The organism is Serratia nevei (assembly GCF_024160145.1).
GTDB classification, from domain to species: Bacteria; Pseudomonadota; Gammaproteobacteria; order Enterobacterales; family Enterobacteriaceae; genus Serratia; species Serratia nevei_A.
Genome location: NZ_JAMYWQ010000013.1, coordinates 57672 through 115342, shown reverse-complemented (window position 1 = coordinate 115342; position 57671 = coordinate 57672). Strand labels below are relative to the sequence as shown.

Genomic DNA, 57671 nt, shown 5'->3' with positions numbered 1-57671 from the left:
AGAAGCCTGTTTTAACCCCGTGATCGCCTTTCGGGATCGGTTTGAGCATGGTGGCGCACAGCGCCGGTGTCAGGATCAAGGCCACCAGCACCGACAGCGCCATCGCGGACACGATGGTGATCGAGAACTGGCGATAGATGGCACCGGTTGAACCGCCGAAGAACGCCATCGGCACGAATACCGCCGACAGCACCATGGCGATACCCACCAGCGCGCCCTGGATCTGGCCCATCGATTTACGGGTGGCTTCTTTCGGCGGCAGCCCCTCTTCGGACATCACGCGCTCGACGTTTTCCACCACCACGATGGCGTCATCCACCAGCAGGCCGATCGCCAACACCATGCCGAACATCGTCAGGGTGTTTATCGAGAAGCCGAACGCCGCGAGGATCGCAAAGGTCCCCAGCAGTACCACCGGCACCGCGATGGTCGGGATCAGCGTCGCGCGGAAGTTCTGCAGGAACAGATACATCACCAGGAATACCAGGATGATGGCTTCGATCAGCGTTTTCACCACTTCGTTGATGGAGATCTTAACGAACGGGGTGGTGTCGTACGGGTAAACCACTTTCATCCCTTGCGGGAAGAATGGCGCCATCTTGGCCAACGCGTCTTTCACGCCTTTGGCGGTGTTCAGGGCGTTGGCGCCGGTAGCCAGTTTGATCCCCAGGCCGGCGGCAGGCTTGCCGTTATAGCGAGCGGTCACGGCGTAGCTTTCCGCGCCGCGCTCAATGTGAGCGACGTCGCGCAGGCGCACCTGTGAACCGTCGGTATTCACCTTCAGCAGGATCTTGCCGAACTCTTCCGGCGAAGTCAGACGGGTCTGCGCGATGATCGAGGCGTTCAACTGCTGCCCCGGCACCGGCGGCAGGCCGCCCAGCTGGCCGGCGGCGATCTGGTTGTTCTGCTCGGTGATGGCGGAGGTCACGTCCGCGGTCGTCAGCTGGTAGTTGTTCAGCTTGTTCGGATCCAGCCAGACGCGCATCGCGTACTGGGCACCGAACAGCTGCACTTCACCCACGCCGGACGAACGGCTGATCGGGTCCTTGATGTTGGAAGCCACGTAGTCCGCGATGTCGTCCTGAGTCATGTTCGGATCGTCGGAAACGAAGCCGGCCACCATCAGGAAGCTGCTGCTGGATTTTTCTACTTTCAGGCCCTGCTGTTGCACTTCTTGGGGCAGCAGTGGGGTGGCCAACGACAGTTTGTTCTGAACCTGAACCTGCGCGATGTCAGGATCGGTGCCGGAATCAAACGTCAGGGTAATGGTGACGCTACCAGAGGAATCACTGGTGGAGGACATGTACATCAGGTTATCGATACCGTTCATGTTCTGTTCGATAATCTGCGTGACGGTATCCTGCACCGTTTTGGCATCTGCGCCCGGGTAGTTGGCGGAAATGCTCACCGCCGGCGGTGCAATAGTAGGATACTGCGCGATCGGCAGTTTCATTATTGCAAGCACCCCCGCCAACATGACGATGATGGCGATTACCCAGGCGAAAATTGGGCGATCTATAAAGAACTTAGCCATGTATTACAGGCTCCTTTTTATGACTTCTGCGCTTCAGACTGCGGCTGTTTTTGCGCCTGAGTGTCAACTTCCTGCACTTTTACCTGCGCGCCCGGATGAACCTTCATCAGGCCGGTGACGATCACGCGATCGCCGGCTTTCAGGCCGTCGGTAACCAGCCATTTGTCGCCAATCGCCTGGTCCGCCTTCAGCATGCGCAGCTCAACTTTATCGTCTGCTCCTACCACCAACGCCGTCGCTTCACCGCGCGGGTTGCGGGTGATGCCTTGCTGCGGCACCAGCAGCGCATCGCTGCGCACGCCTTCGTCCAGACGAGCGCGGACGAACATGCCCGGCAACAGCGTATCGTTCGGGTTAGGGAACAGGGCGCGAATGGTGATGGAGCCGGTGGTCTCGTCGACGGTGACGTCGGAGAATTCCAGCGTGCCTTCCTGCGCGTATTCGGCGCCGTTCTCCAGCATCAGCTTCACTTTGGCCTTGCCGTTTTCCTGTTTCAGCGCACCGCTGGCCAGTTCTTGCTTCAGGCGCAGGAAGTCGGTGCTCGACTGGGTGACGTCGACATACATCGGATCCAGCTGCTGTACGGTGGACAGCGCGGTCGCCTGGCCGTTACTGACCAGTGCGCCTTCGGTCACGGCGGATTTGCCGATGCGGCCGGAGATCGGCGAAGTCACCTTGGTGTACGCCAGGTTGATGCGCGCGGTTTCCACGGCGGCCTTGGCGGCCACGACGGCGGCATCCGCCTGCTGCTGCGTGGAGACGGCGTTGTCGTAATCCTGCTTACTGATATAGCTGGTACCCAGCAATGGCTTGTAGCGGTTTACCGTCACGCGTGCGATGGAGGCGCTGGCCTGTGCTTTGGCCAAATCGCCTTTCGCGCTGTCGTAACTGGCCTGATAGGTGGCGGGATCGATTTGGTACAGAGATGTCCCGGCCTTGATATCGCTGCCTTCAACGAAGTTGCGCTTCAGGATGATGCCGCTGACCTGAGGGCGAACTTCGGCGATACGATACGCAGCGGTGCGGCCAGGAAGATCGGTAGTGATGTTGAGCGGCTCGGCCTTCAAGGTCACTACGCCCACTTCGGGAGCCTGCTGGTGGGCGCCTTGCTGTTGGGTTTCTTTATCGTTACATCCTGTTAGCACTAAGCTGCCTGAAAGCATCAGAACGGCCGCCAGAGGCGTTAACCCTCTGTTTTTGTTCATAGAAAAACCTCAAGTGTCCGATTTCAAAATGATCAATGGATCACAAGCTTTAAAACCCATTGCTGCGTTAATTATATGTGCGTGCTATGGTACATACATTCGCGAATGTATGTAAATCACACTCCCCCTAAATAACAACGTCATGGCACGAAAAACCAAACAGCAGGCGCAAGAAACCCGACGTCAAATTCTTGACGCTGCGGTGAGAGAATTCTCTGAACGTGGCGTTGCCGCAACGTCACTGACAGATATTGCCACCGCTGCCGGGGTTACGCGTGGAGCAATTTACTGGCACTTCAAGAATAAGGTAGACCTGTTTAATGAAGTTTGGGAATCAACCGAGCCGAAAATAGACGAACTCTCGACAGAGTATCGGGCAAATTTTCCCGATAATCCACTGCGGGTTCTCAAGGAAATTCTGATTTACATTCTGACGTCTACGGTAGAAGACTGTCGTCGTCGAGCGTTACTGGAAATTATCTTTCACAAATGTGAATTTGTCGGTGAAATGGTGCCGTTGCTGGATTCACGCAAGGTGCTGTACCTCGCCGGCTACGAACGCATCGAAGCCATCCTGCTCGACTGCATGCATCATTGCCAACTCCCCGACGATCTGCACACCCGCCGCGCGGCGATCATTCTGCGCGGTTATATCACCGGCCTGATGGAAAATTGGCTGTTTATGCCGGAAAGTTTCGATCTGCGGGCCGAAGCCGAGGCGCTGGTGGACGCGTTTTTGGACATGCTGCAGTTTTGTCCCACCTTGCGCCTCAAATCCGATACGGTGCCCGGCACCGATCGCCTGCCTTTATAAGGAGAGATTTCATGTCATCCATCGTTCTCATCGCCAATGGTGCCGCCTATGGCCATGAATCGTTGTTCAATGCGCTGCGGTTGGCCATCGCGCTGAAAGAACAGCAGAGCAGTCTCGATCTGCGGCTGTTCCTGATGTCCGACGCGGTGGTGGCCGGCCTGGCCGGGCAGCAGCCGCATGAGGGATATCACCTGCAGCAGATGCTGGAGATCCTCACCGCGCAGCAGGTGCCGGTCAAGCTGTGCAAGACCTGCGCCGACGCGCGCGGCGTCAGCCGTTTGCCGTTGGCGGACGGCGTGGCGATCGGTACGCTGGTCGAGCTGGCGCAGTGGACGCTGGCGGCGGAAAAAGTGCTGACTTTCTGATTTCGCTACAACTGCACATCAGCGGCAATGTTTTTGTTGTTCGTTGCCCGCCGGCGATCGTGATAACCTTCAGGCTTCTTAACCGATCCGAAGCTAAATCATGCATTGCCGGTTTACTCTGCCTTCACTGACGCCGCGCACGTTTGTCGGCGCATGCCGGCGGCGCCTCGCCGCCGCGACACTCCTTTTCCTGATATGCACGTTCAGCTTGCCGGCGCTGGCGGCGTTGAGCGGCGATCTGCCGCAGCGCAGCGAAGTGCAAAGCCAGCTGGAAACGCTGAGCAAGCAAAAAGCCCTGACGCCGGCCGAGAAGCTGTCCCAACAGGATTTGACCCGCACGCTGGAGCTGCTGGACGCCATCGAGCGTAACCGGCAGGACGCCGCACAGCTTAAGCAGCAGGTGCAACAGGCGCCGGCGAAGCTTAACCAGGTCAGCGCCGAACTGGATGCGCTGAAGCAGCCGGTGGATAATGCGGCGGCGCGCGCCGCGCTGTTGCCGCTGTCTTTGCGCCAGTTGGAAAGCCGGCTGTATCAAACGCTCGACGAGCTGCAAAGCGCGCAGGAGAGCCTCTCTACCTACAACAGCCAACTGGTGTCGCTGCAAACCCAGCCCGAACGGGTGCAAAGCACCATGTACGCCGCCTCGCAGCGCCTGCAGGAGATCCGCAGCCAGCTCAGCGACCAGACGCCGGGGCAAGATTCGCTGCGCAACAGCCAGCAGGTGATGCTGACCACCGAGCAGGCGTTGCTCAACGCGCAGCTGGAGCTGCAGCGCAAGAGTCTGGAAGCCAATACCACCCTGCAGGATCTGCTGCAAAAACAGCGCGACTACACCACGGCGCACATCGATGCGCTGGATCGGTCGGTGCAGCTGCTGCAGGAGCTCGTCAACAGCAAGCGTTTGACGCTGTCTGAAAAGACCGCCAAAGAGGCGCAGAACCCGGAAGACGCCACCGATATCCAGCACGATCAGCTGGTCAGCAAGCAGCTGGACGTCAACCGCCAGCTGAGTCAGCAGCTGATCGCTGCCACCGAAGAGAGCAACACCCTGTTCCAGCAGAATATCCGGGTCAAAAACTGGCTCGATCGCGGTCTGCAGGCGGAGCGTAACCTGAAAGAGCAGATCCAGGTGTTGAAGGGCAGCCTGGTGCTGTCGCGCATTCTGTATCAGCAGCAGCAGAGCCTGCCGCAGGGGACGCTGCTGGCGGATATAGACACGCGCATCGCCGATCTGCGGCTGGAGCAGTTCGATATCAATCAGCAGCGCGACGATCTGTTCAAGGGGGAGGATTACATCAACCAGCTGGTGGCCGAAAGCAAGGAAAAGGCCGGCCCGGAAGTGATCGACGCGCTGAACGAGATTGTCGACATGCGCCGCGAGCTGTTGGATCAGTTGAACAAGCAGCTCAGCAACCAGCTGTCGCTGTCGATCAACCTGCAGATTAACCAGCAGCAGCTGACCAGCGTCTACGGCTCGTTGCAGGATACGCTGACCCAGCAGATTTTCTGGGTCAACAGCAACAAGCCGGTCGATCTGGCGTGGCTGAAGGCGATGCCCCAAGCAGTGCGCGATCAGCTCGCCGGGCTCGATATCAAATTCGACGGCGGCAAGCTATTGCAGGGTGGCTTGAATGCGCTGGTGTTCCTGATCCCGATGCTGCTGGCGATCGGGCTATTGCGCTGGCGCTACCGGCTGATCGACGGCCATCTGCAAAAGCTGGCCAATGACGTGGGGCAACTCAAACGCGACGGCCAGCTGCACACGCCGAAGGCCATTGCGCTGACCTTGCTGAAGGTGCTGCCCGGCGCTGCGCTGCTGCTCGGCGTCGGTTTTTGGATGTATCGCGCGGATTTCGGCATCAGCGACTTTATTTGGGCGCTGTCGCAGCAGCTGGCGCTGTCATGGCTGGTATTCGGTTTCAGCTACCGCATGTTGAAGCCGGGCGGCATCGCCGAGCGGCACTTCAACTTCGGCGCCAACCTGTGCGCGCATTACCGCCGCCAGACGCTGCGGCTGGGGCTGGCGCTGCAGCCGCTGATCTTCTGGTCGGTATTGGGCGAGAAAGCGCCGCTGCGTCTGGTGGAAGACGTCATCGGCCAGATCGTGGTGATGTTGACGCTGGCGCTGCTCTCGGTGCTGGTGTTCCCGTTGTGCCGCGACAGCTGGCGCGAAAAGGGCTCGCACGCGGTGCGGCTGGTGATCGTCACCGCCATCTCCGCCACGCCGCTGATCCTGCTGGGGCTGATGTTCGCCGGCTATTTCTATACCACGCTGCGGCTGGCCAGCCGCTGGATAGACAGCCTGTACCTGTTCTTCCTGTGGAATATCGTGTACCTGACCGCGCTGCGCGGCCTGAGCGTGGCGGCGCGGCGTCTGGCCTACCGGCGTGCGTTGGCGCGGCGGCAAAACGTGGCGAAAGAGGGGGCCGAAGGCGGTGAAGCCGTGGTGGAAGAGCCGCCGCTGGCGCTCGATCAGATCAACCAGCAGTCGCTGCGCCTGACCACTCTGGTGCTGTTCGCCATCTTCGCCAGCGCCTTCTACGCCATTTGGTCGGATCTGGTGACGGTGATCGCTTATCTGGACAGCATCACGCTGTGGCATTACACCAGCACCGTGGCGGGCAGCAGCGTGTCGCAGGCGGTGACGCTGGGCAACATGATGGTGGCGATCGCCGCGGTGATCGTCGCCTACGTGCTCACCCGCAACCTGCCCGGGCTGCTGGAGGTGGTGGTGCTGTCGCGGCTGCAGCTGCGGCAGGGGGCATCCTATGCCATCACCACCGTGCTCACTTACCTGATCACCGCCGTGGGCGCCGTGGTCGCATTGGGATCGCTGGGCGTCTCCTGGGACAAACTGCAATGGTTGGCCGCCGGTCTGACGGTCGGGCTGGGCTTTGGCCTGCAGGAAATCTTCGCCAACTTCGTTTCCGGCCTGATCATTCTGTTCGAACGCCCGATCCGCATCGGCGATACCATCACCATCGGCACCTTCTCCGGTTCGGTCAGCAAGATCCGCATTCGCGCCACCACCATTACCGACTTCGATCGCAAGGAGGTGATCATCCCGAACAAGGCGTTCGTCACCGAGCGGTTGATCAACTGGTCGCTGTCCGACACCGTCACTCGCGTGCTGATTAAGGTGGGCGTGGCCTACGGTTCGGATCTCGACAAGGTGAAAAAGGTGCTGCTGCAGGCGGCGCACGACAATCCACGGGTGATGACCGATCCCGAACCGCAGGTGTTCTTCCTCAACTTCGGTGCCAGTACGCTGGATCACGAGCTGCGGCTGTACGTGCGCGAACTGCGCGATCGCAGCTATACCGTGGACGAACTGAACCGCTCAATCGATCGCTTGTGCCGGGAAAACGACATCGACATCGCTTTCAACCAGCTGGAGGTGTATCTGCATAACCAGCAGGGCAATGAAGTGCAGGAAGTGAAAAGAACGCTGTCGCCGGATGACGGCGGCCAGACGGCGGGCTGATAAGCGTTGAAAAACGAAAGGGACAGCGTTGCTGTCCCGGGTTACTGCCCGGCAGGCAGATAGGGGGAGGTGACGCCGGCGCGCTGCAGCTTTTCCTGATAGTCCCGTTTGACGATATCCAGCGCCGCCAGCGCGGTGGCCGGATCGATCTCGTTGCACTCCAGCAGGTAAATCAAGTCTACCGCCAGCTGCAGTTCGGGTGAGGCGTTTTCCAGAGACATAGCACCTGCGCTTATAAATTAATGGGCTGAATGAATAACTCGTGTATCGGCAGAGTATAGTGAACCCGGCGCGCAACCGGGAATAATCATTAAAATATTGTGATAAATCTTCAAAAACCGTTTTCTTTGCGCTCGATATTGCGCTCGATACGCGCCAGCGCCTGGCGGCAGCGCATCAGGCGCCCCTCCAGCGCCGCCAGCTCGTGCTGCAGCTTTTGCTGCGCCGCCAGCGTGGTTTGGCGGCCGAGCAGGCTTTCCCGATCCTGAATCATGGCGATCAGTCGGCGTTCGTAGTCCTGATGCTCGGCCAGCTTGTGGTACAGATCGGGCTCGGGGGCTTCTTTCGGCTGATTCTTGCGCCGCAGTGCCTGGGTTGCCAGCTCGCGCTGCAGGGCGGCGATCTGAGCCACCAGCTTTTCGGCCAGAAAGGCCACCTGGCTGGTGCGGCTGTCGTTGGCGGCGCTTTGCAGCTGGGCGAAATTCTTCTCCACCTCGGCCAGGTAGTCGCGCAGCCGCGTGCCGCGGTTGGCGAACAGGGCGGCGTCGAAGCGCGCCTGCGGGATCGGAACATCGCCGCGCGGGGTCACTTCGGCCGCCAGCGCCGCGATCTGCTGTGCCAACACCTGTAATAGACGCTGAGTGCTCACATAAGCTCCCTCTTGATTTCAACAGGCGTAAGCTTGCCCGCGATCCTGCCGTGAAACAAGCGCCGCACGCATATTCCGCCGGCGTGGCGCCGATGCTACAGTAGGCGGCAACCGATTGAGGAGCGAAGAGTCGCATGACGCGTGGGTTATTGATCATTTTGGGCTGGCTGGCGGTGGTGCTGGCGACGTTGGGCGTGGTGCTGCCGCTGCTGCCGACCACGCCGTTCCTGCTGTTGGCCGCCTGGTGCTTCGCCCGCTCTTCGCCGCGTTTTCATCACTGGCTGCTGCACCGCTCCTGGTTTGGTTCCTACCTGCGCCACTGGCAGCAGCATCGCGCGCTGCCGCCGGGGGCGAAGTGGAAGGCGGTGCTGGTGATCGTGCTCACCTTCGCCTGTTCGCTGTGGCTGGTGAAAATCTGGTGGGTGCGTGGGCTGTTGCTACTGATGCTGGCCATTTTGCTGACCTTCATGCTGCGCCTGCCGGTTATTGACCTGCCGCAACAAAAACAGCGCTGATTGTACCTTAAACTCCCCAATAGCTTTCAAGCCGCAGCCAGGCGACAAACGCAGGCATCCCCGGGAGCTTACTTAGGTAAGTGACCGGGGGGAATGCGTGCAGTCAACAACGCTGCGGGTTGAAAGATGCAGGGGAGAGTTGCATTTGTCCGCCAGTTTGCATAGATTTGGGCGTTTTCGTGCGCGGATCGCCTGCCATTTCTTCTCCGGTGTGTTTCACCCGGGGGCGGTGGGTGAGCGGCGCGCCGGTTTTCAGGCAGTTTTATCAGGCAACAATTATGACCGCTACTGCGCAGCAGCTTCAGTTTATTAAAGACAGTATCAAAACCATCCCGGATTATCCGAAGCCGGGCATCCTGTTCCGCGACGTGACCAGCCTGCTGGAAAACCCGTTGGCCTATGCCGCCAGCATCGAGCTGCTGGTTGAGCGCTATCGCGAAGCGGGCGTGACCAAGGTGGTGGGTACCGAAGCGCGTGGTTTCCTGTTCGGCGCGCCCGTCGCGCTGGCGTTGGGCGTCGGTTTCGTGCCGGTGCGCAAACCGGGCAAACTGCCGCGCGCCACGCTCAGCGAAAGCTATGAGCTGGAGTACGGCACCGACAAGCTGGAGATCCACACCGACGCCATCACCGCGGGTGACAAAGTGCTGGTGGTGGACGATCTGCTGGCGACCGGCGGCACCATCGAAGCGACCACCAAACTGATCCGCCGCCTGGGCGGTGAAGTGACAGACGCCGCGTTCATCATCAACCTGCCGGATCTGGGCGGGGAAGCGCGTCTGAACAAGCTGGGCATCGACTGCTACTGCCTGGTGGACTTCGCCGGCCATTGAGGCGGCATCGCCCCTTGGGCACAACGGCCTCGCGGATCGCCGCGGGGCTGTGTTAGCATGACCCTCCAGATTCCTCGACTTCTCCGGTATTAATGAGCTATCAGGTTCTCGCCCGTAAGTGGCGCCCTCAAACGTTCGCAGACGTGGTCGGCCAGGAACATGTCCTGACCGCGCTGGCCAACGGCCTCTCGCTGGGGCGGATCCATCACGCCTATCTGTTCTCGGGCACCCGCGGCGTGGGGAAAACCACCATCGCGCGCCTGCTGGCCAAAGGCCTGAACTGTGAAACCGGCATCACCGCCACGCCGTGCGGCCAATGCGACAACTGCCGCGAGATCGAGCAGGGGCGCTTCGTCGATCTGATCGAGATCGACGCCGCTTCGCGAACCAAGGTGGAAGATACCCGCGATCTGCTGGACAACGTCCAGTACGCGCCGGCGCGCGGCCGCTTCAAGGTCTACCTGATCGACGAAGTGCACATGCTCTCGCGCCACAGCTTCAACGCGTTGCTGAAGACGCTGGAAGAGCCGCCGCCGCACGTCAAATTCCTGCTGGCCACTACCGATCCGCAAAAGCTGCCGGTGACCATTCTCTCGCGCTGTCTGCAGTTCCACCTCAAGGCGCTGGACGTCGATCAGATCCGCCAGCAGCTGGAAACGGTGCTGACGGCGGAGCAGATCACCAGCGACGCCCGTGCGCTGCAGCTGCTGGCGCGCGCCGCCGACGGCAGCATGCGCGATGCGCTGAGCCTGACCGATCAGGCGATCGCCATGGGGCAGGGGCAGGTGACCGCCGCCACCGTCAGCCAGATGCTCGGCACGCTGGATGACGAGCAGCCGCTGGCGATCCTCGAAGCGCTGGTCAGCGCCGACGGCGAAAAGGTGATGGCGCAGGTTGCACAGGCCGCTTCGCGCGGCGTGGACTGGGAAAACCTGTTGGTGGAGACGCTGGCGTTGCTGCACCGCATTGCGATGGTGCAGCTGCTGCCTTCGATGCTCGACAACCACTACGCCGCCGTGGAACAACGGCTGCGCGAGCTGGCGCGCACTTTGCCGCCGGCCGATGTGCAACTTTACTACCAGACGCTGCTGGTGGGCCGCAAAGAGCTGGCCTATGCGCCGGATCGCCGCATGGGGGTTGAGATGACCCTGCTGCGCGCGCTGGCGTTTCACCCGAAAGCGGTGATCCCGGAGCCGGTGGCGTTGGTGCAGACCGCGCCGGCGCCGATGGCACAGCCGCAGGCCGCCGCATCGCAACAGCCGCCGCAGTTTCAGGACGCGCCGCCGCCGCTAGGGCAGCCGGCCGCGTCAGCGCGACCATCATCGACCCCATTACCGGATGCCACCGCCCAGCTGTTGAAAGCGCGGTCCCAGCTGCAGCGGCAGCAGGGAGCATCCACACCAAAAAAGAATGAGCCGGCGGCGCCAGGAATAGCGCGGCCGGCAAACTCGGCGCTGGGGCGTTTGGCTTCCGTGACCGAGCGTAGCCAGCAGCGTCTGGCAGAGAAGAAGGTGCCGGAAAAACCGGCCAAGCCGGAAGCCTATCGCTGGCGCGCGCAGACCGAGCCGGAAGCGGCGCCGGAACCGCTGGCGACGCCGAAAGCGCTGCGCACGGCGTTGGAGCACGAGAAAACGCCGGAGCTGGCCGCCAAGCTGGTGGTGGAGTCGCTGGAGCGCGACGCCTGGGCGGCGGAAATCGACAGGCTGAAGATCCCGAAACTGGTACAGCAGTTGGCGTTGAACGCCTTCAAGCAGCAGCCGGAAGCGGGCAAGATTTGCCTCCATCTGCGGTCTTCGCAGCGTCATCTGAATTCGCCTTCGGCGCAGAAGACGTTGGCCGAAGCGCTCGGGGAGCTGTACGGCAGCCCGATCGAGCTGACCGTGATAGAGGACGATAATCCGGCGGAGCGCACCCCGCTGGAGTGGCGACAAGCCATCTATGAAGAAAAGCTGGCGCAGGCGCGCCAGTCCATCGTTGCGGATACCCATATTCAGACGCTGTGCCGGTTCTTCGACGCGGATCTGGATGAAGAGAGTATCCGCCCCCTTTAAACGCCGCGCGAGGTGCGCGGCCCTAGCGACGAGAGACGACTATGTTTGGTAAAGGCGGTCTGGGCAACCTGATGAAGCAAGCCCAGCAAATGCAAGAAAAAATGCAGCAGATGCAGGAAGAAGTCGCCAAATTGGAAGTGACCGGCGAATCTGGCGCGGGCCTGGTGAAAGTCACCATCAACGGCGCGCACAACTGCCGCCGCGTGGAGATCGATCCTAGCCTGATGGAAGACGACAAAGAGATGCTGGAAGATCTGATCGCCGCCGCGTTTAACGACGCCGCGCGCCGCATCGAAGAGACCCAAAAAGAGAAAATGGCTTCCGTCTCCAGCGGCATGCAGTTGCCGCCTGGCTTCAAGATGCCGTTCTGATGCAAACCAGCCCGCTCCTTGAATCCCTGATGGAGGCACTGCGCTGCCTGCCGGGCGTTGGCCCGAAGTCGGCGCAGCGCATGGCGTTTCAGCTGCTGCAGCGCGATCGCAGCGGCGGCATGCGCCTGGCGCAGGCGTTGACGCGCGCGATGTCGGAGATCGGCCACTGCGCCGATTGCCGCACCTTCACTGAGCAGGACGTTTGCACCATCTGCGCCAATCCGCGTCGTCAGCAAAATGGCCAGATTTGCGTGGTGGAAAGCCCGGCGGATATCCACGCCATCGAGCAGACCGGCCAGTTCGCCGGGCGCTACTTTGTGCTGATGGGCCATCTGTCGCCGCTGGACGGCATCGGGCCGGGCGATATCGGTCTGGATCGCCTGGAGCAACGGCTGGAAAAGGAAAGCATCACCGAAGTGATCCTCGCCACCAACCCGACGGTGGAAGGGGAAGCGACCGCCAACTATATCGCCGAGATGTGCGGCCAGTATGGCGTGCTCGCCAGCCGTATCGCCCACGGCGTGCCGGTGGGCGGCGAGCTGGAAATGGTCGACGGCACCACGCTGTCGCATTCGCTGGCCGGGCGTCACGCCATCAAGTTCTGATGTTTTCCCGGACGGGGCCATTCGGCCCCGTCTTTTTTTTTGCCAAAAATCTCCCGCCGTCCGCTTGAAAAACAAGACCCTGACCCTCATCTGATCCTTATTGTCCGATTTTGGTAGCCATTGTCTTTTGAGGTAATCAATGAGTATGAAAGGTCAAGAAACCCGCGGGTTCCAGTCTGAAGTAAAACAGCTGCTTCATTTGATGATCCATTCGCTGTACTCCAACAAAGAAATTTTCCTGCGCGAGCTGATTTCCAACGCCTCTGACGCCGCCGACAAGCTGCGCTTCCGCGCCCTGTCCGCGCCAGAGCTGTACGCCGGCGACGGCGAGCTGCGCGTACGCTTGTCTTTCGATAAAGAGCAGCGCACCCTGACCATTGCCGACAACGGCATCGGCATGCGCCGCGAAGAAGTGATCGAAAACCTTGGCACCATCGCCAAGTCCGGCACCAAAGCGTTCCTGGAGTCCATCGGCTCCGACCAGGCGAAAGACAGCCAGCTGATCGGTCAGTTCGGCGTCGGTTTCTACTCGGCGTTCATCGTGGCGGACAAAGTGACCGTGCGTACCCGCGCCGCCGGCGCCGCCGATGACGAAGGCGTGTTCTGGGAGTCCGCCGGCGAAGGCGACTACACCATCGCCGACATCACCAAAGAGACCCGCGGCACCGAAATCACCCTGCATCTGCGCGAAGGCGAAGATGAGTACCTCGACGCCTGGCGCCTGCGCTCGGTGATCGGCAAATATTCCGATCACATCGCCTTGCCGGTGGAGATCGAAAGCAAAAACGAAGAAGACGACACCGTCACCTGGGAGAAGATCAACAAGGCGCAGGCCCTGTGGACCCGCAGCAAGGCTGACGTGACCGACGAAGAGTACAAAGAGTTCTACAAGCACATCGCCCACGACTTCACCGATCCGCTGAGCTGGAGCCACAACCGGGTGGAAGGCAAGCAGGAGTACACCAGCCTGCTGTATATCCCGGCGCAGGCGCCATGGGACATGTGGAACCGCGATCACAAGCACGGCCTGAAGCTGTACGTGCAGCGCGTGTTCATCATGGACGATGCCGAGCAGTTCATGCCGAACTACCTGCGTTTCGTGCGCGGCCTGATCGATTCCAACGATCTGCCGCTGAACGTGTCGCGCGAGATCCTGCAAGACAGCCGCGTGACGCAAAACCTGCGCGGCGCGCTGACCAAGCGCGTGCTGCAGATGCTGGATAAGCTGGCCAAAGACGACGCCGAAGGCTACCAGAAATTCTGGCAGCAGTTCGGTCTGGTGCTGAAAGAGGGCCCGGCGGAAGACAACGGCAACCAGGAAGCGATCGCCAAACTGCTGCGCTTTGCCTCCACCCACGGCGACAGTTCGGCGCAGACCGTGTCGCTGGAAGAGTACGTCGGCCGCATGGCGGAAGGGCAGGAGAAGATTTACTACATCACCGCCGACAGCTACGCCGCCGCCAAGAGCAGCCCGCACCTGGAGCTGTTCCGCAAGAAAGGCATCGAAGTGCTGTTGCTGTCCGATCGCATCGACGAGTGGATGATGAGCTACCTGACCGAGTTCGACGGCAAGCCGTTCCAGTCGGTCAGCAAAGCGGATGAAGCGCTGGATAAACTGGCGGATGAAACCGAAGAGCAGAAGGCCGCCGAGAAACAGCTGGAACCGTTCATCGAACGCGTGAAAACCCTGCTGGGCGAGCGCGTGAAGGATGTGCGCCTGACGCACCGCCTGACCGATACGCCGGCGATCGTGGTAACCGACGCCGACGAAATGAGCACCCAGATGGCCAAGCTGTTCGCCGCCGCCGGCCAGCAGGCGCCGGAAGTGAAGTACATTTTCGAACTTAATCCGGAACATGCGCTGGTCAAACGCGCATCCGACGTGGGCGATAACGAACATTTCGCCGAGTGGATCGACCTGTTATTGGATCAGGCGCTGCTGGCTGAACGCGGCACGCTGGAGGATCCGAACCTGTTCATCCGTCGCATGAATAAGTTGCTGTCCGCCTGAAGTTGAATGTATGCGCCCTTAACGGCACCGTTAGGGGCGCATTGCCGGTTTTTCCCCGCTTTTTCTCGCCTTTTGTTCATCCGTTTTTTTGCACATTCCGCAATCGATTTCCTTCGCGCGCCTTGAGCCTGCCCCCCCTGAAATGGTATCGTTGAGCGTTTTCGCAATTTTATAAAAACTACATAGCAAGGGGATTTACGCAATGCGTATCATTCTGCTGGGCGCTCCGGGCGCTGGTAAAGGTACTCAGGCTCAATTCATCATGGAGAAATACGGCATTCCGCAAATCTCCACCGGTGATATGTTGCGCGCAGCCGTGAAGGCCGGCAGTGAACTGGGCAAGCAGGCGAAAGAGATCATGGACGCCGGCAAGCTGGTGACCGATGAGCTGGTGATCGCGCTGGTCAAAGAGCGCATCGCTCAGGAAGATTGCCGCAAGGGCTTCCTGCTGGACGGTTTCCCACGCACCATTCCGCAGGCTGACGCGATGAAAGAAGCCGGCATCAACGTGGACTTCGTGCTGGAGTTCGACGTGCCGGACGAGCTGATCGTTGACCGCATCGTTGGCCGCCGCGTGCACGCGCCGTCCGGCCGCGTATACCACGTGAAGTTCAATCCGCCGCAGGTGGAAGGTAAAGACGACGTGACCGGCGAAGAGCTGACCACGCGCAAGGACGATCAGGAAGAGACCGTGCGCAAGCGCCTGGTGGAATACCATCAGATGACCGCGCCGCTGATCTCTTACTACAGCAAAGAAGCGGCAGCGGGCAACACCCAATACCGCAAAATCGACGGCACCCGCAAGGTTGCCGAAGTGAGCGCAGAGCTGGCGACCATCCTCGGTTGATCGCAAGCGGATTGTGCATGACGCCGGGCCTGTGGCCCGGCGTTTTTTTTTGCCGTTTTCCCGCCAAATTGTGATCGCGGCGGCTTGTTGCGGCCGTGCCCATTAATCGTCCGTGCCAAATGGCGTATAACAAGCCTGCGTTTTCATCCTCAGCAGGGAGCCGGGCATGCTCAGACAAACCCATCTTCTGGCGGAAGCCACCGCGCGCCAGATCGTCCAGCGGGCGATGGGCATCATCAGCCATTCCGTCAACGTGATGGACAGCAACGGCGTGATCATCGCCTCCGGCAACCCGCAGCGCCTGTTCCAGCGCCATGAAGGCGCGGTGCTGGCGCTGGCGGAGAATCGGGTGGTGGAAATCGATCGCGCCACGGCCGAGCACCTGAAGGGCGTGCGGCCCGGCATCAATCTGCCGTTCAGCTTTCGCAACCAGCGGGTGGGGGTGATCGGCATCTCCGGCGAACCGGCCGAGGTGCGCGCCTACGCCGAGCTGGTGAAGATGGCGGCGGAGATGATGGTGGAGCAGGCGGCGCTGCTGGATCAGCACCAGTGGGAAAAACGCTACCGGGAAGAGCTGGCGAACCAGCTGCTGCAGCCGCAGCCGAACACCGCGTCGCTGGCGGCGATGGCGGCCTATCTGGGATTGGATCTGCGCCAGGCGCGCATCGTGTGGATCGTCGAGCTGCAAGAGGCGCAGCCGCACCTGCTGCGCGAGCTGCTGGCGGAGCTGGAGGCCACCCAGCGCGATGCGTTGATCGCCATTACCGGCTTCAATGAAATGACCCTGCTGCGCCCGGCCTGTATGGCGCAGGGCGAATGGAGCCTGAAGCTGGAACGCCAGCAGGCGCAGCGTTTGCAAAACCAACTCAAACACCGCTTTCGGGTGCGCTTGATCGTCGGCGGTTTTTATGACGATCCGCAAAGCGCCTACCGTTCCAGCCTGACGGCGCGCGCCACCCAGGCGATGGCGCAGCGCCTGAAACTGCGTCATGCCACGCTGTTCTACCACGACTACCCGCTGCCGTCGCTGCTGTGCGATCTGGGGGAGGACTGGCGCGCGCAGGAGCTGGGGCGCCCCTGGCGGACGCTGGGCGAACAGGACGAAAAGGGCGTGTTGCGCGGCACGCTGCGCCACTATTTTTCGCAGAATTGTGATCAGACGCAGACCGCCGCGCAGCTGCATATCCACGTCAATACCTTGCGCTATCGCCTGCAGCGCATCGAAGCGATAACCGGCATGAAAATCAATCAATTAACCGACGCTCTGCGGTTGTATATCGGCATGCTGATGCACGACTGAGTTGTGCCAACCCACAAATTCCACGCCGTTCCCCCGGCGATTTTTTGTGGTTTCCCCTCAGGCCAACGCCGGGCGCGCGGGATATGTTGGCCAGCACATCAACCACGGAGAAAACAACAATGACAACCGTATCCACTCTGGGGGCGCTGGTGGCGTTAGCCGTCGCCATCGTCCTGATTCTACGCAAGGTGCCACCGGCTTACGGCATGATCGCCGGCGCGCTGGCGGGTGGGCTGTGCGGCGGCGCCGACCTGGTGCAGACCGTAACGCTGATGATCGGCGGGGCGCAGGGCATCACCAACGCCGTGATGCGCATTCTGGCGGCGGGGGTGCTGGCCGGGGTGCTGATCGAATCCGGCGCGGCACACACCATCGCCGAAACCATCGTGCGCAAGGTGGGCGAAACCCGCGCGCTGCTGGCGCTGGCGGTGGCTACACTGATCCTGACGGCGGTGGGGGTATTTATCGACGTGGCGGTGATCACCGTCGCACCGATCGCGCTGTCGATCGCCCAGAAGGCCGGCATTTCGCGCGCGGCGATCCTGCTGGCGATGATCGGCGGCGGCAAGGCCGGCAACGTGATGTCGCCCAACCCGAACACCATCGCGGCGGCGGACAACTTCCACGTGCCGCTCACTTCGGTGATGATGGCCGGCATCGTGCCGGGACTGTGCGGCCTGGTGGTGGCCTATCTGCTGGCGCGTCGCCTGAGCGATAAAGGCAGCAAAGTGATGGCCGAAGAGCTGACGCAGCATGCCGAAGGGGAGCGGCCGGGCTTCGCTGCGGCGATCAGCGCGCCGCTGGTGGCGATCCTGCTGCTGTCGCTGCGGCCGATCGCCGGTATCGCCGTCGATCCGCTGATCGCGCTGCCGGCCGGTGGCTTGGCGGGCGCGCTGCTGATGGGGCGCATCCGCCAGTGCAATCAGTTTATGGTCTCCGGGCTGTCGCGCATGGCGCCGGTGGCGATCATGCTGCTCGGCACCGGCACGCTGGCGGGCATTATCGCCAACTCGGCGCTGAAGGATGTCTTGATTAACGGCTTAACGCACACCGGGCTGCCGGCCTGGCTGCTGGCGCCGCTGTCCGGCGCACTGATGTCGATGGCGACCGCATCGACCACCGCCGGCACCGCCGTGGCGTCCGGGGTGTTCAGTTCCACGCTGCTCGAGCTGGGCGTGAGCGGGCTGGCCGGCGCGGCGATGATCCATGCGGGCGCCACGGTGCTGGATCACCTGCCGCACGGCAGCTTCTTCCACGCCACCGGCGGCAGCGTCACTATGGCGGTGCACGAGCGGCTGAAGCTGTTGCCGTATGAAACGCTGGTGGGATTCACCATCGCGGCAATCTCGGCGCTGATGTTTGGCGTATTTAACCTGGCGGGATAAGGAACAGTGATGAAAACGCTGAAAAAAGTGGTTATTGCCCCGGATTCTTTCAAAGAGAGCCTGAGCGCGCTCGGCGTTGCCGACGCCATCGAGCGGGGATTCCGCCAAATTTATCCGCAGGCGCACTACGTGAAGCTGCCGATGGCGGACGGCGGCGAAGGCACGGTGGAGTCGATGGTAGCGGCCACCGGCGGCGAAATCGTCCAGGTGACGGTCACCGGGCCGTTGGGGGAGCCGGTGCAGGGGTTCTATGGCCTGCTGGGCGACGGCGAAACCGCGGTGATTGAAATGGCCGCCGCCTCAGGGCTGCATCTGGCGCCGCCCGGCCGGCGCGATCCGCGTATCACCACCAGTTATGGCACCGGTGAACTGATGCTGGCGGCGCTGGAGCGTGGCGTGAAGGCGATCATTCTCGGCATCGGCGGTAGCGCCACCAACGACGGCGGCGCCGGGATGATGCAGGCGCTGGGCGTGAAGCTGCTGGATAAGGATCGCCGGCCGCTGCCGGTGGGCGGGGCGGCCCTGGCGCAGCTGGCGCAGCTCGATCTCACCGGGCTGGATGCGCGTTGGCAACGGGTGAGTGTAACCGCCGCCTGCGACGTCGATAACCCGCTGTGCGGCGAAAAGGGCGCCTCGGCGGTGTTCGGGCCGCAGAAGGGGGCGACGCCGGAGATGGTGGCGCAGCTCGATGCGGCGCTGCATCACTATGGTGAGCTGCTGGAACGGGAAACCGGCCGCGCGGTGCTCACCCAGCCGGGGGCGGGTGCGGCGGGCGGCATGGGGGCGGCGCTGCTCGGCATGCTCAGCGCGCGCTTGCGGCCGGGCATCGAGATCGTTACCGAAACCTTGCGCCTGGAGGAGGCGGTGCGCGATGCCGATCTGGTGATCACCGGCGAAGGGCGGCTGGACAGCCAGTCGATCCACGGCAAAACGCCGATCGGCGTGGCGCGGGTGGCCAAGCGCCACGGCGTGCCGGTGATTGCCATCGCCGGCAGCCTGACGCCGGATTACCAGGTGGTGCATCAACACGGCATCGACGCGGCGTTTTCGGTGCTCGACCGCATCGTGACGCTGGAAGAAGCGCTGGCGGACGCCGATCGCAATCTGCAGGTGACGGCGCGCAACGTGGCGGCGGTGTGGCAACTGGCGCAAAGGGAAGGCCCACAGGCATAGCCTGTTGCTGTTATCGGTTTCGACGCAGGACTTTTCCGTTACAATAGCCGGCATTAATGGCTGCTGACATCCCGACCCAGAACGGAATGCCGGCCGGAAAGGAAATGAGGGGAACTGAGATGAAGCAAGAGAAACACGGCGTATTGCTGGTGAACCTGGGCACACCAGATGCGCCGACCTCGTCGGCGGTTAAACGCTATCTGAAGGAATTCCTCAGTGACGATCGCGTGGTCGACACGGCGCCGCTGATCTGGTGGCCAATCCTCAACGGCGCGATCCTGCCTATTCGTTCGCCGCGCGTGGCGAAGCTGTATCAGTCGGTGTGGATGGAAGAGGGCTCGCCGCTGCTGGTGTACAGCCGCCGCCAACAGCGGGCGCTGGCGGCGCGCATGCCGAATACGCCGGTGGAGCTGGGCATGAGCTACGGGTCGCCGAGCCTGGCGGAAGCCATCGACAAGCTGCTGGCGCAGGGCGTGACCAACCTGGTGGTGTTGCCGCTCTATCCGCAATATTCCTGTTCCACCAGCGCGGCGGTGTGGGACGGCGTGGCGCGGGTGCTGAAAGGCTATCGCCGTTTGCCGTCGGTGGCCTTCATCCGCGATTACGCCGAACACCCGGCCTACATCGCCGCGCTGCAGCAAAGCGTGGCGCGCTCGTTCGCCGAGCACGGCCAGCCGGATCGGCTGGTGCTGTCGTTCCACGGCATTCCCAAACGCTATGCGCGCCTGGGCGACGACTACCCGCAGCGCTGCGAGGACACCCTGCGGGCGCTGAGCGCCACGCTGCCGCTGGCGCCGGAAAGAGTGATGATGACGTACCAATCGCGCTTCGGCCGCGAGCCGTGGCTGACGCCGTACACCGATGAGACACTGAAGGGGCTGCCGGCGCAGGGCGTGAAGCACATTCAGCTGATTTGCCCCGGTTTCTCGGCGGACTGCCTGGAAACGCTGGAAGAGATCAAAGAACAGAACCGCGAGATCTTCCTCAAGGCCGGCGGCGAGAAGTTTGAATATATCTCGGCGTTGAACGACGAGCCGGCGCATATCGATATGATGCAGCAGCTGGTGGCGCAGCGCCTGTAATCATCCATAATCTGTATATTAGATGCATCGTGATCGGGCGGGGATGTGTTAACATTCTCCGCTTGTTAAACCGTCACCACCGCCAATCACATGAAATTTCCTGGTAAACGCAAGTCCAAACACTATTTCCCGGTGAGCGCCCGCGATCCGCTTCTGCAGCAGGCCCAGCCCGAAAGTGAAATCAGCACCTCGTATATCGTCGGCATCGATCAGACGCTGGTGGATATCGAGGCGAAGGTGGACGACGCTTTTGTCCAGCGCTACGGCCTGAGCCTGGGCCACTCTCTGGTGATCGAAGACGACGTCGCCGAGGCGCTGTATCAGGAACTGAATGAAAACAACCTGGTTACCCATCAGTTTGCCGGCGGCACCATCGGTAATACCATGCACAACTATTCGGTGCTGGCGGACGATCGTTCGGTGCTGCTCGGCGTGATGTGCAGCAACGTGAAAATCGGCAGCTATGCCTACCGTTACCTGTGCAATACCTCCAGCCGTACCGATCTTAACTATCTGCAGGGCGTTGATGGCGCCATCGGCCGCTGCTTCACGCTGATTGGCGAAAGCGGCGAGCGCACCTTCGCCATCAACCCGGGCCAAATGAACCAGCTGCGCCCGGAAAGCATTCCTGAAGAGGTGATCGCCGGCGCGTCGGCGCTGGTACTGAGCTCTTATCTGGTGCGCTGCAAGGAAGGGGAGCCGATGAAGGCCGCCACCCTGCAGGCGATCGAATACGCCAAAAAGCACGATGTGCCGGTGGTGTTGACGCTGGGCACCAAGTACGTGATCGCCGACAACCCGCAGTGGTGGCGCGACTTCCTGAAGGAAAACGTGACGATTCTGGCGATGAACGAAGATGAAGCGCTGGAGCTGACCGGGCTGAGCGATCCGTTGACCGCCTCGGACATGGCGCTGGACTGGGTGGATCTGGTGCTGTGCACCGCCGGGCCTAGCGGCCTGTATATGGCGGGCTACACCGAAGAAGCCAACAAGCGCCAGACCCAGCACCCGCTGCTGCCGGGGCATATCGCCGAGTTCAACCGCTACGAGTTCAGCCGCGCCATGCGCCGCGAGCACTGTGAAAATCCGCTGCGCGTTTATTCGCACATCGCGCCTTATATGGGCGGCCCGGAGAGGATCATGAACACCAACGGCGCCGGCGACGGCGCGTTGTCGGCACTGCTGCACGATATCGCCGCCAACGGCTACCACCGCCACAATGTGCCGAATTCCAGCAAGCACGTGCGCAGCTACCTGACTTACTCCTCCCTGGCGCAGGTGTGTAAATACGCCAACCGCGTCAGCTACCAGGTGTTGAACCAGCATTCGCCGCGCCTCACCCGCGGCCTGCCGGAGCGGGAAGACAGCCTGGAAGAGTCTTACTGGGAGCGTTAACCCACTGAAAAGAAAAGGTCCGGCAATGCCGTAATGCCGTTCACTTAAGCCTGAGTGGCATTTTTTTATCCAGCCTCTAGGCGTTCTGTGCAGGGGAATTGCCGTAAATGTCCGCATTTCTCTGTGGCCAATATGAACGGCAATTGGAGGGGCCGATGGCGCGGCCCCTCCACCCGCGCCTTCGCTTAACACCCTCTGTCCGCTACGCGGATACCCTCGCCGCGTCTGCGTTGTCGGGCGGGTCGGCTGCGACAAACGTCCCTGTTAGTCTCGCCTCAACCGGCCTTCCCTGGCCGGTTGACCCTGACAACGCCGTCTTGCTCGGCAGCCGGTGATGCGCGCCCAAGGTCAACACCTGAGCTGGCTGCTACCGGGAAATCTGTCGCTTATGAGGTTCTGGTAGAGAAGTTGGAGATGAGCGCGGTGTTGGGCGCCCTTGAAGACGCCGAACGCAGGCATAGCGCATTAGGCGAAACCGCCATGGACGGCGGTTTCAGGTGAGACAGGCAGGGACGCCTGTCGCAACCGGCCTCAATGCGGTATGGCGGAGAGAGGGGAGTTGGCAAAGCCAACCGTCTGATAGGGCAAAGGCGCGGGTTGCCAGGGGCCGCGCCTTCGGCCCCTGGCTCGGTCGAGGTACGTGAGCCACATGGGGCATCTCACTTTTATCGACCGAAAATGTCACGAACGCCTGCAGAAAAACGCTAACTGATCAGCATTACGGCAATGCCGGACCTTTTTTGTGCGCGCGGGGGGCCTCAGATCGGGCAGCCGCCCATTTTTTCTTCTTCGCTCAGGGTGTCCAGCTGCAGGATGTTCAGCATGCTGTTGGCGATCTCCCGTTCGCCCATCACCACCTGGTTGGCGCCGCGATCGGTGATGTAGGCCACTTCGTCGTCGTAGTGGGCGCGGGCGATGATCTCGATGTTCGGCCGCTTGGCGCGAGCCGAAGCGACGATTTCGCCGGCCTCATAGCCGTTGGGAATGGTCAGCAGCAGCCAGCGCGCGCAGTCGAGCCGCGCCAGATCCATCACTTCCGCATTGGCGGCGTTGCCCAGCACCGTCTTGATACCCTGCTCGCGCAGCGCTTCCACCCGCGGGCGGGAGTTCTCGATCACTACCAGCGGGATGCCCGCTTCGGCCAGTTTGCCGCCCAGCAGGCTGCCGACGCGGCCGTAGCCGACCACCAGCGCGTGGTTGCACATTTCCACCGGGATTTGCTTCTCTTCTTCCACCGCCTCTTCGAGGATTTGCTCTTCGATGGTTTCGTTTTTGGCCAGATAGCGCTCAAGCAGGGTGAACAACAGCGGGTTGAGCATGATGGACAGAATGGCGCCGGCCAGCACCAGATTGCGGCCATGCTCCGACATCATGCCCAGCGTGATGCCGAGGCCCGCCAGAATAAAGGCGAACTCGCCGATCTGTGCCAGGCTGGCGGAGATGGTCAGCGCGGTGCGCTTGGAGTGGCCGAACATTTTCACCAGCAGGAACGCGGCGGCGGATTTGCCGAACACGATGATCGCCAGCGTCGCCAGCACCGCCAGCGGTTCGTTAATCACGATCATCGGATCGAACAGCATGCCGACCGAAACGAAGAACAGCACCGCAAACGCGTCGCGCAGCGGCAGGGTATCGTGCGCCGCGCGGTGGCTCAGTTCGGACTCGTTCAGCACCATGCCGGCGAAGAAGGCGCCCAGCGCGAAGGAGACGTCGAACAGCTTCACCGCGCCGTAGGCGATGCCGAGCGCCAGCGCCAACACCGCCAGGGTGAACAGCTCACGCGAGCCGGTGCTGGCGGTTTTCGACAGGATCCACGGCACCAGGCGGCGGCCGACTACGATCATCAGCGCGATGAAGGCGATGACCTTACCGATGGTCAGCGCCAGCTCCATCAGCAGCTGGCCGCTGCTGGCGTTGTTGTTGCCCAGCATGTTGCCGAAGGCCGGCAGCAATACCAGCGTCAGCACCATCGCCAAATCTTCGACAATCAGCCAGCCGATGGCGATTTGCCCGCGCTGGCTGTCGATCAGCTGCCGTTCCTCCAGGGCGCGCAACAGCACCACGGTGCTGGCGGTGGAGAGGCAGAGGCCGAACACCAGGCCGGAGATCAGATCCCAGCCGAGCAGCTTGGACAGCCCCATGCCGAGCAGGGTCGCGACGGCTATCTGCGCCACGGCGCCGGGAATGGCGATAGATTTTACTGCGAGGAGGTCTTTCAGAGAGAAGTGCAGGCCAACACCGAACATCAACAGGATAACGCCGATTTCCGCCAGTTCCGGCGCCAGTGAGGTATCGGCGACGAAACCGGGGGTGAACGGGCCGGCGAGCACCCCTGCGGCCAGATACCCCACCAGAGGGGAGATGCGCAGGCGGTTCGCCAGCATACCGAGGAGGAAGGCGAGTACTAACCCTCCGACGATGGTGGTGATGAGCGGTGTTGAATTATGCATCCATACTCCTTCTGGCTATGCATCGCGGCACGGGAGAAACGCAACAAAGTTACGAAAAGATACATTTAGTTTATTGCATTTGTTCGCGGCTTGCTTGGCTAATTTGGCCTTTTTTGTAAAAAAGCAGAGGATTTCACTTAAGGCGCGGCAATGAGGAGATTTTGTGTCAGATAAACCAAATAACATTGGTTTATCCGTGGGATAACCCGGATGAATAAATAATTTCATCCGGGCAGTCAGCGGGGTTATTGCGCTTTATGCTCCATATTGGGCAGTAGTGCAGTGATAATGCCGATCAGCGGTAGGAAAGCACAGATTTGGTAGACCAAGTCAATACTGGTCAAATCGGCGACATAACCAAGAACAGCCGCACCTAACCCACCCATACCGAAAGCAAAACCGAAGAATAAGCCGGAAACCATGCCGACTTTACCGGGGATTAGCTCCTGCGCATAGACCAGGATAGCGGAGAACGCCGAGGCGAGAATAACCCCGATGATCACCGTCAAAATGCCGGTCCAATACAGAGATGCATAGGGTAAAACAAGGGTAAACGGCGCTGAACCGAGAATTGAGCCCCAAATGACATATTTACGCCCTATCTTGTCGCCGAGAGGCCCGCCGATAATGGTTCCGGCTGCCACAGCGAACAGGAAGGCAAACAGGTGAATCTGGGCATTCTGCACCGAAACGCCGAACTTATGTATCAGATAAAAGGTGTAATAGCTGCTGATACTGGCCAGATAGAAGTATTTGGAGAAAATCAGCACCAGCAGGATACCGATCGAGTAGGCCACGGTACGTTTTGGCAGCGGTTTCAGCAGCAACGGGTTTTTCGGCTGCCCTTTAGTTGCCCGCTGCTGATGTTGATACCACTTGCTGACCTGCAGCAACACCACGATCGCCAGCAGCGCCGCCAGCGAGAACCAGGCGACGTTGCCCTTGCCGTAAGGCGCGATGATCAGCGCCGCCAGCAGCGGGCCGAGCGAGCTGCCGAAGTTGCCGCCGACCTGGAACAGCGACTGCGCCAGGCCGTGCCGGCCGCCGGAGGCCATGCGCGCCACGCGCGAGGATTCGGGGTGGAAGACCGATGAGCCGGTGCCCACCAGCGCCGCCGCCAGCAGCACCAGCGGGAAGGTGCTCGCCACCGACAGCAGCAGCAGGCCGGACAGGGTAAAGCCCATGCCGATCGGCAGCGAGTAAGGCTGCGGGTGTTTATCGGTGTAATAGCCAATCAGCGGCTGCAGCAGCGAGGCCGTCAACTGATAGGTCAGGGTAATCATGCCGATCTGCATGAAGCTGAGGTGGAACTCGGCTTGCAGGAGCGGGTAAATGGCCAGGATCAGCGACTGGATCATATCGTTGAGCAGGTGAGACACGCTGATGGCGCCAAGGATGGAGAAGGCGGTTCCCTTCAGCGTACTGCCCTTGGCGGGCGGCATCGCGCTTTGGCTACTGTCGGTCATATTATTATTAGCCTGATAAGTTGTTGAGCACAGAGATGACATCTTAGGCAGGGCGCTCAATTTTTACCATATCTGAAATAATCAGACGCACATCGCAAAAATTTGAAATCAGCTGTCATTAATTCGCGCTACAATTTCGCCCTCATCATAAAAGCCATTTAATACACGGAGATTCGCCATGCGTTTTTCGCTGAAAACCACCGCATGCGCGTTGGCCGTTTCCCTGACGTTGCTGTCGGGGGCCGCCAGTGCCTGGGAAAAGGATAAGACCTACGCCATCACCATTCTGCACACCAACGATCATCACGGTCACTTCTGGCAGAACGATCATGGCGAATACGGCCTGGGGGCGCAGAAAACGCTGGTGGACGGCATTCGTCAGGAAGTGGCGGCGCAGGGCGGCAGCCTGCTGCTGCTGTCCGGCGGCGATATCAATACCGGCGTGCCGGAATCGGATCTGCAGGACGCCGAGCCGGACTTTCGCGGCATGAACCTGGTGGGCTACGACGCGATGGCGATCGGCAACCACGAATTCGATAACCCGCTGAGCGTACTGCGCCAGCAGGAGAAATGGGCGACCTTCCCGCTGCTGTCTGCCAACATCTATCAGAAAAGTACCGGCCAGCGGTTGTTCAAGCCTTACGCCTTGTTCGACAAGCAGGGCATCAAGATCGCAGTGATCGGTCTGACGACCGACGACACCGCGAAAATGGGTAACCCGGAGTACTTTACCGACATTGAATTCCGCGTGCCGGCGCCGGAGGCGAAGCGGGTGGTGGAGCAATTGCGCAAGGACGAGAAGCCGGACGTGATCATCGCCGCTACTCACATGGGGCACTATGACAACGGCGAACACGGCTCCAACGCGCCGGGCGACGTGGAGATGGCGCGCAGCCTGCCTGCCGGGTATCTCGACATGATCGTCGGCGGCCACTCGCAGGATCCGGTGTGCATGGCCGGCGACAACCGTAAGCAGGTGGACTATGTGCCGGGCACGCCGTGCTCGCCGGATCGCCAGAACGGCACCTGGATTGTGCAGGCGCATGAGTGGGGCAAATACGTGGGCCGCGCCGACTTCGAATTCCGCAACGGTGAGCTGAAGCTGGTGCATTATCAGCTGATCCCGGTGAACCTGAAGAAGAAAGTGGAGAAGGCGGACGGCACCAGCGAGCGCGTGTATTACACCCGGCAGATCGCGGAAGATCCGGCCATGATGAAGCTGCTGACGCCGTTCCAGGAGAAGGGCAAGGAGCAGCTGAGCGTGAAGATCGGCAGCGTTGTCGGCAAGCTGGAAGGCGATCGCAGCAAGGTACGCTTCGTGCAGACCAACCTGGCGCGGGTGATGTTGGCCGCGCAAAGGGAGCGCGCCGATGCCGATTTCGCGGTGATGAGCGGCGGTGGGGTGCGTGATTCCATTGAAAGCGGCGATATCACCTACAAAAACGTGCTCAAGGTACAGCCGTTCGGCAATACCCTGGTGCATGTCGATATGAAAGGCAGCGAGGTTGAGCAGTACCTGGCGGTGGTGGCCAACATGAAGCCGGATTCCGGTGCCTACGCGCAGTTCGCCAACGTCAGCCTGGTGGCGGACGGCAAGGGCGTCAGCGAGGTGAAGATCAACGGCCAGCCGCTGCAGGCGGATAAAACCTACCGCATGGCGACGCTAAACTTCAACGCGTTGGGCGGCGACGGCTATCCGAAGCTGGACGGGCTGCCGAGCTACGTCAACACCGGCTTTATCGATGCCGAGGTGCTGAAGCAGTACATCGAGAAACACTCGCCGCTGGATGCAGCAGCCTACGAACCTAAGGGCGAGATCGTCTATCGATAGAGGCGTAACGGAACGGCGTTTCTCGCTTGTCGCGGGGGCGCCGTTCCCGCCGTCGCTTTTCTCCTCTTCATCAACGCTTTCTGTCGGCGTTGCCGTTTTAGACGGCCTCTTACTTTCTTCTCGCCATATACGCCCTCGGCGGGCACCCCACCATATTCTTGAAAAAAGTGGCGAAGGCGCTGTCGCTGGAAAACGCCAGCCGACCGGCGACGTCGGATTGGCTCAGTCCAGCGGCCAGCATCTCTATCGCTTTGATCAGGCGCCATTGCTGACGCCACTGCTGATAACCGAGACCGGTTTCACGGCGGAAAATCCGGCTGATGGTTTTCTCGGAAGCGCCGCTATAGCGCGATAGCTCGTGCAGCGGCGGAAGCATGTCCAGATTGGCCAGATGGCGCAGGCGCCGGTCGCTGGGCAGCGGCAGTAACGTCAGTTCGCGCGGCGCGGCGGCGATTTCGTCCAGGCAGACCGCCAAAATATTGGCGTAAGGCCCATGCTGCCAGTCGGTGTCGAAGGCGGCGAACGCGATGCGCTCCAACACCTCGCGCAGCAGCGGCGAGGCTGTCAGTACGGCAAGCTGCGCAGGCAGACAGGCATAGCGATCGGCGTCGAGATAAAGCGAACGGTAACCGACGACGCCGTTGACCTGAACGCGGTGAGCCACTTGCGGCGGGATCCAGGCCACTCTGCCCGGCGGCAGCATGCAGATGCTTTGGTTGAGCGTGATTCGCATGCTGCCTTGCTGACAGAACAGCAACTGGCCCCTGTCATGCCAATGCGTGCCCGAGTCGTGCTGCGCCAGTTCGGCGGCGATCCCGAGCACGCCGTTGTCGAGCGTGTCCGGATTAAAACTGTCCTGCGCCTGAAGCCACGCCATAGCATGTCCGATTTTGTAAATTTATTGTCTTTTATATTGTAATCGTCCACGGGGAGCCGATGCTACCTTGTGCAGCTTATTCTTGGCTACAGGATCTGCTATGCAACGTAAACTGACGCTGACATTGGCGACGTCGATGATGATGTTTCCCCAGGTGGTGGAGACCATCTACAGCCCGGCATTGACGCACATTGCGCACGGTTTCCGGGTGAGTGCGGAAATGGCGGCGCAAACGCTCTCTTGTTACTTTCTTGCCTTTGCGCTGGGCGTGGTGGTATGGGGACGGATGTGCGACCTCATCGGGCGCCGTCCAACCATTTTGGCCGGGCTGACGTTCTATCTGCTGGCTTCTCTCGTCGCGCTGTTCAGCGGCAGCTTCAGCGTGCTGCTGGCGGCGCGGGTGCTGGCCGCCTTTGGCGCGGCGGTCGGTTCGGTCGGGACGCAAACGGTGATTCGCGATCGCTTCGACGGTTATGCGTTGGCGCGGGTGTTCTCGGTGATGGGGATCGCCATGGCGATCAGCCCGGCGCTTGGCGTATTGAGCGGCGCCGTGCTGACTCACTATTGGGGCTATCAGGGGGTGTTTGGCGGTTTGGCGCTGTTGGCGGCGCTGTTGCTGGGCTATGCCGGTTGGCAACTGCCGGAGACGCGTCCGCAGCAGGTGGTGAAGCATTCATTTTTCGGCACGCTGGGACGGATGATCAAGGACGGGGATATTTGGCTCAGTGCGCTGTTGGTGGCGTTGTTCAATATTTGCATGTTCAGCTATTACCAACTGGCGCCATTCTACTTCTCGGCGTTGGAACTGCCGGCGCAGTGGTTCGGTTATACCGGTTTGGTGTTGGCGGCCGGGGTGGGTATCGGCGCGGCGATCAACACGTTTTTGATCGGCAAGCACTGGCGGTTCCCTGCGTTGTTGATGCTGGCCTGCGCGTTGTCGCTGACCGGCGGCCTGCTGGTACTGCTGCTGGAAGGGACCTTGTGGTTTGTGTTGCCGATGATGCTGGTGGTGATGGCATACGGCATCGCCATTCCCAATATCCTGGCGCGCGCGCTGCGCCAGTATCAAGACTGCATGGGCTCTGCCGGCGCCATCCTTGGCCTGATGTATTACCTGATGCTCGGCGGTGGCTTGGTGCTGGCGGGGCTGTCGCAGCACCTGGGCACCGTGCTGTCGCTCAGCAGCCTCTGCGTGCTGCTGTTGGCGTGGCGGGTGGTGCACAACGAGCGCCGTTTGGCGTTGTCTGAGCGTATCTGAGTGATAAGCAGGTCGGACATTCTCGCCACCGCCGCCTTCCAATGATAGCCTGAGCGACAATTTGGTTTTGATAACGCAAACAGGAAGATGACATGTTGAAAACCGCAGGCTGGCTGCTGCCCGCCATCCTGGCGCTGGCGGGGTGTTCGTCATCCGGCCAACGTCATGAGCAAACGCTTGGCCAGGCGCTGGCGGCCCTCAGCCAGGATAAGGCGCTGGTTGGGGCGTCGAGCGGCGTGATGGTGCGCGATGCCGAGAGCGGCGCCGTGCTGTATCAGGCGCACGCGGCGCAGCGTTTGGCACCGGCTTCCAACATGAAGATGTTTACTTCTCTGGCGGCGTTCGGCGTGCTGGGGGCGGATTATCGGTTTGCAACCCGGCTGCTGACCACCGGCGAGCAGCGTGGCGACACCTTGCGGGGGGATCTCTATCTGCAGGGCAGCGGCGATCCGACGTTGCACCCGGACGATCTCGACACCTTCGCCGCCACGCTGGCGCAGCGCGGTATCCGCCATATTCATGGGCGGCTGATCCTGGACGCCAACGCGTTTGATCACACGCCATTCGGCGCCGGCTGGAGCTGGGACGACGAACCCTTCGCCTTCGCCGCGCCGATCTCGGCGCTGAACTACGCCTTTACCCCCGGCGGCGATATCAATGTGGTGCGGGTGGACGTGCAGCCGGGCACCCGCGCCGGTGCGCCAGGGCTGGTGAGTTTCTATCCCGCCAATGACGCGGTGACGCTGGTCAACCACACCACCACCGGCGGCGACACCGCACTGACGTTCGAACGCCGGCCGGGCAGTAACCGGATCGTGGTCAGCGGCACCATCGCCGCGCAGGCAGAGGCCCGCTCGCGATTGATCACCGTCGAGCAACCCGCCCGCGTGGTTGGCGCCTTATTGCAAAATGCCCTGCGCGCGCACGGCATTACCCTGCGCGGTAATGCTGAAGAGGGCGTGACCCCTGCGGATGCCCGGCTGCTGGCCGAGAAAACCTCGCCGCCGCTCTCACGCCTGGTCGTCACCTTCCTGAAAGTGTCCAATAACGGTTACGGCGAGGTACTGACCAAAGCGATGGGCCGCAAGACGCAGGGCAAGGGGGATTGGGCCGCCGGCCTGCAGGCGATTGGCCGGTTTGTGCAAAGCCAGGGCATCGCGGCCGATGCGTATCGCCAGGTGGACGGTTCAGGGCTGTCGCGCATGAACCAGATCACGCCGCAGCAGCTGACGACGCTGCTGCTGGCGGCCAGAAAACAGCCGTGGTTCGCCGACTGGTATAACGCCTTGCCCGTCGCGGGCCAGCCGGGGCTGCTGGTGGGCGGTACGCTGCAAAACCGCATGGTGAAAAGCGCGGCGGCGGGGCGCGCCCACGCCAAGAGCGGTTCCATGACAGGGGTGTCGTCGCTCAGTGGCTATGTCGATTCGGCGACCGGGCGGCCGCTGGCGTTCGCCATCATCAGCAATAACTATCTGGTGCCCGGCGCGCAGGTGAAGGCGCTGGAGGACCGCCTGGTGGAGACGCTGGCGGCCTGTGACGCCACGGTGGTGTGCCGCTGAGAAGGCGGCATCAATCGCGTTTGGCGATGTCGGCGAAGCTGCCGGCCAGCAGGCGGCACAAATCGACGGCGGCCAGCTCAATGTCCAACCCGCGTTTGCCGCCGGAAACGTAGATGGTGGCGAACGCTTGCGCCGGGCTGTCGATCACCGTCGGCAGCCGTTTTTTCTGCCCCAGCGGGCTGATGCCGCCCACCAGATAACCGGTGACGCGCTGCGCCAGCTGCGGATCGGCCATCTCGGCCTTTTTGGCACCGAGGGCGCGGGCGACCTTTTTCAAATCCAGCTGGGTCGCGACCGGCGTCACCGCCACCGCCAGGTGTTTGGCGTCGCCGTTCAGCGCCACCAGCAGCGTTTTGTAAACCCGATCGGCATCCAGCCCCAGCTTCCTCACCGCTTCGTCGCCGAAATTGGTTTCGTCGCTGTCGTGGTGATAAGGATGAAGGGTAAAGGTGACCTTTTGTTTCTCAAGCAGAACGACTGCGGGCGTCATGATGTGTTGTCCAGAATGTCCCCTGCGGGGAAAGGGTGATAACCAGCCTTAAAAATACAAAAATCCGACCTGTCCGGCAACCTGGGCGGCTGTTACATAAAGCGGGTTGCCAAGATATTCACCGGGTTGCTACCCTGTTTACTGTAACCGTTAACACGGTTGCTATGCGTATAACTAGAATACAAGAAATTCCTCTTTGACTGGCCAATAGCGATATTGGCCTCTTTTTTACCCCTGCGGTTGCAGCATCGCCGGCAGGTTATCCTCGCCGTACAGGTGCAATGCGCCGACCGCCACCACATAGTCACCGGCCGGCAGCGCCTCCAGCTGACGCCGCCAGGCGCGATTGCGCTGATGCATCAGCACGTCGTACAGCCCGGCGCTGAAGGTGGCGGGCAAGGTGTCCAGCGTGCCGCGCGGTTTGGCGTCCAGCCACCAGCTCACCATGGTTTGCAGCAGCCGCGCGTTGGTGTGCCAGTGCTCCAGCGTATCGCGCAGCAGCGCAATGCCGCCTTCCGGCAACTGTTCCAGCATCGCCAGCTGTTGCTGCGCCCCTTCCAGCTCGATCACCGGTTTGGCCTGCGCCCGGGCGGCCTGCAGTAACTGATAGTCTACGCCGTACTCCGCCCGCAGCCCCAGACGCTGAGCCTGGCGCGCCTGCATCATCAACGCCACCTGCCAGCCGGGCAAGGTGGCGAAAGTGTGCGGATCGGCACCCAGTTCATGGCACAGCGTCAGCAATTGTTGAAACTCTTCGGCGGACAGGCGCTGTTCCAGTGCCGGCTGCTGCTCGGCGTGGTCGAAAGGCGAGGCGGCGTCGGTGATATCCGCCTCGACGATCAGCGCATCGGCCTGCTGCAGCCGGGCGGCCAGCCGCACCGGCAGCGGCGACATATCGACGGTGCCCATATGGATGCTGCCCACCAGATGCAGCCGACGATCGCCCGGCAACGTGATGTCCAGCGCCGGATAAGCGTAACTCTTGGGCGAGATCAGGCCGAGAAAGGCGGCGAGGCGGCGTAACAGTTGACCCATACGGCGTGACTCCTGAATAACGGGTGCGCGTTTCAGCACGAAAGGCGAGGGAAAATCGTCATTCATGCTAAACGCTATCCGCCGCGCAGGGAAGCCCGGAAAACAGCGGGGCGCCATGACGGCGCCCCGGCGATCACTTCCTGGGTTTAAAACGCAGCAGCCGGTTGGCGTTGCTGACCACGGTAATCGACGACAGCGCCATCGCGGCGCCCGCCACCACCGGGCTGAGCAGCGTGCCGGTCAGCGGGTAGAGCACGCCGGCGGCGATTGGAATGCCCAGCGTATTGTAGATAAAGGCGCCGAACAGGTTCTGTTTCATATTGCGCAGCGTGGCCTTCGACAGTTCCACCGCATCCGCCACGCCGTGCAGGCTGTGGCGCATCAGGGTGATGGCGGCAGTCTCGATGGCGATGTCGCTGCCACCGCCCATCGCGATGCCCACGTCGGCCTGCGCCAGCGCCGGGGCGTCGTTGATGCCGTCGCCGACCATTGCCACGCGCTGGCCTTGCGCCTGCAGCTGCTTGATCGCCGCCGCTTTGCCGTCCGGCAGCACCCCGGCAATCACCCGATCGATCCCGGCCTCTTTGGCGATGGCGTTGGCGGTCACCGGGTTGTCACCGGTCAGCATTACCAGCTGATACCCCTGCTGGTGCAGACGTTGCAGCGCCGCGACGCTGTCCTCGCGCAGCGGATCGCGAATGGCGAACAGCGCGGCCGGTTTACCGTTAACAGCCAACAGCACCGGCGTCACGCCGCGTTCGGCCTGGGCGCGCATCGGTGCTTCCAGTTCGGCAGTCGCGACCTGATGCTGTTCCAGCAGCGCGGCGTTGCCCAGCAGCAACTGCACGCCGTCGATCTCCCCGCTGACGCCGGCACCGCGCAGGGTGCGGAACTGCGCGACCTGCGGCAGCGTTTGCCCGGCGGCGCGCTCCATGATGGCGCGCGCCAGCGGGTGGTTGGAGCCTTGCTCCAGCGCCGCGGCCCAGCCGACCGCCTGCTGCTCGCTGACCTGATTGAAGGTCAGGATCTCCACCACCTGCGGCTTCCCTTCGGTCAGGGTGCCGGTTTTGTCGAACACCAGGGTGTCCAGCCGGCTGGCCTGCTGCAGGGCGTCGGCGTCGCGTACCAGCACGCCGAACTCCGCCGCGCGGCCGACGCCGGAGATGATCGACATCGGCGTTGCCAGGCCCAATGCGCACGGGCAGGCGATGATCAGCACCGTAGTGGCGATCACCAGCGTGTAGACCAGCTGCGGCTGCGGGCCGAAGAAGTACCACATCGCCGCGCTGAACAGGGCGATCGCCACCACCGCCGGCACGAACACCGCCGAGACGCGGTCGGCCAGTTGGCCGATCGCCGGTTTACTGCTCTGCGCCTGACGCACCAGTTTGATGATGCGCGCCAGCGTGGTTTGGCTGCCGATGGCGGCGGCGCGGAACAGCACGCTGCCGTCGTCGACCACCGTTCCGGCATGTACCGTATCGCCGGGGCCTTTCTGCTGCGGCACCGCTTCACCGGTCAGCATCGCTTCATCGAGCCAGACTTCACCCTGCACGATTTCACCGTCGACCGGCACGCGATCGCCGGTGGTCAGCCGCAGCGTCATGCCGAGCTGCACCTCCGCCAGCGGGATGTCGCGTTCGCCGTCGTCGGTCACCAGCCGCGCGGTGGGCGGCGTCAGATCCAACAACCGCTCGAGCGCCTGCGAAGATCGCTGCCGGGCGCGCTGCTCCAGCGCATGGCCGAGGTTGATCAAACCGATGATCATCGCGCTGGCCTCGTAATAGAGGTGGCGAGCTTCCATCGGAAAGAAATCGGGCCAAATGTTGACGGCGATCGAGTAAAGCCAGGCGGCACCGGTGCCGAGCGCCACCAGGGTGTCCATGGTAGCGCTGCCGTTCATCAGCGCGCGCCAGGCGTTGCGGTAGAAGTGCCCGCCGGCGAATACCATCACCGCCAGGGTAATGACGCCGACCAGCAGCCAGGGGCGCTGGGTTTCCGGCGTCAGCGTCATGCTGCCGCCGAACAGTCCCCAGGCCATCAGCGGGATACCCAAGGCCAGGCCCAGCGCCGCCTGCCAGCTAAAGCGCTTCATGTTGGCGCGTGCGGTCTGCTGCTGGCGCTCGCGGCGTTCGGTCTCGTCCTGAATCATCTCGGCGCCGTAGCCGGCTTTTTCCACTGCCGCCACCAGCGCCTGCGCATCGGCGGCGCCGGTCACCAGCGCGCTGCGTTCCGCCAGGTTGACGCGCGCATGCTCTACGCCGGGAACGCTTTGCAGCGCCTGCTGCACTTTATTGACGCAGCTGGCACAGGTCATGCCGCTGAGCAGCAGCTGTACGCTGTCGTCCGCGCCGTCGGTTGCCGGAAGGGAAGGTTGCGCCGCTGGCTGAACGTCCGGCAACGAAGGTGTTGCGTCAGTCAACGGCTCAGTTTTTGGGGCGACGGCACCCGCTACGCTGGCGTGATAACCGGCCTCTTCCACCGCGGCGATCAGCGCCTGCGGGTCTGCATCGCCGTACACTTTCGCGCTGTCGATAGTGACGTCGGCGGCGAACACGCCCGGCACGGCTTCCAGCGCCTTGCGGGTGCTGCCGACGCAGTGCATGCAGCTCAGGCCGCTCAGCTGCAGTTCGGTATCGGCGTGCGGCGCGACTTCGGCCTGATAACCGGCGGCGATCACGCTGTCGATCAGCGCGCTGTCCGGCGCGTCGCCGGTCACTTTGGCGTAATGCACGTTAACGTCCGCCTGTTCGACATCGCTGCGGCTTTCCAGGGTTTTTTTCACCCGCTGCGCGCAGTTCATGCAGGACAGCCCCTGCAATGCCAGCATAGTGGTGTGTGACATGATTGGACTCCTTGCTTGGAAGGCGGCGTTTAGCTGTTGACCGCCTGACCGGTTATCACTAGGCATGGAGCTTAAACCTTCCCGCAAGGGTAAGGTCAAGGCGGTTTTTTACTTGCGCGGGCGTGACGGTCGTTTTGCTCGGTATAACAAGGCGTCTCATCGGCGGCAGCGCGGTGGTCTTACCCGGGCCGCGCCGCCGCGCCGGGGTTACAGCACGAAAGGAATGAAGCATTTCACCTGGCGTTTATAGTTGCGCCAGACTTCTCCGTAGCGCTTCTCGGCCATTTTCTCGCTTTTGGGAATGGCGTCGGCGAAATACTGGACCAGGTTGGTCAGCGGGGCGATAAGGCCAAACAGGTTACCGGCAAGCAGCCCGAAGCTGATGAAAATAAGAAAGTCGCCGAAATAATTCGGGTGGCGCGCCACCCCCCAAAAGCCACTCTTCAGCAGCCGGCCTTTATTGTTCGGATCCTGTTTGAAGCGCCGTTTTTGGTAATCGCTGCCGAAGTGGAACAGCGTGCCTATCAGGTAGACCCCAATGGCCAGCCATTGCAGTGTGCCCCAGGGCCCCTGCAGCTGGCTGGCCCAGTAGAAGGGCAGACAATACAGGCCGCCGAAGATCATGACCATCATCACCGCCAGCCACGGCACCTGCTGCGTGGGCATCACATCCTTGAGTTTGGCGGCGGCGGTGTTGCCGTACCAGCGTGTCAGCACGATGTTCATGCGCAGCAGGTACAGACCGACCATGACAAGGATCAGGGCTTTGTGGCTCAGATCGCCCTCGCCAAAATAGCAATAGACCAGGGTAACCGGCCCCATGGCGTTGAACCCCCACAGGAACATCGGGCGGGTATCCCGTGCGCCACGGCTGGTGATAAACGCCAGCAGCGCAAGGACCAACAAAACAGCGGCCAAAGCAATCCATACGTTCATTGTGTTCTCCTCTGCGGATTAAGGGGAATCGCTCCCCGGGTGAACGCACTCGCCGGATGGCGGCGCGGTCAAAATGCTTTGCCAGCTGCGTCTGGGCGCTGCGCTGCCCAATTGTTGCAGGTGGCCGAAGCGGGCAAAAAACACCGGGGGCGCGGTGAGCGCCAGGGTGGCTGCGAGCTCGCGCCGCGCCTCGGCGTGTTGCACCAGAACGCTGAGCGGATGTAATCCCCAACCCCAGTGTTGTAGCGTGAGCCACAGGCGTCCAAGCCGCATGCCGGTGGCGAACAGGTTTTCGGCACTTTCGTCGTTCAGACACAGCGCCAGGTATTGCGGGCCTTCCGCAACGCGTTGCGCCAACCCTTGCGCCATATAAGCGGGCAAGCGCAGCCCGGTCGCCAGCCGGCTTAAACGAGGGTGAAACGCCAATTGGAAGAAGCGCTTGAACGCCGGGGATACCGGGCCAAACAGGTGATGCAGGTGGAAACCGTCGTCGGCAGGTTGCCGTTCGTCGAAGCGGATATATTGATAGGTTTCTCGCCAGGCCTGACGATCCGAGAAATCGAGCGCGGCGTGGCGGGCAGTAAGCTGCGCGACCCGACGACGGGCGCGTTCGTCACCTGCGATGCTGAGTGAACTCGCCGTTCCGTCGAACAGGGTCTGCAGATGCTTCCGCTGTGCTTCATTGATTGGCGTAGGCTGATATGCCGCCCGTGCGGTATACCGTTCGCCGATCAGCTGCGCCAGTTGGCGATGGGCGGCGCGATCGGGCGCGGTGGGCGCGGCGGGGGCAAAGCTCAGTAAATGCGTGGGGGCATTCTCCCAGCGCCAGGTGAGTGGCGTGCCCGCACAGTTGAGCAGCGCGCTGAGGTACTCGAAGAAGATCCCGCAGCTCATCAGCATTTCGCGTTCCAGCGAAGGCAGGCTCCGCAAGGCGCGACGGCGGTCGATAGCCAACTGGCCGCATCGGGCGGCGGTGTCATAGCGGAGAGACCAGGGTTGGCAGTTGTGTGAAGAGGGGGCCTGCCGCGCGATGTCCACTGCCTGTTGCAGCGCCGCGGCGAAAAGGTCTTGGGTCATGATAAGGCTCCGAAAGCGGAAGGGGCGGGCAGGGAGGAGACGGTCACGTTCGCCCTGAACGATGTGTTCTCCTGCGCCGGAAAGCAGAGTGCGCACGCCCAGTCCAGGCTGCGCCACAGCCAGAAGCGTCTGCTCGCCAAACTGCCGTCGGCGCTTGAGGCCAGCCCGGCTTGCCAGTCGATGCCGATCGTCCGCAACTCGTAGGGCAGGCCACGGCCGTGACTTTTTAAAAATGCTTCGCGAATGGCCCAGACGGCGCAGGCCTGTATGCCTCCCAATCGCTGCTCCGCCTCGCTAAAGGCCCAGCGCCGCGCCGTGCCGGAGAAGGGACGATACTGCTGCAAGTCGATGCCGAGCGGGATATCGCCGGTGGCGCTGGCGTACCAGATATGCGAATGACTGAGGGAAACGTGGCGGCGTCCCAGCTGGGGGTGCTCACCGAACGGTTGTCCGCTCGCGTCATGGCGCAGCGTAAAGCCGGCCGCGTGCGCCTGGCTCCATGTTCGGTTCAGCAGCGCGACGGCCTGCGCCCGCGCGTCGCTTTTCACCGCCGACAGATGCCGCAATGTCGGAACGGCGGCGCTGCGGTAGGTGCCGCCCAGCGCGATAGCGATATGTGGCGCCACGCTAGGCTCGATAACCATCGGCAATGCGTTCTCCGCTGATTTCGTCAACGATTTCCGCCAACTGATTAAAGCGTTCAACCAGGCTTTGAAACAGCGGGGTTTGCATCTCGCGATCGAACATTTTCAGTGAGTTCAGCTGAATGATTTCGATAAAGTGAAACGGCGCCTCCGCAGAGGGGCTGACTTCGATGACATCGAAGGCGCGTACCGCGTCGAGGTGGCGGCAAGCCTGATAATCGACCGTTTCCACCCAGTCGCGAAACGCGGCGCGGTGGGCAATGTCTTTTAGCCGAATTTTATGGACGATAATGTGCATCTGGCGGCCTTTTTAGGTGGGTTGATGGATGAGTAAATGGTAATTGATGCCGCCGGTGCCAAAACCGTTGATCGCCGCCCGGCGCCCATCGTCACCGGGGGGCCAGTCGAGCGCGGTTTGCGGGATTTCGGCCGGGATCGCCGCCAGCGGCAGTTCGGCATTCAACGTCGCCACCGGCGTGGGCGGGATCTGACCGTGTTCGAAAGCGCTCAGCACCTTGCACAGGCTGAGCGCGCCGGCACCGGCGAAACAGTGGCCGAAGTTGTACTTCACGGAACCGATATACAAAGGGGCGTGCCCGGCGCGGTGATACCCCTGATGCAATGACGCGACTTCTGCCCGATCGCCCAGTTTGGTGCCGGTGCCGTGCGCTTCGAGATACTGTACCTGGTGCGCCTCGACGGCGGTCAGGCTCTGGGTTTTTTCGATCGCCAACGCCTGGCCCAGGGGATCGGGCGCGGTCATGGAATAACTGTCGCAAGATCCCGATATCGCTTCGATGGTGGCGATGGCCTGCGGTGTCGCCTGGCCGGTCAGAATGAAGAAGCCGCCGCCGTCGCCGGGAGTAAAACCGTCGGCTTGTCGGGCGAAAGGTCGCATGCGCGAAGCGGAAAGCATCATTTGCGCACTGCACAGCACCATATCGCGTTCGAGCGTCGCCGTTTCTATGCCGCCGACGATCACCGCATCGTAGCGGCCGGCCTGTAACGCCCTGACCGCATTGTGCAAGGCGGCCAGCGAACTGGCGCAGGCCGCCTCGACCGCGTAGCAGTCCGCCTCGACGCCGAGCTGTTGCGCCAACAGCTGCGCGGTGCCGAGGCCGCAGGCGCCATGCCAGCTCCAGCGGTTGATCGCGGGTTGGGGCGGTGGTGAAAGGGAGAGGCCGGCGGGAGGCAATGCCGGCCATAGTGCGCTCATGGCCTGTTGTCGATCGGCGCTCAGAGACAGGTTGCTGGCGACGATAATGGCGATGCGTTCAAAACGTCGCAGGCTGTCGGGCCAGGCCGCGCAGCCATTGAGGGCGTGCAGTTGCGTGACGTCGAGGCGCTGTTTTTTGGCCGGCATCATGGGCCGCGTCAGCTCAAGCTGCGCCGGATCGTGCGTTGAGAAGCACATGGCATGAGCGGTGTAGGCGCTGAGCTTTTGCGGCGTGGGCCGCACGAAGGCAGCGGGATGCAGCTGCTCGGGGCGGTGATCGCGCAGGGCGTCCTCCCCGTTGCGCAAGGTCTGCCAGAAACGCGCTTTATCCAGCCCCTGCGCGGTGATGGGCTGATAGTCGATGATGCTGATGCGCGACGAAGCCGTCGGTGTTAACGAGGGCGTCGGTGTCGCGTCGATCCGCCAGCGATAGCCGGTGAAAGAGTGGCCGGCGCACGCCTGTCGCCGCTGTAACAGCATGTCGAGAAGATGGCAGAAAACCTGATTGGCGCCGGCAAAATAACCGGCGTTCGACGCGGCAGCCTGCCGTTCGGCGATCAGGGTCGACAATTGCGCCATCACTGGCCATCGCTGTTCCTGAGCAACGTCCAGCGGGCAAACGACCAGGCTGATCGCCCCTTCCAGCCAACAGGCCGAAGAGGAAACGCCCTGCGCCAACAGCATGTCCGCCTGGGGTTGATGGTGGAAGCATTGTACGGCGGTTAGCACCGCCATGCGGCTATCGGCATGGCGAAAGCAGTCTTGCGCCAGCTGCAACAAGCGCAGGCCGCCCAGATCGGCGCCGTCGAGGGTTTGGCATTTGCCGCGCGTGCCGGCGAAATGGGCGATGCGCGCGGGAATGCTGGAGGCCATTTCCCCCACGCGATCGTGGGATGAGCTGCCGAACGCCTGGGCCAGCGGCTGTTTGTAATCGTCAATTCGGCGCACGATCGCCGCCGCCGAGAGCCCTTGGGCGTCAAGCCGCTCGGCCAGCCTGCGCAGCGCGCCGATTTTGGTGGCGTTGCGATAGGCTGCATCACTGCCCAAATGGGTGGCGCAAAATTGATCGCAGCGGTCGCGCAATGCGTCGGATAACGTCAGGTGCTGCATGGCGGCGGAGGCGGCCTGCAGCGCCAGACGGGTCTCGCGGCTGACCGCCAGTCGAAACAGCGGCGGGATGGCGAATTTTTTGAAATCAAACGCGGTATCGTCGATCTGGCGGCCGCGGATTGGCGCGGCGGCGTCGCTCCACGGCATCGGCGGCGGGGCGTCGAACAGCGCCGACCAGGCGGCGCCGTTGGACAGATCGATACGGTCGACGCCGGGCAGTGCGCAGCCGATGCCGACCAGCGCCAGCGGCGCGGCATGAATGTCCTGGCTCATCGCGCGTCCACCTCGGACAAACGTCCTCTGTCCACCTTGCCGTTCGCGTTGGTGGGCAGGCTGTCGGCGACCACCAACTGGCTGGGGAGCATATAGGCGGGCAGCCTGGGCTGCAGGAACTGCTTGAGCTCCAGCAGGTGGGGGCGTGGCGCGCCGGGATGGAGGGTGATCACGGCGATCAGCTTTTGCCTCAGTTCGCCGAGTTCGACGTACAGCGCGGCCTGGCTGACCGAGGGATGGTGCTGAAGGATCGATTCTATCTCGCCCAACTCTACCCGGTAGCCGTTGATTTTCACCATGTCGTCCAGGCGGCCGCGGTAGACCAGGCCATGCGCCGTCGTCTCCACCCAGTCGCCGGTCGCGTGGCATTGGCGCGGATGCCATTCCGCTTGTCGCGATGAGACGACGTTGCGGTAGCCGGGGGTAACGCACGGCCCGCCGATCAGCAATTCTCCGCGTTTGCCCGGCGTACCGTCAATCGGCTGCAGGTGCCCTTGCTCATCGATCAACTGTGCCGTTAAGCCGGGCAGCGGATGGCCGATGGGGATCTGCTCCAGCGTCGCCAACTGCGTTCGATCCAGCGCGTAGGCGGTGCAGACATTGGTTTCCGTCGGGCCATACCAGTTGCTGACGCGGCACCGGGCCGGCAGATGCGCAACCAGGCGCCTCAGCGCGGCGGCCGGATAAGGCTCACCGGCGAACGTGACCTGGCGCAGCGTTTTCACCACCGACGGCGTCAGCAAGGCGCTCTTTTCCAGCATGGCTAAAATCGAAGGCACGCTGTACCACTGGGTGACGCCGTGCGTTTGCAATCCGCGAACGAGGGCCTGGCAATCTTTCTGCTCGCTTTCGCGCACGATCCAGGTCGCCGCACCGACGCAAACGGCGGCGAACAGATCGAAGGTGCTCAGATCAAAGGCGAAACTGGCATGGTTGGCCAGCACGTCGCCGGCTGTCAGCTGCGTATCGCCGACGGCCCAGTCGATGAAAAACGTCAGCATGTCATGGGTGATTTGCACCCCTTTCGGGGTGCCTGTGGAGCCTGATGTATAGAGTATGGCGGCGAGGGGGGCGTCGAGCGCGGCGATCGCTTCCGGCCAGGCGCCATCGAGATCGGTGCGGCCATCGAGCGCGCTCAGCCAGGTTTCATCGACGATCAGCGCGGGCGAGGCGGCGGCGATAATGCGTTCGATGCGCGCCGCCGGTTGGCTGAAATCGACAGGAACATAGTGGTTGCCGCTCAGCCAACATGCGTACATGGCGGCGACGGCGTCTGGCCCTTTCTGCAGGTTGAGCAGCACGGCCCGCTGGTTCAACCCGGCGCCTCGCAGCGCCGCCGCCATGATGCAGACGCGGTCAGCCAGGCGGCGATAGCTCCAGCGCCGATCGCCGCACAGCAGAGCGGTGCTTTCCGGCGCGTGCCGGGCGTGCCTGAACAGCGCCACCAGGATAGGTGAAGTGAAGGTCGGCATGCTGTCAGACCTCGGCAGCGCGCGTGCGCTCTTCTCGTCGGACATCGCCGTTGACCGGCACGCCGGTCTCCAGCGCCGCCGCCACCAGGATGGCATAGGCCTCATCCAGATCTTCCCGCGTGTGTTCGCTGGTCACGCTGATACGTAAGCGGGCGTCGCCCACGCTGACGCCGGGGAAGACCACGGTCTGGCAGAACAGCCCACGTGCCCGAACGGCGCGCCCGAACAGCAGGGTTTTGGCGTCGTCGCCCACCACCACCGGGATGATGGCCGAGTCGGAGTGCTCGAGGTCAAAACCGGCGTTAAGCAGCAGCGTGCGGAAGTAGTAGATGTTGTCCCACAGCTTGGCCAGCCGCTCGGGTTCACGCAGCATCACGTCGATAGAGGCGATCACGCCGGCGGCGACCGCGGCGGGAATGGTGGCGGCGAAGACATAAGAGTTGGAGTAGAAACGCAGGTATTCGACCACTTCGCCGTCGGCGCAAACGAAGCCGCCCAGCCCAGACAGCGCCTTGCTCATGGTGCCCAGCTCGAGATCCACCTGGCCTTTCATATTGAAGTGTTCCGCCGTGCCCGAGCCGGTTTTGCCCAGGACGCCGGTCGCGTGCGCGTCGTCGACCAATACGCGCGCGCCATAGCGTTCGGCCAGCTTCATCAGGCGCGGCAGATCGACGATATCGCCGTGCATGCTGAAAACGCCGTCGGTGACGATCAGCTTGCCGCCGGGGTGATCGGCGTATTTGGCCAGCGATTTCTCAAGGCTGGTCAAGGAGTGGTTATAAATTTTCCGCTGCGCGCCCGCCAACTTGCAGCCGTCCTGGATGCTCATGTGGTTGATGGCGTCGGTAAACACCAGGTCGTGTCGACTGGTCAGGGCCGAGATGCATCCCAGGTTGGCCGAGTAGCCGGACGGATAGACGATACAATCTTCACGCCCTTTGAGCCTGGCCAGTTTGCGCTCCAACTCCAGATGCAGCACGTTGCTGCCGGCGATGATTCGGCACCCGGTGTTGGTGGCGCCGTACAGGCCGGCGGCGTCCTGGATGGCGTGGATCACTTCCGGGTGGTTCGACAATCCCAGATAGCTGTTGGAGCCGAACATCAGAAATTCGCGGCTTGTACCGGTGACGTCGTCGAACATGACCGCGCGGTTTTTGCACGGCGTTTCCAGCGGCATGCCGTACCAGTAGAGCTGACGCTGTTTTTTATCGCGATAAAAAGCGCCGAATTCGCGCGTTTTATGGAACAAATCCGGGTGCTCGATGCCGACAAAGTCCCGCATGGTGCGCGGATCGCCTATCTCATCGTGCGCGTCCGGCGACGCGGGGGCCACGGCGGGCTGCGGCGCGGCGGAGGCGGTGGTTTGCCGGTTAAAGCGGATGAACCAGGCTTCGCCCTGTTCCTGAATCAGCCGCGCCGCCAGGCTGTGCTCCAGCTCAGCCAGCGTGCGGCACTCCGCCAGCGCCGCGTCAGCGTCCAGGCCCAGCGTTTTGAGCAGCTCGTTGCGCGCCAGCACTACCGCGACGGAGTCGATGCCCAGGTCGCCTTCGATGGCGGCGTCGGGGGCCAGATCGCGCACGTCGTATCCGCTGTGGGCGGCGAACACCTGGCGCACGAGAGCGCTCAACCCGGCCTGAGGCGTCTCGGGGGAAGTTTGCGTGGTGGCGTTCGGCGTCGGCAGCGTGAAACCGCGCTGAAAAATACCGTCGAGCGCATCCTGAATGGTTTTTATCTCTTGGATCACCAGCGGCGTATTTAATTGGAACTGACGGTTCAGCGCCACGGTGATTTCCGCCAGTGCGATGGAGTCAACGCCCAGATCGTTTTCCAGATGGCTGGTCAGGGTCAGCGCCGACGGTTCATACTCGGTCAGTCGGGCGAAGGTGTGCAGCACCGACTGGCGGACGGCTTCATGCGCGTTTGCGGCGCTATCGACGGCGTGAACGCTCATGCGACACCCCCGGCGGCGACTTGCGCTTGCAACCGGTGCACCAGTGCGACCATCGCCTGCACCGAGGCGAAGTTCGCCGGGTGGATCTCATGCATGCCGATGGCGACGTGAGACTCCTGACGCAGAAAATCCACCAGGTCGAAAATGGAGGCGGAATCGACGACGTTCAGTTCAAACAGCGGGGTTTGAGCGTTCAGGCCGTCGTGATCGCCATCGAGATACTGGGTGGCGATATGCTGGATCAATTTGCTTTCTAACATTGCGATCTCCCGTTGCTAACTGGTTATTTTTCGCCGACGATCAGGGTGCGTGGGCCGGCTATTTTCATGATGCGCGCGTTGCTGAACCCCGCCAGGCGGAACCTGTCCAGGTATTCCTGCGCGCTGCTCTCGATGCCGCCGTCGGTGGAGACCAGCATGTTCAGCGACAGCAGGGCGGTAAATTCCGGCCCTGACTTGTCTTCGTTCAGCGGCGTTTCGGAAGCGATGAAGCGGCCGCCGGCCGGCATCGCCCGATAGATGTTGCGCAGGATGGTCAGTTGGGTCTCCGGGGCGTAGTCGTGCAGCATCCACCCCAGGTGGATCAGGTCGTAGCCGCCGATCGGCAGATCGCCGCTGATGACATCGCCTTCCACCACGTCAATGCGTTTGCCATAGCCTTGCAGCGCCAGCTTGTCGCGCAAAAACGCCGAGGCTTGCGGCAGTTCGCAGATCGCCAGTGCGATCTCCGGGTATGCGTCGGCGATCGCTATCGGCAGGCTGCCGATCCCGCTGCCGATGTCCAGAAACGCACGGTGTTGCGAGAAGTCGTAATCACCAACGAAGCCGGCGATAAAGGGCGCGGCGAATTTACCGAGAAACTCCTGGAAGTCCGCCACGTCGTCCGGATTTTGATACAGGATGTCGAACCAACTGCGGTCGTCGCCGAACACCGTGCGACGTTGGTGGGCATCGTTTCGAACCGCCGTTTTCAGCTCGCCCCACAGCGGATACAGGAAGGTATCGATATGACGGCCCAGCCACCCCAGCCACTGTGGCTCGTCGCTCAACAAAAAAGCGCGGTGAGCGGCGGGAAGATGATAAAGGCCGTCTCGTTGGTCGAGATACCCCATGGCCCGCAGCGCGATGAGCAGCTGCTCGGTCGAGCGCGCCGGGCAGTCAAGCCGCGCGGCGATGTGCGCCGCGTCGGCGTCCCGATCGCGCAGCTGATCGAACAGCTTCAGCGCCAGCGCGGCGGTCAGCGCCTTGGCCTGGAAAAAACCCATCATCTGGTTGACGGCATCTTGCTTGGTTAAAGACATTGCTGGCTCCCTAGTCTAAAAAGGTGGAGAGTTCCTCGCACACCGTGGCAAAGGCGCCGACGAAACGGTCGATCTCGGCTTTGCTGATGGTGAGCGGGGGTTGAATACGGATCACCGTCGAGCTGTTGGCGGTAATGAAGGTCAGGATCTTGTGGTCCTGGCACAGCTTGGTGACGAATTTCATGCAGAACATTTCGCCGAGCGCCTGTTCCATGCGATCCATCGCCGCCCGCAGATGGGCCTGCACGGGATCGGGCAAGAATTTCCAGGTGGTGTGCCAATCGCCCGGCAGCCGGGTGGCAAATTCGCGGGCGGAGGCGTTGACCGCGCCGGTGAACGCCTGATCGAACTGGATCCCCAGCATCAGGCCGCGGCCGCGCACCTCGCTGACGAACGGATAGCGGGCGGCGATCTCGTTCAGTGCCTGCTTAAAATAGGCGCCCATCCGTTCGGCATGGCCGACCAAATCCTGCGCCAGGATCTCGCGCAGCGCGCTGAGAGCGACCACCGAGGCGAGGTTGCCGCCGCCGTAGGTGGAGCTGTGCACCAGGAAGCGGTCCGCCGTGCCATAGGCTTTTTGCCAAAGATCGGCTCGGCACAGCGTGGCGCCGATGGGGATCAGGCCGCCGGACAGGGATTTCGACAGCATCAGCACGTCCGGCTCGATGCCGTCCCATTCGCAGGCGAAAAGTTTGCCGGTGCGCCCCAGCCCGGTTTGCACTTCGTCCACCATCAGCAGAACGCCGGTCTGGCGGCAGAGCTGCTGCACCGCCTGCAGGTAACCGGCGGGCGGGATATGCACGCCGCCTTCGCCCTGGATCGGTTCGATCATCAGCGCGCCGACGTCTTCACGGTTCAGCGCTTCTCGCAGCGCGGCGAGATCGCCGAACGGCACTTCCACCATCGCGTCCAGCAGCGGTGTGAAATAGCGGCGGTGTTTGTCTCGTCCGGTGATGGACAACGCGCCCAGCGTTTTACCGTGGTAACTGTTGCGCAGATAGGCGATGCCTGGCTTGCCCGTCGAGGCTTTGGCGATCTTCATCGCAGCCTCGACGGCTTCGGTGCCGGAGTTGCTGAAGAACACCCGGCCCATGTTGCCTGGCGCCAGACGGCAGAGCACTTCGGCCAGCTTGGCGGTCTGCTCGGGGATAGAAATGTATTGAATGAAGTTGGGGCCTTGAGCGTCGAGGTAGTTTTTCAGCGCGTTGACCACCGGCTGCGGGTTGTGGCCCAGGTTCAGGCACCCGTAGCCCGCCACCATGTCCAGGAAAGCCTCGCCCTCATCGTCATATAACTGGGTACCGGCGGCGCTGCGGAAAACGTTGTCGCAGTGCTGCAACTTGAGGAAATCGACCATCATGGGGTTGATGTATTGATGATAGCGGTCGAGGGTGTCTTCCCTGGCCGGCGTTTGGGCGATGACGGCATCGATAAACGCCAGGCGCGATGCGGGCAGTGTCGCGTCAGCCGGTTCCCCGGCATAGATGTCATGGTGGTAGTAGCGCTTGAGATTGGTCACGCTTTGGCGATCGATGCGCTCGCCGTAGGAGGCCAGTGGATAGGCGAAGAACCCGTGTCGCTCGGCGATTTCGCCGATTTCCAGCACTTTTTCCGGCGCCAGATAGCGGCCCAGCGAGAAGTTTTCTCGCCGGTTTTCCAGTGCCAGCACAATGGTTTCCGCCATGCAGCCGTTCAATTGCTGCTTGATGGTGACGTTGAGCGATTCTCCGCCCAGCTTGACCGCATCGGTGGCCGTGACGCAGCCGCCGTCGATGATCAGAATGTCATCCCGTGCCGGGCGCGTTTGCGAAGCGATATCGCGCGGCAGCGCCACGTCGATGAAGATCGAGCCGGGTTGCAGCTTGGCGGGGTCGATCACGCCGCCGGCGGAGGTCGCGGCGGCAAACAGTTTGCAGCGCGGGTAGAGCTCTTCGGGATCGCTGGTCAGGGTGACGCGCGAGTGATACTCCTCGGGCAAATGGCTGAGCAGCTCCCGGCGGTCATGGTTGCCGGCACGGTGCAGCAGGTGGAGAGAGAAACCGTGCGCCAGCAGCAAGCGGCTCAATGCCAGGCAGATTGACCCCGGATAGCCGACGATGGCCACGGGTTCCTGCTCCGGCCGGATCTCCAGCCAGGACTGGATCTGCATCAGGGCCTTGTAGCCGGCATAGGTGGTCAGGGAGTTGCCGGAGGTGACCGGCACCGGCGACTTTTCCGCGGTGGCTTCGCCGCGTCGCCCAACGATAGAGGTAAAGCCGCCGAGGCCGACCAACTCGGCGCCATCGCCGGCCAGTTCTTCGATGCCTTGCACCACCCTGGCGGCGATGCCGCGTGCGTCGGCCAGCATTTCATCCGCCACCAGCGGCATGTATTTGACCATCCCCTCGCAAGTGGCGCCGGTCGCTGAGGTGATCCTGGCGAAGTTCATAAAGGGAACCAGGTTTTGCCGTGCCCACAGTTCGCGTGTATAGCCGCTGTGCTGCTCGGTCGAGTTGCGTTGCAGCAGATCGAGCATTTTGACGTAACGTTTCAACCCCAGCGAGGTGGGATGAGCGATGAATCCGAATTTCATGAGGTGGCTTCCTGTGTAGGATCTTGGTCGAAGGCGGTGCTGGTCGATTCGGGCTGTTGGGCCGCCCAGGCTTTGCGCTCCTGCAGGGCGTCGTGGTCGCTCGGATCGCGCTGCCAGCCTTTGGCGGTGGCCAGAGAAATGCCGTCGCCTTCATTGTTGTGCCCCAGCACCACGGAGAACAGATTGAGTCGGCGCGGCGTGGTCAGCGCCTGGCGAATGACGTCTTCGTCGAAATGCGTAAGCGTTTTGCTCTGGATATGGAAGTTATTGACCGTTTGCTCGATGTCAGGCTGTTCGACGTTCACCAACCGCATTTGCCGCGAGGTTCGGTTGAACAGGATGCGTTCCTGATAGGTATTGATGACGGACAGCCCGCCGTTGCATAAATAGAAAACGGTGATGCTTTTATTCAGCAGCTGCGGATGGGTAAGAATGTTGTCGATAAAGGCCGGCAGAATGTCCGGTACGATCCCTTTGGCGCCGTCGCCGATAAACGCCACCACGTGGCTTGGGCTGGTGTAAGCCAGGTAGCCGGTAGCCAGCAGGGCGTCGCCCATCAGGGCGCGGCCATACCAGCCGGAAAAGCCGCGGCGCGTCTTGGCGACGTTGCGCGTGGCGGAGATGCCGCACCGGCCGACGTCGTACACGCCGGTAAAATCGAAGCCCTCCGTTTCGATTAACCCTTCAATCACTCGGTTCAACTGGCAAAAGAAGTAGTTGGCTGACATGGGCAGGCTGGGGAGCTGGCTGACCACATCGGAAGGCGAATCGAGATAGGCGGCGATCAACGCCCGGCGTTTTTCCCGCAGCGCCGGATCGACGGCGAGGTGGGTTTTCACCGCGCGCAGGAATGCCAGGCAGTTCATGTGCAGATGCAGATCGGCATAGGGTGACAGATGGCGCTCATCGTGTGTGAGTTGCACCAGGTGAACCTTGCGCTCCAGCCTGCCGTCGGAGAAGGGGGTGGTGATCTGAGCGACGCGGCTTTTGATCATAAACAGGCTCTGTTCGCTCATGGCGTTGAGCTTGTCGTTGGTGTGCAGGAAGTTGTAGACGCGCGGGCTGTAGCCGTAAATCGCCAGGGTGCCCAGGTAGTGGGGATTGCGCCGGCCCTGATAATATTTCGGCGCCGAGCCGGGGTGAGCCAGCGAGTCCACCAGGGCGATGCCGGCGGCGTCGGCGATGTCGTGGATCAGGGCGTATTCGTCGTCGCTGACCGGGCCCAGCTGCCACACCAGCCGCTCCGGCCCGCTGTTGATTAGCGCTATCGCCTGCGCCAGGTTTTCGCTCATCGGCAGCGGATCGTCTGCTGACAGCACCGGGATCGGCGAGGGATCGCAGACGGTGTCCTCCAGCGAGAGAGTCGATTCCAGCACGTTTTGCGTCGCCAGAATCACCACCGGCCCCTGGCCTTGATGATAAAGGCGGAAGGCTTCCGTCAAGCCGGCGCCGATCGCTTCGACGTCATCGATATAAACGAACGGGATGCGGCGGGCGATAAGCACTTCTCGCATGTCTTCCGTCGGCGTCAGCGTTCCCTGGAAGCTGTACCATTGATTGTCGCGGTTTTCCGCCGCGACGATGATGCCTTGGGCGGCGCTTTCCTTGAGGTTGGCTAATGTGCCCTTGAATTCATCCATCATCCCGGAGGTCACCACGCCGAGGAACGGCATGCGGTACAACTGCCAGTTGGCCATGGCGCCGCAGGCGATGGCGTGTTCGTTAGGGCCGCGCAAGATCAGCGCGCCGCGCGCCTCCGCGTGGCGATCCAGATAACCGATCAGATTGGAGATGATCGAGCCGGTGTAATAGGACACCAGCCAGCGATCGGCGGCGGTGCGTTCGAAGAACTGAATCAGCTGTTCACCCAGGGTGTTGTGCAACGCCAGCGCGCCGATCGGCTTGACTCGGCGGTTGGTGTAATTCATTTCAAAGAAGTCCATCCACAGGCACAAAAGCTCGGTCTGGAATATCGCCGGATCTTCGCTGCGCACGATTTCGCGGTATTGCTGCGGCAGATAGCGGAAGGGAGAACGCAGCTGGCGAATGAACGCGACGGTGGAGAAGGTGGTGTAAAACGCGGGAATGCCGCTGCGCTGCAAGGCGCTGTAAAACGCGTCCAGATCGCGATCGATCTGTTCAATGCTGTCATCAACGCCGGCCGGCGTGGTCTGATCGTAGAACAGCATGCCCAAATGAAATTCGGGACGCTGCTCCAGCGCATGGGTATAGATGATCTTGCCGGTGGCCTCGGCCAGGCTGGCGCATTGGATGATGCGAACGTTGATCGCTTTGTTTTGCCCTTTGAGAAAGTGCAGCGCCTTTTCGCGCGCGGCCAGATAAAGCGAGTCCGCCGCCAGCTCCACCAGTTTCAGCGGCAGCTCGGACTGGATATGCACGCGGTTGAAAACATAATCGCGGATATCGTTCAGTACGCTGAGCCCGGTTTGGAAAAAGTCCGGGTTGCGCGTCACCACCACCACGCCTACCGTGAGGGTGTCGGGGTCTGCGTCGGCGCGGCAGGCCTGGCGCTCCGCTTGCCACACTTGCTCGTAGGCGGCGGAGTTGGTGAGTCTTGCTTGTCCTGTCAGGGTCGTCATGATGAGTTCCTTGTGCAGCCAAAATGGAGTGACGGCTTCAGCCAGGCGGGCAAATTTGGCACGACGAAGCCCGCGATGGTCTCTGCAGGCGGCGGTTGCCGCGTGTATCACCCTCGTTGAATTGCGCTGTTTTCAGGCGGATGGTTTACCTTCGCCGGATGTGGTGCTGACTAGCCATCGGCATGTTCTCCGCGTTGAATAATGACCGTCCCGCTGTCGCCGTCGAGGATCAGGATGTCGCCGCTGTTGATCAGTTGGGTGGCGTTCTTGAGATTGACCACCGCGGGGATGCCGAATTCGCGTGCGACAATGCAGCTGTGGGACAGTGCGGAGCCGATATCGGTGACGATGCCCGCCGCCAGCGCGAAGAGCGGGGTCCAACTGGCGTCGGTAAAGCGCGCCACCAGGATTTCGTTGGGCTGTAGCTCGCCGGCCTGCGCCTGCAGATCGGTGATGACGCGCGCTTTCGCCACCGCTTTGCCGGGGCTGGCCGCCAGGCCGGAGAGCAGGCCGGCGGCGTTTTCCGCCGTGGGGGCTTTCATCCTGGGCTGATATCCCCCGACGATCGCCATCGGCGGCTCTTCCGCATGCAGGTTCAGCAGATGCTGGTGGCGATTGCGCTCGATCAGATCGGCGGCGAACGCTTCCTGCGCCGACTGTTCTCCCGCCATAAACGCGCGGAAACGCTCGAAGTCCACATAGGGCAGATCGGCCGTTCTGACCAGGCCTTGGGCTTCCAGGCGCCGCAGCACTTCCAACATGATGCGGCGGTAGAACCAGGTTTCGGTGACGAAGGTTGGCCGGGTCGCTTCTCGGCGTTCGGCCATCACGCCATACAGTTTGGTGATGAACTTCAGCTTCATCCGGCCAAACCAGGGCATCGCTTTCAGCAGCGCCGCGCTGTCTTCATGGCGCAGCCGCTCTGTCTCCCGCAGTTTCTTGTGCAGATCGACCGGATGTTGCAGATACATTTTCATCACTTGCAGCAGGTAGCTGGGATCGTCGCTCCAGCGCGGAAGGCTCAGTTCGAACTCCTGGCGGCCACGGGCGCCGAACTCGAACAGGAAGGCGCTGAAGTCGCTTTGCCAGAAGGCGCGCGATTCGTGCTCGGCAGGCAGGACGGTGACCAGTTCCTGGGCGCTGTGTCGTTCGAACAGGGCCTTCAGCGCCGGTTGACGATTGACTGTTTCCACCAGGCTGATAATGCCCAGCGTGACTTCGATGGTGCGCAGGTTGTTCATCGATGCCTTGATACGATTTTGCAATCCGTTGCCGCGGCCTTTGAGGTAACGTTCGCAGGTCAGCGCCAGCGCGTCGTAGAGCGCGAACGACTGAAGGAAGAAGGGCATATAGGCGGCGCAGCTGTCGAGGAAGTAACCGTCGATGCGGCTGAGTTCCCGTTCCAGTTCCTGATGCGTCATGGTCGTCAGATCCAATGCCAGAAAGCGGCGCGTCTCGCGCTGGCGCAGAGCGATCATTGCATCGACGGTCGCGCCGGCGCTGCGCAGGTTATGCCTCTGCTGTTTCAGCCAGTGCCAGGCGCTCTTGAGATAAGCCCATCCCTGTACGCCGGGGCCATAGGGATTTTGATACCCGCTGAAATCGATATCGGCGGTGGCGTAGCGGGTAGTGAACTTCATTTCGTCGCGGGTGGGGGGGCATTGGCGGAGCATGTAGGCCGAGCCGGAGATATTCAGATAGACGTAGCCTTGCAAATACCCCATATAGATCTGCCAATCGGCGATATCCGCCAGCCCCATGGTTTTGATCGCCGGGCCATGAATATGCTTTTGGTAGAACTGGCAAAACGACAGCCCCAGCGGCGTCATCAAGCCGGTGACGATTTCGCCGGTGTCCATCCGGGAGAAAAAGGCCCGTTCCTTGATTGTCGGATCGCTTTCCCACGGGTTGGCGTAAAGCATCTGAACCGGTTTGGCCTGAGTGGTGACCGGCCGCGCCTGCAGGAGCCACACGCGATCGTCTTTCACCGCCCATTCGATATCCAGCTCCGTGCCGTAAATCATCCGCGTTTGCCGGGCCAGCCTGGCAAGCTGTTGCAGCTGTTCCGGGGTTAAGCTGGGGGCGTCTCGCCTGGCTTCTGGCGTTGGCAGCAGCGTGACCCGTCCCTGCGGGTCTCGTTGGCAATAGTGTGGTTTGTGACGAACTTGCCGCTCGCGGATCTCGCCGCTCGCCTTATCCACTATAAAGCTGTCGGTGGTCACTTGTCCGGAGACCACACCTTCCCCCAGCCCCCAGCAGCTGTCGATGACGAGGTGGTTGGCATCGCCTGTCAGCGGATCCTGAGTAAACATGACGCCGGCGGCGTCTGCATCCACCATGATTTGCAAGACGACGGCGATATCGCTCTGTGCCGCCGATGTCCGGCTATACTGGGCGGCGCGTTCCGCCCAGAGCGAAGCCCAGCAGGACTGTACTTTGCGCACCACCTCGTCATCCCCGCACACGTGCAGGTAGGTGTCGTATTGCCCGGCGAAAGAGTGGGTCAGTCCGTCTTCTTCCAGCGCCGAAGAGCGCACGGCGATCGAGACGCCGTCGCCCAACTGTTTGCAGGCGTGACGGATCGCCCGGTCAAGCGGGGCGGGGATAGCGGCGCTCAAAATCACCTCGCGCACGTTGCCCGGCGTGCCCGTGTCGAGCAGCTCTCCCGGCACGGCGAATTCGATAAACTGCCGATAAGCCTGCGCGGTGATGCAAAATGCCGGCGGCACCGGCAGGCCCGCCTGAATCAAATGATTCAGCGAATGAGCTTTGCCGCCCAGGCGATGGGGTTCCAGCGTTTTATCGCCGGAAAGTTCAACCACCAGGGTAGAGCTCATGGCATGATCTCCGCAGGCGTTGCGGGCATTGTGAGGCGTTCTTTCACCGCTTTGGCAGCGTTCAGCCCGGCTAACACCGCGCTTTCGATATTACCGATGCCTACGCTGTCCTGATTGGCGAAGTGAATATTTTCAAACGGCCTGCTGGCCTGGTGAAACACCCCCTGGGCCTGTTGCCCGGCAACCGAGGTTACCAGACCCGCGGGCCAGAACCAGATTTGAATGTCTTCAATGATGTCGGCGTCAATGCCCATGTTGCCCAGCACTTTGGCGATTTCGACATAGGTCTGTTGCTGCAGCGCCGGGAACTCGTTTTGCGCGGTGCGGCCTTGCCGCTCTGGGCGGGTGGTCGGTTTGAGCAGGGTTAATACCCCGGCTTCCGCGTTGAGGTGATTGTCCATCCAATTGGCGACCAGACAGGTGCCGGCTTTGCTCCAATAGTAAGGCGTGCGGGCATTTTTCGGCTCGATCAGATAGCCGCCGAACGAGCGTTCGAGGATCGGTCTTTTCAACAGCACGTTCGCCAGATAGTAATCTTCGTGGCGGATCTGGCGAATCGCCGCCAATTGCTCTTTGGGCAGGGTGGGCAGCCAGTTGGGCAAATGCGTTTTGGGGGCGGCCCAGATCACTTGTTTGGCTCTGATTTCGCTGGCCGTGCCATTGACGCTTAGCCTGATCACCGTTTCGTCGCTGCCGGGCGTGATGCTTTTAAGCTGTACGCGGCTTTGCAGCCTGACGTTGTTTTGCACATCGAGATAGTCGTGCAGCCCGGCGCTGATGCTGCCGTTACCGCCCGGCAGCGTGACCAGATTGCCGCGTAAATATCCGACCAGGAAGTGCAATCCGACATAGGCGGAGACTTCGCGGATATCGAGACATTCCACGCGCAGCGTGGTGCTGACGGCATTCTCCACCAGCTTGCCGAGTTTTCTCGGGGGCCGCAGATCCTCCGGGATGTGGCCCAGCTTGTGCGGTTCGAATAGATAAGTGTACAGCGGGATATTGTCGAGCAGCGTCATATGCGCTTCGCTCCAGGCGCTCTCGGGCGTCCAGGGCAGGCTGGGATACCGCTTGCCGTTCGGCGAGAAAGTATCCAGGAAGGCGTACAGATCGGCAAAGATCGGATCGCCCAGCTGTTTTGCCGCGATAACGTAAGGTTTGCCGATCAGGGCATGCAGGAACAGTTGTCCCGTCAGGCGCCAGACGGCGGGTTTCAGCAGGTAGACCGGCTGTTTGAGAAAACCGACGACGACTTCACCCAGGCAGCGGAGCAGCAAGAAGGTGTCGAAAAACACCAACGTGTCCTTTTCATTGGATTTATAGGCGCCGCTCAAACCGATCTTCTTCAGCAGCTGCAGCATGAAAGAATCCGGCAGCGGTTCCTGGAAGCAGACGCCGGCGATGGGAAACTTCAGGCGGTTCAGCGCGCTGTAGCGGGCGTTGCCGCCGAAGGAGGCACTTTTTTCCAGCACCAAAACCCGGCGATCGGTCAGTTCGCTGGCCGCGGCCAAACCGGAGACGCCGCCGCCGATGATGACCACGTCATATTCACCGTCTAGCGGGGGCGTTACCGGGCCGCCAGCCGCCGGCGTGGGCGTGGAAAAGTCGCGCGTGGGGAAGGTGCGCGGCTTGGGTTTGCGGTGGTGTTGCTGACGCAGCATGTACAGCGCCGCCAGCGCGAAAATCGCATCGAGCAACATGACCTGTGGCTGGGCGCGGTGCAGGATCGTGACAAATCCTGCCATCATCAGCAGCTGGCAGTAGATGATCAACGTCGTCCAGCGCGGGTTGAACATCAAGACCGCACCGGAGGCAAACAGCGCCACGCCGGTCAGCACGTTAACCGCTGCGCCATGTGCCGCCAGCCAAACCGTCACCCCGGCGTACCAGGTTCCCTGGTTCGTCACGGCCGCCTGCTGCAGAATATCGGCGACGTTCTCCAACTGAGGGAAGGCTTTCGCCAGGCCGGCCAACATGTAGAGCACGGCAAAAACGCGTTGAACGATCATCATGCGCCTCCACGCAGGCCCAGCTTGCGGGCGACGATTTCTTTTTGTATTTCGTTAGTGCCGGAAAAGATCCGGCTGGGGATCACGTTCAGCAAGTGGCGCACCAGACCGAGTTCTTGATCCATGCCGGCGCCGCCGAAGATTTGAATCGCGTCCAGCGCCGACTGCACGGCATATTCGGAAATCAACAGTTTGCTCATGGCGATGTCGATCTCGGCATCCTGGCCCCGATCGTGTTTCCAGCAGGCGCGGTAGAGCATCAGCCGACACTGTTCCAGACGCAGTTTCATATCGATGATGCGGTTGGAGACGGACTGAAATTGGCCGATCGCTTTGCCGAATTGTCGGCGTTGTTTGGCATAGTCCAGCGCGCTGTCGAGCACGCGCTCCATGGCGCCGATAAACAGCGCCGACAGGCAGCCCTTTTCCCAGATCATGGAATCGTGGAAGATGGCACCGCCGGCGCCCGGCATACCGATTCGCTGGGCCTCTGGAATGAAGACGTCGTTGAAGGTCAGTTCGCTCCACGGGCAGTTGGAGAGGCAGTCTTTCGGGCTGACGGCGCCGACCTGTAAGCCTGGCGTTCCTTTCTCTAGCAAGAAGGCGCTGACGCCCATAAAACCCTGTTCGGGATGGGTTTTTGCATAGACGATGAAGATGTCGGCAATCGGTGCGTTGGTGATGAAAATTTTGCTTCCGTTGAGCCGGTAGCCGCCATCACAGGGCTGTGCGGCCGATTTCATCGCGTAAATATCGGAGCCGGCTTCCGGCTCCGTCGCCGCATTCGCCGCGATCAGTTTTCCGGCGGCCAACGCTTCGAGATACTGTGCTTTCAATGCCTCGGAACCGAAGCGAAAGAGCGGGATCACGCAGGCGCACAGATGGGCGCAGAGCGAGAAGGACATGCCGATATCGCGGCTGCCTTTACCCAGCGCCTCAATCATCAGCGCGGTATCGAGAGCGCTCAGGCCCAATCCGCCGAACGAGGTCGCCACGGGGGCTCGGGTAAAACCATAAGCGGCGGCTTGTCGCCACAAATCCAGGCTTAATACCTGTCGTGAAAGCCGATCATGCGCATCCTGATCCAGCACCTCGCGGGCAAAACGCTGAGCGGACTCGCTTAGAGCCTGCTGCTCACTTGATAAATTAAAATCCATGACGAACTCCGCCATCGGGTTGAGAGGTTAAATTAGCTAATATTTCTAGTGTGGTGACCGGTAAAACTCAAACAGCCAAGATAAGGGTAAATGTAAGTAAATGTTTATTTATGTGGTTTGTTATTACAGATTTGTTAAGGTGTATTTTTAATTGTTTGTTTTTTATGTGTTTTATTTTGTGTTATTTATACACAATAATTTACATATAATAAAAATCTTAATTTGGTCATTTTTTAATATATTAGATTGTCTATTGTTTTTTGGTGAATGCTTTTAATGTGAATTATTTATATTCTGGATGTTATTAGCGGTTTCTCATCGGTATCGGGGGTGGGGCGTTGCGGCTTGGTGAGTAGCGGAAAGCGGCTTAAGATAGGCGGTGAACAGGGGCGAGCATTCCGGAGGAAAAAATGAATATTAGCGACGTCGCGAAGAAAACTGGCTTAACCAGCAAAACAATTCGTTTTTACGAAGAGAAAGCGCTGATTACCGCCCCGATTCGCAGCGATAACGGTTACCGCCACTATTGTGCGAAACATGTCGAAGAGCTGACGCTGCTGCGCCAGGCGCGGCAGGTGGGCTTCAACCTGGACGAGTGCCGCGAGCTGGTGGCGTTGTTCAACGATCCGGCCCGCCACAGCGCCGACGTGAAGGCGCGCACGCTGCAGAAGGTGGCGGAGATCGAAAAGCACATCAGCGAATTGGGGGAAATGCGCCAGCGTCTGCTGACGCTGGCCGACCAATGCCCGGGCGACGAGGGGGCGGAGTGCCCCATCATCAATAACCTGGCGGGGTGTTGTCGTTCGAATTAACGGCTGATGGCGCGGATCACCAGCGTGACCCCTTCCACCGCCACCACTTCCACTTCGGT

General features: G+C 61.5%; 44 protein-coding genes and 1 other annotated feature (2 of these 45 cut by a window edge). Of the genes, 19 read left to right on the top strand and 25 right to left on the bottom strand.

What is annotated here, in order from left to right; translation table 11 throughout:
• Together sdeY and sdeX are read right to left on the bottom strand one after the other, a co-directional pair.
• Nucleotides 1-1534, bottom strand: the start of a protein-coding gene (sdeY, locus tag M6G53_RS11695) for a multidrug efflux RND transporter permease subunit SdeY (RefSeq protein ID WP_253331540.1). Its footprint begins 1613 nt before the window's first position; only the first 1534 of its 3147 coding nucleotides appear in the window; its start codon is at nucleotides 1532-1534; its stop codon lies beyond the left edge, outside the window.
• A gap of 17 nt (nucleotides 1535-1551) precedes the next feature.
• On the bottom strand, nucleotides 1552-2739 hold the full coding sequence (gene sdeX / locus M6G53_RS11690; RefSeq protein ID WP_253331538.1) for a multidrug efflux RND transporter periplasmic adaptor subunit SdeX: 1188 nt from the start codon (nucleotides 2737-2739) through the stop codon (nucleotides 1552-1554).
• Between the two features lie 142 nt (nucleotides 2740-2881).
• Here sdeX and acrR point away from each other — a divergent pair, with 142 nt between their 5' ends.
• The 3 genes from acrR to mscK all read left to right on the top strand — a co-directional run bounded on the left by acrR (nucleotide 2882) and on the right by mscK (nucleotide 7402).
• Complete coding sequence (gene acrR, locus M6G53_RS11685) at nucleotides 2882-3553, top strand: multidrug efflux transporter transcriptional repressor AcrR (RefSeq protein ID WP_253331536.1); 672 nt, start codon at nucleotides 2882-2884, stop codon at nucleotides 3551-3553.
• Nucleotides 3554-3564: 11 nt separating this feature from the next.
• Nucleotides 3565-3918: a DsrE/DsrF/TusD sulfur relay family protein gene (locus tag M6G53_RS11680; protein WP_197766806.1), complete on the top strand. Its 354-nt coding sequence runs from the start codon at nucleotides 3565-3567 to the stop codon at nucleotides 3916-3918.
• 100 nt (nucleotides 3919-4018) lie between these two features.
• Nucleotides 4019-7402, top strand: a complete 3384-nt coding sequence (gene mscK, locus M6G53_RS11675; RefSeq protein ID WP_253331534.1) for a mechanosensitive channel MscK — start codon at nucleotides 4019-4021, stop codon at nucleotides 7400-7402.
• A 41-nt stretch (nucleotides 7403-7443) separates the two neighbouring features.
• Here mscK and rsmS read toward each other — a convergent pair whose 3' ends face one another.
• Together rsmS and priC are read right to left on the bottom strand one after the other, a co-directional pair.
• A complete protein-coding gene (gene rsmS, locus M6G53_RS11670) occupies nucleotides 7444-7623 on the bottom strand; it encodes a pleiotropic regulatory protein RsmS (protein WP_016928837.1) in 180 nt (59 codons plus the stop codon).
• 110 nt (nucleotides 7624-7733) lie between these two features.
• Nucleotides 7734-8270, bottom strand: a complete 537-nt coding sequence (gene priC, locus M6G53_RS11665; RefSeq protein WP_253331532.1) for a primosomal replication protein PriC — start codon at nucleotides 8268-8270, stop codon at nucleotides 7734-7736.
• Nucleotides 8271-8404: 134 nt separating this feature from the next.
• Between priC and M6G53_RS11660 the strand changes: the two genes are divergently transcribed.
• The 12 genes from M6G53_RS11660 (at nucleotide 8405) to M6G53_RS11605 (ending at nucleotide 21835) form a co-directional block, all read left to right on the top strand.
• The gene (locus M6G53_RS11660) at nucleotides 8405-8785 is read left to right on the top strand and encodes a DUF454 family protein (RefSeq protein ID WP_253331530.1); all 381 of its coding nucleotides are present in this window, start codon (nucleotides 8405-8407) and stop codon (nucleotides 8783-8785) included.
• A gap of 278 nt (nucleotides 8786-9063) precedes the next feature.
• Complete coding sequence (apt, locus tag M6G53_RS11655) at nucleotides 9064-9615, top strand: adenine phosphoribosyltransferase (protein WP_253331528.1); 552 nt, start codon at nucleotides 9064-9066, stop codon at nucleotides 9613-9615.
• A 92-nt stretch (nucleotides 9616-9707) separates the two neighbouring features.
• Nucleotides 9708-11666, top strand: coding sequence for a DNA polymerase III subunit gamma/tau (gene dnaX, locus M6G53_RS11650; RefSeq protein WP_253331526.1), 1959 nt, complete (start codon nucleotides 9708-9710; stop codon nucleotides 11664-11666).
• Nucleotides 10999-11063, top strand: a sequence feature (DnaX frameshifting element). It overlaps the preceding gene by 65 nt.
• Before the next feature lie 41 nt (nucleotides 11667-11707).
• Nucleotides 11708-12037 (top strand): YbaB/EbfC family nucleoid-associated protein, encoded by a 330-nt coding sequence (locus M6G53_RS11645; protein ID WP_004940264.1) that lies wholly within the window; start codon nucleotides 11708-11710, stop codon nucleotides 12035-12037.
• Nucleotides 12037-12642 (top strand): recombination mediator RecR, encoded by a 606-nt coding sequence (gene recR / locus M6G53_RS11640; RefSeq protein WP_004940263.1) that lies wholly within the window; start codon nucleotides 12037-12039, stop codon nucleotides 12640-12642. The genes M6G53_RS11645 and recR overlap by 1 nt, the downstream gene beginning before the upstream one ends.
• A 145-nt stretch (nucleotides 12643-12787) precedes the next feature.
• Complete coding sequence (htpG, locus tag M6G53_RS11635; RefSeq protein WP_165384402.1) at nucleotides 12788-14653, top strand: molecular chaperone HtpG; 1866 nt, start codon at nucleotides 12788-12790, stop codon at nucleotides 14651-14653.
• Between the two features lie 202 nt (nucleotides 14654-14855).
• A complete protein-coding gene (gene adk, locus M6G53_RS11630) occupies nucleotides 14856-15500 on the top strand; it encodes an adenylate kinase (RefSeq protein WP_004940261.1) in 645 nt (214 codons plus the stop codon).
• A 166-nt stretch (nucleotides 15501-15666) separates the two neighbouring features.
• Nucleotides 15667-16800: a sugar diacid recognition domain-containing protein gene (locus M6G53_RS11625; RefSeq protein ID WP_253331524.1), complete on the top strand. Its 1134-nt coding sequence runs from the start codon at nucleotides 15667-15669 to the stop codon at nucleotides 16798-16800.
• A gap of 119 nt (nucleotides 16801-16919) precedes the next feature.
• Nucleotides 16920-18185: a GntP family permease gene (locus tag M6G53_RS11620; RefSeq protein WP_253331522.1), complete on the top strand. Its 1266-nt coding sequence runs from the start codon at nucleotides 16920-16922 to the stop codon at nucleotides 18183-18185.
• A 9-nt stretch (nucleotides 18186-18194) separates the two neighbouring features.
• Nucleotides 18195-19358 carry a glycerate kinase gene (locus tag M6G53_RS11615; protein ID WP_253331520.1) on the top strand — a complete coding sequence of 388 codons (1164 nt, stop codon included), beginning with the start codon at nucleotides 18195-18197 and terminating at the stop codon, nucleotides 19356-19358.
• Nucleotides 19359-19477: 119 nt separating this feature from the next.
• Nucleotides 19478-20440, top strand: coding sequence for a ferrochelatase (hemH, locus tag M6G53_RS11610; protein WP_047025744.1), 963 nt, complete (start codon nucleotides 19478-19480; stop codon nucleotides 20438-20440).
• A 90-nt stretch (nucleotides 20441-20530) separates the two neighbouring features.
• The gene (locus tag M6G53_RS11605) at nucleotides 20531-21835 is read left to right on the top strand and encodes an inosine/guanosine kinase (RefSeq protein ID WP_253331512.1); all 1305 of its coding nucleotides are present in this window, start codon (nucleotides 20531-20533) and stop codon (nucleotides 21833-21835) included.
• 758 nt (nucleotides 21836-22593) lie between these two features.
• Here the strand turns inward: M6G53_RS11605 and ybaL are convergent.
• Nucleotides 22594-24285: a YbaL family putative K(+) efflux transporter gene (gene ybaL / locus M6G53_RS11600; protein ID WP_253331510.1), complete on the bottom strand. Its 1692-nt coding sequence runs from the start codon at nucleotides 24283-24285 to the stop codon at nucleotides 22594-22596.
• 245 nt (nucleotides 24286-24530) lie between these two features.
• On the bottom strand, nucleotides 24531-25751 hold the full coding sequence (locus M6G53_RS11595) for an MFS transporter (RefSeq protein ID WP_253331508.1): 1221 nt from the start codon (nucleotides 25749-25751) through the stop codon (nucleotides 24531-24533).
• A 178-nt stretch (nucleotides 25752-25929) separates the two neighbouring features.
• On the opposite strand from M6G53_RS11595, the gene ushA reads away from it, so the two are divergent.
• Nucleotides 25930-27582, top strand: a complete 1653-nt coding sequence (gene ushA, locus M6G53_RS11590; protein WP_253331506.1) for a bifunctional UDP-sugar hydrolase/5'-nucleotidase UshA — start codon at nucleotides 25930-25932, stop codon at nucleotides 27580-27582.
• 109 nt (nucleotides 27583-27691) lie between these two features.
• On the opposite strand, the gene M6G53_RS11585 is transcribed toward ushA, so the two are convergent.
• Nucleotides 27692-28459, bottom strand: coding sequence for an AraC family transcriptional regulator (locus M6G53_RS11585; RefSeq protein WP_253331504.1), 768 nt, complete (start codon nucleotides 28457-28459; stop codon nucleotides 27692-27694).
• A 100-nt stretch (nucleotides 28460-28559) separates the two neighbouring features.
• Between M6G53_RS11585 and M6G53_RS11580 the strand changes: the two genes are divergently transcribed.
• Both M6G53_RS11580 and dacB read left to right on the top strand, forming a co-directional pair.
• Complete coding sequence (locus M6G53_RS11580; RefSeq protein ID WP_253331501.1) at nucleotides 28560-29717, top strand: MFS transporter; 1158 nt, start codon at nucleotides 28560-28562, stop codon at nucleotides 29715-29717.
• A 92-nt stretch (nucleotides 29718-29809) separates the two neighbouring features.
• Nucleotides 29810-31276: a D-alanyl-D-alanine carboxypeptidase/D-alanyl-D-alanine endopeptidase gene (gene dacB, locus M6G53_RS11575; RefSeq protein WP_253331498.1), complete on the top strand. Its 1467-nt coding sequence runs from the start codon at nucleotides 29810-29812 to the stop codon at nucleotides 31274-31276.
• A gap of 10 nt (nucleotides 31277-31286) precedes the next feature.
• Here dacB and ybaK read toward each other — a convergent pair whose 3' ends face one another.
• From ybaK to pigA, 17 genes are all read right to left on the bottom strand, one after another.
• Nucleotides 31287-31766 carry a Cys-tRNA(Pro)/Cys-tRNA(Cys) deacylase YbaK gene (gene ybaK / locus M6G53_RS11570; RefSeq protein WP_253331496.1) on the bottom strand — a complete coding sequence of 160 codons (480 nt, stop codon included), beginning with the start codon at nucleotides 31764-31766 and terminating at the stop codon, nucleotides 31287-31289.
• Between the two features lie 228 nt (nucleotides 31767-31994).
• On the bottom strand, nucleotides 31995-32801 hold the full coding sequence (locus M6G53_RS11565; RefSeq protein WP_253331493.1) for a TraB/GumN family protein: 807 nt from the start codon (nucleotides 32799-32801) through the stop codon (nucleotides 31995-31997).
• 133 nt (nucleotides 32802-32934) lie between these two features.
• A complete protein-coding gene (copA, locus tag M6G53_RS11560; protein WP_253331491.1) occupies nucleotides 32935-35646 on the bottom strand; it encodes a copper-exporting P-type ATPase CopA in 2712 nt (903 codons plus the stop codon).
• 207 nt (nucleotides 35647-35853) lie between these two features.
• Complete coding sequence (locus tag M6G53_RS11555; RefSeq protein WP_253331489.1) at nucleotides 35854-36582, bottom strand: DUF1295 domain-containing protein; 729 nt, start codon at nucleotides 36580-36582, stop codon at nucleotides 35854-35856.
• 18 nt (nucleotides 36583-36600) lie between these two features.
• Nucleotides 36601-37659 carry a prodigiosin biosynthesis protein PigM gene (locus M6G53_RS11550; protein WP_253331487.1) on the bottom strand — a complete coding sequence of 353 codons (1059 nt, stop codon included), beginning with the start codon at nucleotides 37657-37659 and terminating at the stop codon, nucleotides 36601-36603.
• Nucleotides 37656-38303 (bottom strand): 4'-phosphopantetheinyl transferase family protein, encoded by a 648-nt coding sequence (locus tag M6G53_RS11545; RefSeq protein ID WP_253331485.1) that lies wholly within the window; start codon nucleotides 38301-38303, stop codon nucleotides 37656-37658. The genes M6G53_RS11550 and M6G53_RS11545 overlap by 4 nt, the downstream gene beginning before the upstream one ends.
• Nucleotides 38287-38601 carry a RedY/HapK family protein gene (locus M6G53_RS11540; RefSeq protein WP_253331479.1) on the bottom strand — a complete coding sequence of 105 codons (315 nt, stop codon included), beginning with the start codon at nucleotides 38599-38601 and terminating at the stop codon, nucleotides 38287-38289. Before M6G53_RS11540 ends, M6G53_RS11545 begins: the two co-directional genes overlap by 17 nt.
• A 12-nt stretch (nucleotides 38602-38613) precedes the next feature.
• Nucleotides 38614-40902 carry a prodigiosin MBC biosynthesis protein PigJ gene (gene pigJ / locus M6G53_RS11535; protein ID WP_253331477.1) on the bottom strand — a complete coding sequence of 763 codons (2289 nt, stop codon included), beginning with the start codon at nucleotides 40900-40902 and terminating at the stop codon, nucleotides 38614-38616.
• Nucleotides 40899-42374, bottom strand: coding sequence for a D-alanine--poly(phosphoribitol) ligase (locus tag M6G53_RS11530; RefSeq protein WP_436286521.1), 1476 nt, complete (start codon nucleotides 42372-42374; stop codon nucleotides 40899-40901). Before M6G53_RS11530 ends, pigJ begins: the two co-directional genes overlap by 4 nt.
• A 4-nt stretch (nucleotides 42375-42378) precedes the next feature.
• Entirely contained in the window at nucleotides 42379-44325 is a 1947-nt protein-coding gene (locus tag M6G53_RS11525; protein ID WP_253331472.1) for an aminotransferase class I/II-fold pyridoxal phosphate-dependent enzyme, read from the bottom strand.
• Nucleotides 44322-44585, bottom strand: a complete 264-nt coding sequence (locus tag M6G53_RS11520) for an acyl carrier protein (protein ID WP_253331463.1) — start codon at nucleotides 44583-44585, stop codon at nucleotides 44322-44324. The genes M6G53_RS11525 and M6G53_RS11520 overlap by 4 nt, the downstream gene beginning before the upstream one ends.
• Nucleotides 44586-44608: 23 nt before the next feature.
• Nucleotides 44609-45625, bottom strand: a complete 1017-nt coding sequence (locus M6G53_RS11515; RefSeq protein WP_253331461.1) for an acetylserotonin O-methyltransferase — start codon at nucleotides 45623-45625, stop codon at nucleotides 44609-44611.
• 10 nt (nucleotides 45626-45635) lie between these two features.
• Nucleotides 45636-48197: a prodigiosin MAP biosynthesis aminotransferase PigE gene (gene pigE, locus M6G53_RS11510; RefSeq protein WP_253331459.1), complete on the bottom strand. Its 2562-nt coding sequence runs from the start codon at nucleotides 48195-48197 to the stop codon at nucleotides 45636-45638.
• The gene (pigD, locus tag M6G53_RS11505) at nucleotides 48194-50797 is read right to left on the bottom strand and encodes a prodigiosin MAP biosynthesis protein PigD (protein ID WP_253331457.1); all 2604 of its coding nucleotides are present in this window, start codon (nucleotides 50795-50797) and stop codon (nucleotides 48194-48196) included. Before pigD ends, pigE begins: the two co-directional genes overlap by 4 nt.
• Nucleotides 50798-50967: 170 nt before the next feature.
• On the bottom strand, nucleotides 50968-53634 hold the full coding sequence (gene pigC, locus M6G53_RS11500) for a prodigiosin ligase PigC (protein ID WP_253331455.1): 2667 nt from the start codon (nucleotides 53632-53634) through the stop codon (nucleotides 50968-50970).
• On the bottom strand, nucleotides 53631-55646 hold the full coding sequence (pigB, locus tag M6G53_RS11495) for a prodigiosin MAP biosynthesis oxidoreductase PigB (RefSeq protein WP_253331453.1): 2016 nt from the start codon (nucleotides 55644-55646) through the stop codon (nucleotides 53631-53633). Before pigB ends, pigC begins: the two co-directional genes overlap by 4 nt.
• Nucleotides 55643-56800, bottom strand: coding sequence for a prodigiosin MBC biosynthesis dehydrogenase PigA (gene pigA, locus M6G53_RS11490; RefSeq protein WP_253331450.1), 1158 nt, complete (start codon nucleotides 56798-56800; stop codon nucleotides 55643-55645). Before pigA ends, pigB begins: the two co-directional genes overlap by 4 nt.
• Before the next feature lie 410 nt (nucleotides 56801-57210).
• Between pigA and cueR the strand changes: the two genes are divergently transcribed.
• Nucleotides 57211-57612, top strand: a complete 402-nt coding sequence (gene cueR / locus M6G53_RS11485) for a Cu(I)-responsive transcriptional regulator (RefSeq protein ID WP_253331448.1) — start codon at nucleotides 57211-57213, stop codon at nucleotides 57610-57612.
• Here cueR and M6G53_RS11480 read toward each other — a convergent pair.
• Nucleotides 57609-57671, bottom strand: the final stretch of a protein-coding gene (locus tag M6G53_RS11480) for an NfeD family protein (RefSeq protein WP_253331441.1). It continues 399 nt past the right edge of the window; only the last 63 of its 462 coding nucleotides appear in the window; its start codon lies beyond the right edge, outside the window; the stop codon is at nucleotides 57609-57611. The genes cueR and M6G53_RS11480 overlap by 4 nt on opposite strands.

Excerpts from the sequence above, each read along its gene's own strand:
- sdeX (WP_253331538.1), bottom strand. The coding sequence starts at position 2,739 with ATGAACAAAAACAGAGGGTTAACGCCTCTGGCGGCCGTTCTGATGCTT.
- acrR (WP_253331536.1), top strand. The coding sequence starts at position 2,882 with ATGGCACGAAAAACCAAACAGCAGGCGCAAGAAACCCGACGTCAAATT.
- M6G53_RS11680 (WP_197766806.1), top strand. The coding sequence starts at position 3,565 with ATGTCATCCATCGTTCTCATCGCCAATGGTGCCGCCTATGGCCATGAA.
- mscK (WP_253331534.1), top strand. The coding sequence starts at position 4,019 with ATGCATTGCCGGTTTACTCTGCCTTCACTGACGCCGCGCACGTTTGTC.
- rsmS (WP_016928837.1), bottom strand. The coding sequence starts at position 7,623 with ATGTCTCTGGAAAACGCCTCACCCGAACTGCAGCTGGCGGTAGACTTG.
- M6G53_RS11660 (WP_253331530.1), top strand. The coding sequence starts at position 8,405 with ATGACGCGTGGGTTATTGATCATTTTGGGCTGGCTGGCGGTGGTGCTG.
- apt (WP_253331528.1), top strand. The coding sequence starts at position 9,064 with ATGACCGCTACTGCGCAGCAGCTTCAGTTTATTAAAGACAGTATCAAA.
- dnaX (WP_253331526.1), top strand. The coding sequence starts at position 9,708 with ATGAGCTATCAGGTTCTCGCCCGTAAGTGGCGCCCTCAAACGTTCGCA.
- M6G53_RS11645 (WP_004940264.1), top strand. The coding sequence starts at position 11,708 with ATGTTTGGTAAAGGCGGTCTGGGCAACCTGATGAAGCAAGCCCAGCAA.
- recR (WP_004940263.1), top strand. The coding sequence starts at position 12,037 with ATGCAAACCAGCCCGCTCCTTGAATCCCTGATGGAGGCACTGCGCTGC.
- htpG (WP_165384402.1), top strand. The coding sequence starts at position 12,788 with ATGAAAGGTCAAGAAACCCGCGGGTTCCAGTCTGAAGTAAAACAGCTG.
- adk (WP_004940261.1), top strand. The coding sequence starts at position 14,856 with ATGCGTATCATTCTGCTGGGCGCTCCGGGCGCTGGTAAAGGTACTCAG.
- M6G53_RS11625 (WP_253331524.1), top strand. The coding sequence starts at position 15,667 with ATGCTCAGACAAACCCATCTTCTGGCGGAAGCCACCGCGCGCCAGATC.
- M6G53_RS11620 (WP_253331522.1), top strand. The coding sequence starts at position 16,920 with ATGACAACCGTATCCACTCTGGGGGCGCTGGTGGCGTTAGCCGTCGCC.
- M6G53_RS11615 (WP_253331520.1), top strand. The coding sequence starts at position 18,195 with ATGAAAACGCTGAAAAAAGTGGTTATTGCCCCGGATTCTTTCAAAGAG.
- hemH (WP_047025744.1), top strand. The coding sequence starts at position 19,478 with ATGAAGCAAGAGAAACACGGCGTATTGCTGGTGAACCTGGGCACACCA.
- M6G53_RS11605 (WP_253331512.1), top strand. The coding sequence starts at position 20,531 with ATGAAATTTCCTGGTAAACGCAAGTCCAAACACTATTTCCCGGTGAGC.
- ybaL (WP_253331510.1), bottom strand. The coding sequence starts at position 24,285 with ATGCATAATTCAACACCGCTCATCACCACCATCGTCGGAGGGTTAGTA.
- M6G53_RS11595 (WP_253331508.1), bottom strand. The coding sequence starts at position 25,751 with ATGACCGACAGTAGCCAAAGCGCGATGCCGCCCGCCAAGGGCAGTACG.
- ushA (WP_253331506.1), top strand. The coding sequence starts at position 25,930 with ATGCGTTTTTCGCTGAAAACCACCGCATGCGCGTTGGCCGTTTCCCTG.
- M6G53_RS11585 (WP_253331504.1), bottom strand. The coding sequence starts at position 28,459 with ATGGCGTGGCTTCAGGCGCAGGACAGTTTTAATCCGGACACGCTCGAC.
- M6G53_RS11580 (WP_253331501.1), top strand. The coding sequence starts at position 28,560 with ATGCAACGTAAACTGACGCTGACATTGGCGACGTCGATGATGATGTTT.
- dacB (WP_253331498.1), top strand. The coding sequence starts at position 29,810 with ATGTTGAAAACCGCAGGCTGGCTGCTGCCCGCCATCCTGGCGCTGGCG.
- ybaK (WP_253331496.1), bottom strand. The coding sequence starts at position 31,766 with ATGACGCCCGCAGTCGTTCTGCTTGAGAAACAAAAGGTCACCTTTACC.
- M6G53_RS11565 (WP_253331493.1), bottom strand. The coding sequence starts at position 32,801 with ATGGGTCAACTGTTACGCCGCCTCGCCGCCTTTCTCGGCCTGATCTCG.
- copA (WP_253331491.1), bottom strand. The coding sequence starts at position 35,646 with ATGTCACACACCACTATGCTGGCATTGCAGGGGCTGTCCTGCATGAAC.
- M6G53_RS11555 (WP_253331489.1), bottom strand. The coding sequence starts at position 36,582 with ATGAACGTATGGATTGCTTTGGCCGCTGTTTTGTTGGTCCTTGCGCTG.
- M6G53_RS11550 (WP_253331487.1), bottom strand. The coding sequence starts at position 37,659 with ATGACCCAAGACCTTTTCGCCGCGGCGCTGCAACAGGCAGTGGACATC.
- M6G53_RS11545 (WP_253331485.1), bottom strand. The coding sequence starts at position 38,303 with ATGGTTATCGAGCCTAGCGTGGCGCCACATATCGCTATCGCGCTGGGC.
- M6G53_RS11540 (WP_253331479.1), bottom strand. The coding sequence starts at position 38,601 with ATGCACATTATCGTCCATAAAATTCGGCTAAAAGACATTGCCCACCGC.
- pigJ (WP_253331477.1), bottom strand. The coding sequence starts at position 40,902 with ATGAGCCAGGACATTCATGCCGCGCCGCTGGCGCTGGTCGGCATCGGC.
- M6G53_RS11530 (WP_436286521.1), bottom strand. The coding sequence starts at position 42,374 with ATGCCGACCTTCACTTCACCTATCCTGGTGGCGCTGTTCAGGCACGCC.
- M6G53_RS11525 (WP_253331472.1), bottom strand. The coding sequence starts at position 44,325 with ATGAGCGTTCACGCCGTCGATAGCGCCGCAAACGCGCATGAAGCCGTC.
- M6G53_RS11520 (WP_253331463.1), bottom strand. The coding sequence starts at position 44,585 with ATGTTAGAAAGCAAATTGATCCAGCATATCGCCACCCAGTATCTCGAT.
- M6G53_RS11515 (WP_253331461.1), bottom strand. The coding sequence starts at position 45,625 with ATGTCTTTAACCAAGCAAGATGCCGTCAACCAGATGATGGGTTTTTTC.
- pigE (WP_253331459.1), bottom strand. The coding sequence starts at position 48,197 with ATGAAATTCGGATTCATCGCTCATCCCACCTCGCTGGGGTTGAAACGT.
- pigD (WP_253331457.1), bottom strand. The coding sequence starts at position 50,797 with ATGACGACCCTGACAGGACAAGCAAGACTCACCAACTCCGCCGCCTAC.
- pigC (WP_253331455.1), bottom strand. The coding sequence starts at position 53,634 with ATGAGCTCTACCCTGGTGGTTGAACTTTCCGGCGATAAAACGCTGGAA.
- pigB (WP_253331453.1), bottom strand. The coding sequence starts at position 55,646 with ATGATGATCGTTCAACGCGTTTTTGCCGTGCTCTACATGTTGGCCGGC.
- pigA (WP_253331450.1), bottom strand. The coding sequence starts at position 56,800 with ATGGATTTTAATTTATCAAGTGAGCAGCAGGCTCTAAGCGAGTCCGCT.
- cueR (WP_253331448.1), top strand. The coding sequence starts at position 57,211 with ATGAATATTAGCGACGTCGCGAAGAAAACTGGCTTAACCAGCAAAACA.